A 56,891-nucleotide genomic window follows, 5' to 3' on the forward strand; every position below is an offset into this window, starting at 1 on the left:
CGACCAGGCGCACGCCGAGGCGGCGCTGAAAGTGCTGTCGACGCCGGATTCGCTGCTGTCGCTGGCTATTGGCGGCGACCACCTGCACGAAGGCTTGGCTGCGATCGATGCAGCGATTGCCAACCCGGTGCTGCGCCCGCACTTTGCCTACGTCGAAGCCAAACGCATGGCGACTCGTTTCCGTGAACGTAAAGCCGACTTTGCCGCCGCTGCCAAGCTGATCGACAGCAGCACGGTCATGAGCCCAGCGGAATTGAAGCGTGCTGCGGCTTGGGTGAAGGACGCAGGCCCAAGCACGGCGCCAGGCAAACAATTGGCCAAGGAGCTGACCAATAAGGCCAAAGGGCTGAAGATCAAGGATGGGCTGAAGGATCTTGCAGAACCGGCTTGACGCATGGGCAGGGGCTTCGGCCCCTTGCTGTTGTTAGCACCGGATGCATTTGTAATCAGAAAGGTGAGAAAGTGCGCAATTTCAGAGATTAATATCGGAATATAGTGAGCCGATGGCGGGACAGCATTAAGGGGAGAGAAATGAAATCAATGCTTATTCTTAGTTGCCTGTTGTCAGCCGTTGCTATAGCTCAGGAACAGTCGTTGCCTCGCGAGGCTGCATCAATCCCCACACTGAGAAATGCCGAGAAATTTCCGGGAAAGACGAAAAGCTATGAAACTGCTTTAGAACGAACAGAGGGTCAATCGTTGGCGGATCGCTTTCGCATGGCCGAGAGAACGAAACCGACGTTGGAGGTTCAGTTCACTAACGCTTCAGCAGCAAAGGAGCGCCTACAACTGCTGCCGAGACAAAGCTACACAAATGCTGCAACCTTGGTTAAGCACCAGCAGCTGGTAGGGCAGTTCCAAGCGAGTGCAAAATTTGTGGAAGAAAGGCAGGCCCGATACAGCCGCGTTGACCTCGCGATGACAAAGTACTTATTAGCAAATGCGAACGTCGAAGCGATGCAACTGGAATCGAAGGCGTTCACGAAGTCAGGCGGGATCAATGATGCCGACCTCGCAGCGCTACGCGACGCTACTGTACCGTTACACTCAATGCAAGCCAGGATAAGTCAAGGCCAGGAACCGCTGCAACATCGTGATATCAAAGTAATGGTTCTAGTCAGCGAAACAGATGCCAAACAGATGTCAGGGTTGCGAGTCTATGCGTTGCCAAAGGACATGTTCCATCATCCGGAGAGATTTCCCGTAGAGCTGGTTGAAGACCTGCTGGTTGAACTCTCGTTTGAAAAGCTGGCATCGCCATCTGAAGCCCACATGCCAGTCAGTGACCTGCGTGTTTGGGTTGGACCCAAAGACGCCTTCAAGGCGATGCTTCCGTTAATTCGGGGTGGAAAGATTCAGTTTGCTCCGGTACACGCGAATATGGCATCGACCGGTCCCGCTGAGCTGACTTTCTACGAAGGACAAGTTGTAAAGTTGGATCAGGTGGGGCGGTGAAGGCGGGAAGCCCGTTCGCGGGCCCAATTGCAGTCATTAGTGCTGGGGCCGCGCTGGTGTGCTCTACCTTCGCCTTATTCGGCTCAATTCTCAAAGACCTACTTCCGCAGATGAATGGCGCCGATCGGACGGTCAATTTTGTCGCGCTTGGGACTCTGGTCGTGTTTCTTTCGCTGATGCCATTTATCCGAGCGAGGAGCAGAGTTGTTACGCAACGCTTATGGGCCGCCGTCGGAATTTTATGCTGTGTAGGTGCAATATTCCTCTACTTTTCATTCGACGAAATGGCACTCAAGTATACGTTCAGGTATCCCAATGGCGTACCTGAGACTGCGCAGCGGTTGGTCATACGAGGTGAGTACCATGCAAAAGGTAAAGAACTGCTGGCAGGCCGAGATGTCGCTTCCGCAGTAGCCGCCCTTGGGGGCGTAGACACCGTTTTCGGGTTTAGTCTCCTGTGGGAGAAGGAGTCACGTGACTACATCATCAATCGCTTTGTGCGCTACTATGCCGCAATTGTATTTCTGATCACCACCGCCCTATTTACTGTTGTCATCGTTGTCTGGAGAAATCTGAAGGATAAGGAAATAAAGCACACTGATTAAGACCCACATGTTGGCTTAGACGGCAATTTCACTCATCGTCACTTATAGGTGTTTGCGGCCACCGGACCGTTTATCGGAACTCAAGCGCCCATCAGTCCTTGGCCGCAGACCCGGATGGTTTGCCCGTTGATACCGCAAGCGCCGGGGGTGCAGAGGAAAGTCACCAGTTCTGCGACGTCGCGCGGCTGGCCGCCCTGGGATAGTGAATTGAGGCGACGGCCAATCTCACGCGTCAGGAAAGGCACTTTCCGGGTCATCGGCGTCTCGATGAAGCCTGGTGCGACCGCATTGAAGGTGATCCCGCGCGCCGCATGCAAGGGCGCATGCGCTGCGACGTAGCCTATCAGGGCCGCCTTCGATGTGGCGTAGTTGGTCTGGCCAAAATTGCCCGCGATTCCGCTGATCGAAGACATGCAAACCACGCGGCCGTTCTCCCGCAGCAGTGCCTCATCCATCAGCAGCTTGTCGATTGCTGCGATGGCCGACAGGTTGATCTCCAGCACCTGATCCCACTGGCGCGCTTCCATTTTCGCCAGGGTTCGGTCGCGCGTAATGCCGGCGTTATGCACGACGATGTCGACGCCGCCAAAGTTCTCCCTGATGAATCGGGCAAGCGCTGCCGGAGTTTCAGGTGCAGCGATATCGAGCGCCAGCGGCGAAGCGCCAATCCGGCTTGCGACGACATTCAATTCGTCGGCGGAAGCAGGAATATCGAGTGCCACCACTTTGGCGCCTTCTTGCGCCAGGCGTTCAGCCGTTGCCAGGCCAATGCCGCGTGCCGCACCGGTCACCAAAGCGAGTTTGCCGGCCAGGGTTGCGGTTGAGGGCAGGGCGCCTGGCGCGGAAGTTTCGGACGAGACATGGACTGCCTGGCCGGAGACGTAGGCGCATTGAGGCCCGCAGAAGAAGCGCACCACGCCGTCGAGCCGGTCCAAAGCCTGTGGCGTCACGCTGGCCAGGTTCGCTGTCACGCCGCGCCGGCCAAGTTCCTTACCTAGCGAACGGACCAGTCCTTCCAAACCGCGCGCCACGGCTGCTGCTAGGGGATCCGATGCGGCACTGAAAGGCGGAGCAATAAGAAGGACGCGTCCATTGCGTGCGATGCAACTTATGTGTTGATTAAACGCGCAATACACCGCGCGCAAATCGCCGACAGTCCGGCAGCCCGTAGCGTCCACCACAAAGATGTCGATCAATTCCGTCGCTTCCTTTGCGCCGGCAGCTTGAAGCGCGGCGGCAAGTGCGGACGAGGCGTAAGCTCCCTCGGCCTTCGCGAGCAAATACGACTGCGAAATGAAGGGCTGCGCGACATAAGCCGCCGCAGAGCGCCGCAACTCCGTCGGATTAGGCAGGCCAATGGCGCGGACAATCGGCCCGATGACGGGCCAACGGTTAATCTTGATCAGGGTATCGGGCATGTTCGATTTCAGGGCAAATTGACGTGTTGAGGCGCGACTATACTACCGAACCGCGGAAAACCGATGGGCAACTGCCTCTAGCCCAATGACGTGTAGAGCGCACACACTATGGTTTTTGTGCCAATCAAACGCTAGATCTGCCGTGTCTAAGTGATAATGCTGGCTCAATTAATTGTGCCGCATGGCAATAAAATAAGCTAATGATGAAAATGACAACTGCGTCCCCGAGGGCGCGAATTCTGGCGGCAGCTCTGACTGTGGTGATCGCGGGTTGCGGCAGCGGTGGTTCCGAGTCATCCAAGCCGTCAGTGCAGCCGTCCACGACACCAACAACACCGACGACTCCAACAAATCCAACGACGCCGACGACGCCGACCACTCCAACCACGCCATCTACCGGCGGGACGACGGCGATTAACGTTAACAGCAGGGCGGAAGTGGCCGCTTTCTACGACGCCACCATGCTGCCCGCGTTTTCGGTTCCCATGCAGTGGACGGGTTCAACCCAGGGCTGTGTAGCCGGTACCACCTCTGCTGAATATAAGGCGGCGGTCGTTAATACGGTGAACAGCTTCCGCGTGCTGGCTGGACTGCCAGGGAACGTCTCCCTGAATCTCACGCATTCTGCGATGGCGCAGCAAGCGGCCTTGATGATGGAAGCAAATTCGCAGTTAAGCCACTCTCCGCCATCTTCGTGGAATTGCTACACGGCAGACGGTGCGACCGCAGCGGGCAGCTCCAACCTGGCACTGGGCAACGCAGGGCCAAATGCCGTGCGCGCGTATATTGTCGATAACGGCACGCCGAGCCTGGGACACCGCCGCTGGGTGCTCTATTCGCGCCTGGGCGAGGTTGGCACTGGCGACACTACGCGGGCCAACACTTTATGGGTATTCGGCGGCACCGTTGCCGCACCGGCTGGTGTGACGGAAACGGGCATCGCCTGGCCATCACGCGGCTATGTGCCTTGGACTTCCAAAGTGGCCGACCCAAGCCACCCGTGGAGCTTCTCCTTGCCCGGCGCGGATTTCAGTGGCGCGAGCGTGGCGATGAGCAACGACCAGGGCAAGGTGCTCTCCGTCGGCAGTGTCGGTCCATTGCCGGACGGTTATGGCGACAACACCATGAACTGGAAGCTGACCGCTGACGCAAGCGAGTGGTCCCGCTCGCCGTCCGACACCAAGTTCAATGTGTCGATCAGCAACGTAAAAGTCGGCGGCCAGGCCAAGTCGTTCCAGTACAGCGTTACGTTCTTCATCCCTTGAACAGTGGACTTGCTGGCACAGTACAAGATGCCTGAGGGCCAGCTACGTCCGTGATCTGATGCTGGATCGTGCCAGACCTGTAGTGCGCCACGTCCGGCGTATTTTAGGTGGAGCAGGGCGCCAAAGTTAGGTACTAGCACGGATCACCGAGGCTGACTATCTCCGTAAAGTTCAGGACATCCCACCGGGCAGTACCAGGGGGGCATCTCGAACCAACAACGGAGATACATCATGGGAATGGGCATTGAATGGGTCATGAAGTACAACGGGCGTGCCGCAGACGTCTCAAATACCAAAGCGGCAGCTGAAGGCTTCTACAATACGCTCCACGCGGTCCGCCAATTCGCCTGGGGCGACAACTCGGCGTGGGACAGGGATTTTGAACAGCAGGGCGCCGGCAGCCCGATGTCCGGCGGCGACAGTTCCTGGGCGGACAATGTCGACATCGCATTCTTCGCGGGTCACGGCAATTCGCAGGGACCGATCTTCGGCACCACGATCGACAGCGGCCAGGCCACGCCTGGTGAAGTGCGCCTGGGCGATATCGATCTAGAGTGGATCGCTTTCCATGCCTGCCAGGTCTTGCAGCGCGAAGGCGTGTTTGACCGCTGGGGACCTTCTTTCACCGGCCTGCATTACATGCTGGGCTTCGATACCGTGTGCCATGACGAGACCAACCGTGGCCGCTACTTCGCCGACCACCTCAACAACGGATGGCGCGTGCGCGACGCCTGGATCGCGGCCGCCCAGGAAACCGAAGGCTCCGACTGCCGTTGGGCCTACCTTCGGGCCGACGCCAGCGGCACCAATACTTATGAGGACCATTGGCACGGCAAGGGCTTTGTCTCGTCCGACCCCGATGTTCCGGCTATCCATTACTACCTGCGCGGCGCTTGCTAGGAGATCCTCATGAACTACGAACTGTTTACCTTCCCCAAAATGCCAGCGCAGCAATCGGTATGCCTGTTACGTCCACGCCGTATCGAAGGCGCCGCGATGGACCTTGCCAGCAAATTTGCCGAACGTTTCGGCGTGCAAGCACGGCCGCAGGATATGGGGGCGCGCATGATTGCACGCGACGAGCGGTCTTCACTGGAATATTTCGTGGCCACCGGCTCGGTGCGCTACAGCACCCGTCCAGGCCAGAAAAGTGAAGCAGAATACCAGCCACGCCTGCCCGACGAAAAGGAAGCCATCGACCTGGCCATGAAAAGACTGCGCGAGCTCGACCTGATGCACAGCTCCGCAGCCGTGCATTCAGTCACGGACTTTGAGTACAGCTTCCGCAAGGCCGGCGACAAGGAAGAAACCGTGTTTCCGATTGCGCGCCAGGTGAATATGCGCTTCAAGGAAGCCGGGCTCCCATGCTTTGGCCCGGGCGCCAAAATCCAGGTAGCGCTCGGTGAAGGCGGCAACATGGACGAGCTGCTACGGTTCTGGCGCGAAGTCGATGTGGCCGGTGAAGCGATAACGCTCTCACCAGACCACCTGACGGACATCCTGATGCGCGATGAAAGTTTTGCACAGCTGCGCGCTGGTGAGGCTTCAGTCCAGTTCCATGACTGCCAGGTTGGTTTCTTTGCGCTGCCTCCGCGCGAAGTGCAGGGCATGATCGTCCCGGTATTCGCACTTTCCGGAACCGTGTCGACCCCAGCATTGCCGCGCTACGATTTCATGCGCTATGTGCCGGCCGTATCCGTAGAGACAAAGAGCCGTGCCGGGATGACGGAGTTGCGCGCAATGGCAGCGTATTAATCGACGATGCCATCGTAAGCCCCTTCGACCTCAGGAAGGGGCGACCCGACGATCATTTGCAATCACATAAATGAGTCGACTCAATCCTTGTTACAACGGGATAGATCCCGGGAACAGACCATATTTTTGCGATTGGACATGTTCATTAAGTCAAGGCGCTGCCGTTGGGGCGTCATTGCCCGGCATAGTGCACGGCGACTATATACTGCATTTGACATAATATAGATTATGCGAAGTCTTGCAACGCCGCAGCACTGTCCTTGCTTGGTTCAAATGTCATTCCTTAGGGCCGTTCGGAGTTTCCCACACTTCCTTCAGGCCGGACACCAATGCGTCAAAAACCGTTTTGCAACGCGCACTTTGGCGTAGATCGGAATGCATGGTTACCCATGTCGTCATCGTCATGTTCATTTCTTTAGCCAGGACCCGCACCAGCTTTTTATCCCGAGCCGCCAGTCCAACCTGATACCCGCCAATGCCTGCGCCGGCACGAACCAGCGCCATTTGCGCCAGATTGCTGTCGCAGCGGTACGCGAATCCTTCGCGCTTCCATCCGCCCAATTTGGCACTGGCCGACCGCAGGAATGGCGTCTCCATATCAAATCCGATCAGGCTGTGGGCGGCCAGGTCGGCCAAGGTTTTCGGCGTGCCGCGGGCCGCCAGATAATCTTCGTGCGCATAGAATCCCAGTGCAACCTCGCCGACGCGCTGCGCCAGTAACAGATCCTGCTGCGGCTGCGTCATACGCACGGCGATGTCGACCTCCCGGCCAAGCAAATCCTGGACTGCGTCGTTGAGCACGAGTTCAATCGCCAACTCCGGATATTCAGCCCGAAGCGGCGCCAGGATCAACGGCAGGATCTCCACGCCTACAACTTCGCTTGCGGAAATGCGCACGGCGCCGCGAACGGCGTTGTGGCCTCGGGCGCTGCGTTCAATCGACGCGGCGGCGTGCTGCATTTCTTCGAGCTGATTGCGCAACTGCAATGCAGCTTCTGTCGGCTGCAGCCCCGATTGGGAGCGCGTAAACAGGGCCAGGCCGAGGCTGGATTCCAGCTCGGATATGTGGCGGCCGACAGTCGGCTGCGTCAATCCCAGGGATCGGGCGGCGCCGGATAGCGACTGGGCGTTCAAAACATGCAGGAAGCTTCGGTAAAGATCCCAGGGAATCGAGGTTGTCATGCAAATTTGTATAGCCGATGAAAAGCTTTAGGGAATTTTCGTTTAGTCTGAGTTTGGCCATAATTTGCCTCATAGTCAACTTAACGGAGCAAATCATGGAAGCTAAATCGGTATTGGTTCTCGGCCCTAGCGGTGGTATCGGCGGCGAAATGCTGCGTCAGCTCGTAGCGCAAGGCTGGCGAGTTCGGGCGCTGAAGCGCGGCCTGGGCACAGCAAGCCGGCTGGCAGATGGCGTCGAATGGGTCGAAGGCGACGCGTTGATCGCGCACGATGTACGCAGGGCGTCTGAAGGTTGCGCAGTGATCGTCCATGCGGTGAATCCGCCTGGCTATCGCGGCTGGGGCCAGCAGGTTTTGCCTATGATCGAAAACACGATCGCTGCGGCGGCTGCGCAAGGTGCGACCGTCGTCCTGCCGGGAACCGTCTATAACTACGGTCCCGACGCTTTCCCGGTCCTGCATGAGGATTCGCTGCAGCGCCCTCTTACACGTAAAGGCAAGATTCGCGTCGAAATGGAGCAGCGCCTGCGGGAGGCAAGCGAGCAAGGAATGGTGCGCGTCATCGTTGTCCGTGCGGGTGATTTCTTTGGTCCCGGTGCGCGCAATAACTGGCTTTCGCAAGGCATGATCCGTCCCGGCGAAGTGCCCGCCGAAGTAAAACTGCCCGGCGCGCCTGGTGTTGGCCATCAATATGCCTACTTGCCGGACGTGGCGGCCACCATGATTGCGCTACTGGATAAGCGCGATGAACTGCCGGTCTTTGCCAGCTATCACATGGCCGGCTATTGGGACCATGACGGCACCGGATTCGGACAGGCAATCCAGCGCGTGGTCGCCGCCCACGGTGCGAAGCTGCCGAAGCTGAAGGCCTTTCCCTGGTGGCTGATTCGTCTCGCCGCACCGTTCAACGAGACCTTGCGGGAAATGATGGAAATGCGCTACTTGTGGCTGCGTGCTGTGCGGATGGAAAACCAGAAGCTGCGGCAAGTGCTCGGCACCGAACCGCATACTCCACTGGAAACCGCCCTCACCCGCACGCTTGGCAGCCTTGGCTGCCTTCCTTCCGGCGCTTAGTTCGACTTGGCCGCTGCCTTGGCGCGCGCCGCGTGCAGTTTGCGGTAGCTGTCGATCTTACGCTGGTGCCTGTCGAGCCCTTCCAGCTTCATGCTGGTTGGGGTCAGGCCGTAGAAACGCACGCTGCCGTCGACCGAGCCGATTACCGCATCCATCTTCTCGTCGCCGAACATGCGGCGGAAATTGACGACGTAATCGTCCAGTTCCATCTCTTCGTCCAGCAGTACTTCCAGCACTGCGCTGAGAGCCTGGTAGAACAGGCCACGGTCCAGCGTGTTGTCGTTGTACTGCAGGAAGGACTCAACCAGCTCTTTTGCGGCTTCGTATTCGTTGAGGGCGAGGTTAATCAGCAGCCTCAGTTCCAGGACCGTGAGCTGGCCCCACACGGTGTTCTCATCGAACTCGATGCCGATCAGGGTGGCGATATCGCCGTACTCATCAAGCTCGCTGTTTTCCAGGCGTTCCAGCAATTCGTCCAGGCCATCGTCATCGAGGCGATGCAGGTTCAGGATATCGCTGCGGAACTGGAGCGCCTTGTTGGTGTTATCCCAGATCAGGTCTTCTACCGGGTAGATTTCCGAATAGCCGGGCACGAGGATACGGCATGCAGTCGCGCCAAGCTGGTCGTAGACCGCCATGTAGGATTCCTTGCCTAGGTCCTTCAGGATGCCGAACAGGGTTGCGGCTTCTTCTGCATTCGAGTTTTCGCCTTGGCCGGAAAAATCCCATTCAACGAATTCGAAGTCCGATTTGGCGCTGAAGAAGCGCCAGGACACGATGCCGCTGGAGTCGATGAAGTGCTCGACGAAGTTGTTTGGTTCCGTCACAGCGTTGCTGACGAAGGTCGGGCGCGGCAAATCGTTCAGGCCTTCAAAGCTGCGGCCCTGCAGCAATTCGGTAAGGCTGCGTTCCAGCGCGACTTCCAGGCTCGGGTGGGCACCGAACGAGGCGAACACGCCGCCTGTGCGGGGATTCATCAGCGTCACGCACATGACCGGGTAAGTTCCGCCGAGTGATGCATCCTTCACCAATACCGGGAAGCCTTGCTCTTCCAGGCCCTTGATGCCGGCCACGATGCCGGGATATTTCGCCAGCACTTCCTGCGGTACGTCCGGTAATGCCAGTTCGCCTTCCAGGATTTCGCGCTTGACCGCCCTTTCGAAAATCTCGGACAGGCATTGCACCTGGGCTTCCGCCAGCGTGTTACCGGCGCTCATGCCATTGCTGACAAACAGGTTCTCTACCAGGTTGGTCGGGAAGTACACCACCTCGCCGTCGGACTGGCGCACGAACGGCAACGAGCAGATACCACGTTCGACCTTGCCGGAATTGGTGTCGTACAGGTGCGAACCACGCAGTTCGCCTTCGGGGTCGTAGATCTTGCGGCTGTATTTATCCAGGATTTCGGCCGGCAGCGCATCCTTGCGGCCAGGCTTGAACCAGCGCTCGTCCGGGTAGTGTACAAAGTCGGCATTGGCAATGTCTTCGCCCCAGAATTCACCGGCGTAGAAATGGTTGTTGCTGATCCGTTCGATGTACTCGCCCAGTGCGGACGCCAGCGCGCTTTCCTTGGTCGAGCCCTTGCCGTTGGTGAAGCACATCGGCGAATGCGCGTCGCGAATGTGCAGCGACCATACGTTGGGAACGATGTTGCGCCACGAAGCGATTTCAATCTTGATGCCGAGGTTCGCCAGCAATCCGGACATATTGGCGATGGTCTGTTCCAGTGGCAGGTCCTTGCCGGGAATGTAGGTGGTTGTGCCGGATCCGGCATCAAGGGTCAGTAAAGCCTGCGCATCGGCATCCAGGTTTTCCACTTCCTCGATGATGAATTCCGGGCCGGCCTGCACCACCTTCTTGACGGTGCAGCGGTCGATCGAGCGCAAAATGCCCTCGCGGTCCTTCGCCGAAATATCCGGCGGCAGCTCGACCTGGATCTTGAAGATCTGCTGGTAGCGGTTTTCCGGATCGACGATATTGTTTTGCGACAGGCGGATGTTTTCGGTCGGAATATTGCGAGTTGAGCAATATAACTTCACGAAGTATGCCGCGCACAAGGCCGACGAAGCCAGGAAATAGTCGAACGGGCCAGGCGCCGAGCCGTCCCCTTTATAGCGGATTGGCTGGTCTGCGATGACCGTGAAATCGTCGAATTTGGCTTCCAAACGAAGCTTATCGAGAAAGTTGACCTTAATTTCCATGGGAATGTTCCAAATTTAGTGCTCAAAATAGCGTGGCCGCTATTATCGGCTCTTTTTGAGCGCGCCGCAAAGGCAGTTCGCCGGCCGCTAATAGGCCTTTTGGGCTGGAACGGTGACCGAGATCGTCGTCCCCTCGCCCGGTTTGCTGTCGATCTCGATCTCTGCGCCGATGCAGCCTGCCCGTTCACGCATGCCGACCAGGCCCCAATGCCCTGGGCGGTGGCCGGATGCGACGACGCTTGCGTCCAGTCCCCGCCCGTTATCCGCGATCCGAACATTGACCGAGTCGCTGCTGTATTCAACGGCGAGTTCGATCCGGCTGGCGCCGGCGTAGCGCGAAGCGTTAAAGAGCCCTTCGCGTGCGATGGCGTACAACTCGTCGTGCACCTGCTGGCGCAGCTGGCGCGGGCTTCCGTCGACATTGACTTCAAAGGCGTGTGCTCCGTGGGCGGCCAGGCCTTTGCCAAACTGCCCCAGTATTTGTTCAAGATGTTCCTGCGATGCCGATGCGCGCAGGTCCAGGATCTGGTCGCGCCCCTCCACCAGCAGCTTCTCTGCGAAGTCGAGCGTCTGGTTCAGGCAATCGCGCTCCGGAGAGCCTTCCTTCAGGTACCTGCTATGTGCATCGAAAGACAGCAGCAAGGACTGCACGCTTTGCAGCAGTGTGTCGTGCAGGGCGCGCGCGATGCGCGAACGTTCCGCCATGCGCTCGAGCATGCGTTCCTGCATCTGCCTGGTCAGGTAGTGCAGGCGCATTGCGTAGGCTATAAACAGGGTCATGACAATGACAAACACCATCAGCAACTTGAACCAGGTGCTCTCTATAAAGGTCGGTGGAATATCGATTTCCAGCACTGCGCCCCTGCTGTTCCACAAGCCATCTTCATTCGATCCGTTAACCTCGAATCGATATTTTCCCGGCGCCAGGTTGGTGAAGTAAGCCTGCCGGCGGCCCACTGCTTCCTGCCATTCGCGGTCCATGCCTGCCAGGCGGTAGCGCAGGCGCACACGCTCGGGAAGCGCCAGGCTCAAAGCCGTGAAATCGACCTGCAGGCTGCGGGTGCCTTCCGGCAGCCGGATCAAGTGACGTTCAGGAATCGCATATCGCTGGCCATTGGCGGTCACGCCAACCACCTCCACCGGTGGGGCAATGGGGTTGCGCAGGATATTTTGGGGATCGATTGTGCCGACAGATCCGGTGGTTGCGTACCAAAGGAAACCGTCACGAGCGAGCTTCAACGATGGCACAGGACGCAGCTGCGGCGCATGGCCTTTCATGCCGTCGTGCGCGTCGAAGCGTTCGAAGGCGACAGGCTTGCGGGCATCCTTCATCCAGGCCGCCAGGCCGGCGGCAGGAACTCGATACAATCCGTCCGCACCGTGCAGCCACAGGTCGCCGCCCGGCATCCGGACGATGCCGGATACGCCGCGAAACCCTTCGGCATGCTCTCCGAGTAGCGCGGCAAAGCGTCCGTTGCGATACAGCGCGACACCCTTCTCGCCCCCGGCCCACATATTGCCTGCGTCGGCGTACAGCGTCATTACCGTGCCGAGTTGCAGGCCCTGTTCCGCGCCGAGGGTGCGTGCCTTGCCGTTGCTGATGATGGTGGCCAGGCTGCGCAAGTGCGCCATCCACAAGTTGCCATCCTGGTCCCGCGCCATTGACGTGGTGAGCAAGTCCGGGATTCCTTGCACCCCGCCCCACTTGATCCATTTGCCATCGACGATCTTGTAGACACCTTTGCCTGAAGAAATCGCGACCCACAAGGCGCCGTCGAGATCCTGTTGCATGGCGTGGATACGCAAAGTTTTAAGCTCGTCCGGGAAGCGAATCATGCTGATCACGCCATCGGTGGCGCGGCGCACTACGCCGTCCATTCCTCCCAGCCAAAGCACGCCGTCCGGACCGGTATAGCTGGCGGTCAGCTTCCCCGCAACCTCTCGCTTGATGCGCCCTGCCCTGCTAAAACTCCACAGGTCGCCTGCATAGTCCCCCACCCACAAGTCGCCGGAAGGTCCGCTCACGAGTGCAGGAAACTCCAGCTGTTTTTCGAGGGGGACTGTGCGTAAGCGATTCGGACGCAGCCGGTCGATTCCTTGCGAGGTGGCGATCCAGAGACTGCCTTCCCGATCCTCGAGCAGCGCCCCTATCATCGGGCCGCTGATCCCGTTTTCGATTGACAGGCGCTGTGCCGGATTGCTACGCTTTGCAGGATCAAGCCTGCGCTCAAGGCCATCGGGCTGGGTGATCCACATGGCGCCGCGGCGGTCAAACCGCATCAGCGCACCTTCGACCTCGGGCAGGACTGCCTGATTCGAGGCCGGAGGAGCAGTATGAATCTTGTAGTAGCCACGCTCGAAATCATTGCCCCAGATGGTCCCATCGGGCGCTTCAGCCAGTGAAACCAGTGTCTTGCGCGGCCATGCCTGCTTGAAGCGCGCCTCGCCTTGTGGCCGGAAGAAGGCGCCCGTGTTCGTCCCGACCCAGGTCGTGCCATCGCGGGAAAACAGGATCTGGAAGACGCCCAGCGTTGGCAGGCCGGCTTCCGGACCGAGATGGTGGAAGCGCTTGCCGCCCGCAGGCAGCACCGCTACGCCGTCGCGCATCGCAACCCAGGTAGCACCATCCGGCGCCACCTCTATGTGCAAAGCCCCAACCGGCTGCAAGCCATCGTTCTCGGTATACGTGTGCGCCCCATTTTTGCGGAACACGGATACGCCGCCGGCGCGGTATCCGACCCAGAGCGCTCCATCCGGCGCGGCGGCCAGAGCCATCACATTGCTGGACTCAAGCTGGTGCCCGAAGACGCGTTCGGTGCGTTCAAAACTCACGCCATCGAAGCGATACAAGCCTGTCGGCGACGAAATCCATAGCCAGCCATCGGCGCCTTGCGCAAATTTCGTGGCACCTGCCGGCGCACCATCGAGTTCGTTCCAGGCCGTATGCGTGTAACCAACGAGCAATGGGCCCGGTGCTTCGGCCAAAGCTGGCCGCAGCACGGTCGCCAGGCAGAGGAAAAACAGGTATTGAAGTGCTCGCTGGATCATCTGCCGCGCATTCTAGCCGATCTTGCTTGGCGCGACGAACGCAAGAGCCTCTTCAAACGATTGGAGTACCAGGTCGACGTGCGAGGCAACAGTCGCGTGTTCATTCCCGACATCGTCGCGAGGGCGGATCGTGACCAGTTGAACGTCGGGCAACGCGGCGCGCAGCTCGGTGACGGCTGCAATCCAGGCCGCAGGGGCGCTTTGTATTGGATACGTGACGAATACCGTGGAAACGAGGTTGTCGGCCCCGGGATCGTCTTCAGGTCCGCCCGGATTGAGAACGAAACTGCGTGCGTCCAGTTTCGCATCGCGGAAAACCAGAACCAGCAATTCGCTCAGGAACTCCTCGCGCACGCCCGGCATGGAGGTGCAGACGATGACCGAACGTGCAGGCACGTCCAGCGAACCCTGCCAGCGACCCAGCCTTTCTTCGCGCTGGTGCCGCAGATGGGCGCCAACATTTTCAACGAGCATGGAGATGTTGCGCCGGCGCGCACGGCTCGGCGCGTGGCCGGCGTCCAGGGCATCGGCGACCATTGCCACTGTCGCCCGCAAACGGCTTTCCTGGCCGGTCTGCAGGTCCGTCCCAGCCATTGCGAGGCCAGGCAACAGCACCTTGTCGCAATAACGCGCCAAGGTCGATTTGCGCAGGAAAGCGCGCGCATCCTCGATAATCGCGTTCGCATCGCCGCTCAGCACCCGGTGGTAGAAGCGCTGCGCCTCATTGGTATTTGGCGACTCCGCGAACATGATGCTGATCGGCTCCAGGCTCTTGATATAGCGGCCGCCAACCACGATGCACAGCGTCAGCGGCGTGGAGAGAAGCAGTCCTAACGGCCCCCAGATCGCGCCCCAGAACAATGCCGAGACAATCACCGCCAGCGGCGACATGCCGACGCTGTGTCCATACACGCGCGGCTCGATGACATTCGCAACGAATACTTCGAGCACGATGAACAGCACAATGGCGTAAATGGCAAGCGACCACCCAGGTTCGACCGCAGCGGCAAAAAGTGCAATGGCAGCCCCAGCGATCAGTGCGCCAATATAGGGCACAAAACGAAGCGCGGCGCAGAGTGCGCCCCATAGCATGGCGTGCGGGATGCCGATCAGCCAAAGCGCAATCGAGATCACCACGCCAAAAGTCAGGTTCAGCAGCAATTGCGTGAAGAAGAACCTGGAAACACCCTCCGCCGCGTCTTCCAGGCCCTTGATCGTGCGGCTCACTTCGCGCTGGCCGACCAGCCGCAGTACGCGGTCCCGCAAATTTTCACGGTCCAGCAGGATGAAGATCATCAGTACCAGCACGAGGAAAGCTTCGCCCAATGGGCCTGAGACCACGCCAATCGCCTTGGCGATCGAATCGCTGGTGCTGGCGTGCTCGCGGATTTCCACCGGTACCGGCCGCGGGCCCGTTTCAAGTGCTGCCGAGGGTGATTCTTCCAGCAGTTGCGGAGTAAGGCGAGCCAGCGGATGCTGGGCCAGTTCCTCCAGCGATTTGGACTTGGAACGGATTTCGGCGGTGTATTCAGGCAGGTCGGACGTCAGCGCCATCACGTTTGCGCCCAGCATCGCGAAGGTGCCGGCAAACGTCACGATCACCAGTGCCAGTCCCGCAAAAGTGGCATTGACGCGCGACAGGCCCAGGCTGCCCATCGAACGAATCAGCGGTGCCAGCGCAAGGCTCAACACCAGCGCCGTTACGACCGGTTGCAATACCTCCCGGCCGAAGTAGAGAAGGCCAAGGACACAAGCCGCCGTGACGGCAAAATTCACTTTCATACGGTTTCCGCTACAGGCATCAGGGACAATGCAAATCTTGAAGGGGTCTGCTGGCTGGATTTGCGCCGGCAGCCATCATACTTGATCTTCTTCCTCCTTACGGTGATAAAACTGCCCTTGGCGGCGCATTTCCTGCTGCCGCCTGACACCACGCGCCGCGCGGACGCGATAGCTCTTTTCAGCGGCTTCAACAAAAGCTGACTGCGATGCCGCTTGTTTGGCAGAAGTTGCAGCGCACGCTTGACTTTGTTGTTCAGATGGACAATATTGCCTACCAGCAATTGGAAAGGATTCCACTCAAGGAGGTTTCATGTTGACCAAACACAGGATCACCCAGGGCTTGCCGTTTGCCCTCGCAGCAGTGCTGGCGGCTTGCGGCGGCGGTAATGGAAACGACAGCGGCGCGCCGGGAACAGTATTGAAGGCGCAGAGCAGCGCGCAATCGAGCGAGACCGCTTTGACGCCGGCCAGTGCGACGGCTTCGTCGATCGAGCGCGGCGACCTGTCGGCTGCGGCGGCCATCGACCACAACGACGGCACACGCTGGAGCAGCGGCTTCACCGACGACCAGTACCTGACGCTCGATTTCGGCAAACCGGTGGCGGTCAACCGGGTCACGATCGCCTGGGAAAATGCGCACGCCTCCGAATACCTGCTGCAGGTATCGGACGACAACGCAAGCTGGAGCACCATCAAATCAGTACAGGACAGCCAGGGCGGCACAGAAGACTGGTCCGGCCTTGCGGGCCAGGGCCGCTACCTGCGCATGAAAGGCATCAAACGTTCATCGCAATACGGCTATTCGATCCTCGAGATGCAGGCGTTCTCCGGCACGCCGGCCTCCCCCAACCCGACGCCGCAACCGGAGCCGCAGCCTGGCGATCCCTCCGCGCCGGGCCTGGTGGTGAAGCCGGTTGCCGCAACTTCGTCTGCGGTGGAGAATGCCGGCCTTGCAGCTGCCGCCGCCATCGATGGCCAGGCCAACACCCGCTGGGCAAGCGCGAAAGAGGACGGCGCATGGATCCAGTTCGATTTCGGTGCCCGCACTGCCGTCGGCTATATGAAGCTGGCCTGGGAAAACGCCTATGCCAAACAGTATTCCCTGCTGGTTTCGGATGACGGCAACAACTGGTCGCAACTGCGGCTGGTTTCAAACGGCCGGGGCGGCACGGAAGAATTCTTCAACCTCGGCGCCAATGCCCGCTATATCCGCATGCAGGGCATTGCCCGCGCCACCCAGTATGGCTATTCCCTGTTCGAAGTCGAGTTCAAGTCGCCAGGCAGCGATAACACGTTGCAGCCTGGCGCGACCTCGGCGCTGCGCTTCCCCGCCGACGGCGACGGATTCGCACCTTTGCCGGCCGCCGCATCGCCGCTGGAGACGCTGCAGTTCACGCTGGCCGACGGCACCCTCGTTACGCGCTTTGGTGCCCGCGGTTTCGCGCGCCACGGCCGCGAGCGTGGCGAAGACTGGAATGAAATCGGCTACGGCCCGAATGAAACGGTGGATCCCGCCAGCGGGCTGCCGCTCGACAAGGGGCCCGGCAATTACCTGACCTTCGTGCCGCAATACTTCAAGAACCGCACCTGGGGCGTGGAGATCGTCGATAATAGCCGGGTTCCCGGCGTGAGCAAGCCCACGCTGGTGGTGAACCAGTACACGACGGTCGATTTCCTCTCCGGCGGCATCGCCTTCTTCCGCGCGATCGACCGGCCGGGCGTCACCGGCTACGGCTGGATGGCGCCCGGCGAACTGGTCGATAACAATGTCAAGGTCTGCACGCCTTCGCCCTATCCTGCCGCCGGCCGGCTCGCCGCACCGGGCGGCATCAATGGCGCCTGCACCCTGCTCATCAAACAATATCCCGGCATGAATGCGCTGGATGCGAACGGCTTCCCGAACGGCGGCAACATCCCGGCGCGGCCGCTGGTGGCGGGGGATGTGATCGAAGTCTCGCCTTCCATGTTCTCTACCACCGAGTCCATGCTTGGCAAAGGCGATAGCGGCGGCATCCGCTACTACTCGGCCGAATGGACCTACGTGGTCGGCGCTGGGCTGCGGCCCTGGTACGGTGTGCAGCCGCGCCTGAACTCCGTGCCGCTACCGGCGGACACGTTGTCAGGCGGCCTTGGCTCGGTGTCCTACAACTATTCGGACAATGGCTTGTTCATGTTCCAGCAGCCGCAGAATAATGTGGGCATGCAGAATATGCAGCGCTTCGTCGAAGGCCGCCGCCTGATCCACACCAGCTTCACCAGCGGCGAGCATAATGAGGCCGGCAACGACCGCTACACGCCGGCCGTCGGCCTGCAGGGCCCGCGCTTCAACCAGTCCGCCTGCATCGGCTGCCACGTGAACAATGGCCGCAGCCCAGCGCCGCTGGCAGTCAACCAGAAGCTCGATAGCATGTCGGTGCGGGTCGCTGTGACTGGCGCGGACGGACAGCAAATGCCGCATCCGCTGTATGGAGCTGCGGTGCAGATGAATGCGGTCTCTGCCAGCGGTGCCCCGCAGAACTGGGGCACCGGGGTGCGCGTAGCCGGTTTCGAGACCCGTTCGGCCAAACTGGCCGATGGCACGACGATTGAACTGCGCAAGCCGGCCATCGCTTACGAAGGACCTGCACCGGAGATTGCATCGCTGCGTGCCGCGCAGCCGATGATCGGTACCGGCCTGCTCGAAGCAATTCCCGAGGCCGATATCCTGGCCCGTGTGCGCAGCGCGCCGGATGCCGACGGCGTCAAGGGCGTCGCCAACTTCGTCTACGATCCGGAAACGGGCGCCGTCCGCCTCGGCCGCTTTGGCTGGAAGGCCTCCAAAGCCACCCTGCGCCACCAGGCCGCGGCTGCCCTGCTGCAGGACATGGCAGTCACGTCGCCGGTCTACCCGAACCGCAGTTGCAGCAGCGATCCTGCCGGCTGCAAGGCGGCCGCAGCCCAGCGCGGCGTCAGCGAACCCGAGCTGCAACTGATCTCGCAGTACCTTGCCCTGGTCGCCGTTCCCGCCCAGCGCAGCCTGCCAAGCGGCTTCCCGAAAGGCGTCGCCCCGCTGGAGGAACACCGCGTCGATGCGCAGCAAGTGGGCGCCGGTTCGCGCCTGTTCCAGGCCATGCGCTGTTCCGCGTGCCACGCCGTCGAAATGCGTACCGGCCCGGGACACCTGCTGGCGGAGCTGCGCAACCAGGCGATCCATCCGTACACGGACCTGCTGCTGCACGATATGGGCCCCGGCCTTGCCGACAATTTCGTCGAAGGCCAGGCCAAGGGCGCCATGTGGCGCACCGCGCCGTTATGGGGGATCGGCTACAGCGACAAGGTCATGGGGAACAGCGGCAAGGCCGGGTACCTGCACGACGGCCGCGCGCGCAACCTGACCGAGGCAATCATGTGGCATGGCGGCGAGGCAGAAGCATCTCGCCAACGCTTCGCCGCATTGCCGCAGGGTGACCGCGAAGCGCTGCTGGCCTTCCTGAAGTCGCTTTGATCAGGCCCGTACCGTGTAGTGGTCGTTGAGGGAGGTGTCCGGCGCCATGTTGTTTCGGATCGAAGTATTGACGTCGATGTGCCCTATCCATCCGCCACGGATGTTCATTGCGTCCGCATACATCCGCTTGGCATGGTTCTGGATCGCCAGCGACATGTCATCGTTTGGAAACCTGTAGCGGAAGGACATGGCCGCATAGACCCGGTTCAGTGCCTGCGCGGAAGGATGGGTAAAGTTGCATGTCACCTGAAGGCAGCGGTTAGCGTGATTGGCCATGGTTTGCTCCTGAGGGATGCCGGTTCTCCCGACCATACGTCTGCGCTGCCACGTAACACAAGTATCAGGCCGGGTAACAGTATCAGCGCTACAGGTCCCAGTCCGGGGCCAGGCCTTCGGGGTTGACCATGCGGCCGTTGCGCTCGAGCGCCGCGATTTTCGCCGTATCCTGCGCGTTCAGTTGGCTTGGTGGAGGACGGGATCACCGAGTAGCCGAGCTGCATTGCCCAGGCCAGGGTGACCTGGGCAGCAGTGGCCTGATGGCGCGCAGCGATGGCCGCAATTACAGGATCGCCCAGCACCTTGCCGTATTTGTTCCAGGCTGGCGACCAGGCGGCCGGCGGCAAAGTTGTCGTTCCAGACCTTGGGGGTCAGGAACAGCTCCTTGCGCGCCACGCCGGATTCGGCAACGGCCTGCCCTGGCGAAAAGTACCCGGACTCTTGCGGAAAAAGCCTGTTTTCCGCGAAAGATATTTGAGCAATAATCAAATATATGAAGACCACCCTTGACGAAATGCAGGCATTTATTGCCATTGTTGCCACGGGATCGATCAGCGCGGCCGCAGAGCGCCTGGGCTTGACCGTGTCCGCCGCCAGCCGCACCTTGACCCGCCTTGAGGAAAAGCTGGAAACCACGCTGGTGCGGCGTACCACCCGCCGGCTCGAATTGACTGAGGAAGGACAAGCCTTCCTCGACTGCGCCCGAAGCATCGTTGCCAAGGTCGAGGAGACGGAGGAAAAGATGTCCCTGCGCCGCCAGGGACCTGCGGGGCGCCTGCGCATCGACGCTTCCACCCCATTCATGCTGCACGTGATCGTGCCGCTGGTAAATGGCTACCGTGAGCGCTATCCGCGCGTGGAACTGGAGCTGAACAGCAATGAGGGAATCACCGACCTGATGGAGAAGCGTACCGACGTCGCATTCCGCATCGGCCGCCTGCGCGACTCGACCTTGCACGCCACGCCCATCGGCACCGGCAAGCTGCGTATCCTGGCCAGCCCGGCATACCTGGAACAGCACGGCGCACCCGCTACCGTGGCAGACCTGGCAAACCACACCATCCTTGGCTTCAACCAGCCCGAGACCTTGAACGACTGGCCATTGGAGGATGCGGATAGCCAGCCGGTCCACGTCACGCCGGATATTTACACCTCAAGCGGCGAGACCCTGCTGCACCTGGCGCTGCACGGCGCGGGCATCGTATGCCTGTCGGATTTCCTGAGTAACGCCGACCGCAAAGCGGGCCGCCTGCAGCAGGTCCTGGTAGCGGAAACATTGGAGGTTCGGCAACCGATCAATGCCGTCTACTACCGCAATACAGCGCTTTCGGCGCGGATTGCGTCGTTCGTGGACTACATGAAGGAAAAACTGGGCGATCGCGGCTTCGACGAGCCGGTATAATATCCACCCTTGCAACTGTAGGGTTATCTCAGAATGTCTCTGCTTGACCACGAGCTCGAACTGCTGGCGCCAGCCAAAACCGCGGACATTGGCCGCGAAGCCATCCTGCACGGCGCGGATGCGGTGTATATCGGCGGCCCCGCCTTTGGCGCGCGCCACAACGCCAGCAATCCGATCGAGGATATTTCCGCGCTGGTGGAATATGCCCACCGCTACCGCTCACGCATCTTCGTGACCATGAACACCATCATGCACGATTCCGAGCTCGACCTGGCCCGCAAGCAGATCTGGCAACTGTACGAAGCCGGCGTCGATGCCCTGATCATCCAGGACATGGGCCTGCTCGAACTGGACCTGCCGCCGATCCAGCTGCACGCCTCGACCCAATGCGATATCCGAACGGTTGAAAAAGCCAAGTTCCTGGGCGACGTCGGTTTCTCCCAGCTGGTGCTGGCGCGTGAGCTGACCCTCGACAAGATCAAGCAGATCCGCGCGGAAGTCGATACTCCGCTCGAGTACTTCGTGCATGGCGCGCTGTGCGTGGCCTTCTCCGGCCAGTGCTATATCTCGCACGCCGACACTGGGCGCAGCGCCAACCGCGGCGACTGCTCGCAGGCCTGCCGCCTGCCGTACACCCTGTCCGACAACCAGGGCCGCGTGGTTGCCTTCGAAAAGCACTTGTTGTCGATGAAGGACAACGACCAGAGCGCCAACCTGGAAGCACTGGTCGACGCCGGCATCCGCTCCTTCAAGATCGAAGGCCGCTACAAGGACATGGGCTATGTGAAGAACATCACCGCCCACTACCGCCTGCTGCTGGACGAGCTGCTCGAGCGCCGTCCGGAGTTTGCGCGGGCCGCCAGCGGCCGCACCCGTGTACTGTTCACGCCCGACGTGGACAAGACGTTCCACCGCGGCCATACCGACTACTTCGCCAACGGCCGCCAGGAAGATATCGGCGCTTTCGATTCGCCCAAATACGTCGGCGTCGAACTGGGCACCGTAGTGCGCTTGGGCGGCGACCATATCGACGTCATCACGAATGCGCCGATGGCCAACGGCGACGGCCTGAATTACATGAACAAGCGCACCACGGTCGGCATCCAGGCCAACAAGGCCGAAAAAATGGGCGACACCGAAGACGGCCAGCGCTGGCGCGTGTTCCCCAACGAGCAGATGGCTACCCTGCCCGGCCTGAAAGTGGGCACAGTGATCCACCGCAACCGCGACCACCAGTGGGAAGCGGCGCTGCACAAAAAGTCCGCCGATCGCCACGTCGGGCTGCAGCTGGCGCTTGCCGAAACCGAAGGCGGCTTGCGCCTGTCGATCATCGATGAGGACGGAATCGTCAGCAGCACCGACGCAGTGCTTGCGCTGCAGCCGGCGCAGAATGCCGAACAAGCCGAGAGCGGCTTGCGCGCCAGCCTGGCAAAACTGGGCAACACCATGTTTGTCGCCGACCATGTGGAATTGAAGTTGTCGCAGCCCTGGTTCGTGCCTTCATCTGCGATCAACGCCCTGCGCCGCGATGCGGTGGCGGCGCACGAAGCGGCGCGCCTGGCAGCCTGGCAGCGGCCGCAGCGCAAAGCGCCGGCCGAGCCGCGCGCCATTTATCCGGACACGCAACTGAGCTTCCTGGCCAACGTCTACAACGAAAAAGCGCGCGAGTTTTATCACAAGCACGGCGTGCAGCTGATTGCCGCGGCTTACGAATCGCATGAGGAAGCGGGCGAAGTGCCGCTGATGATTACCAAGCATTGCCTGCGCTTCTCGTTCAACCTGTGCCCGAAGCAGGCGAAAGGCGTGCAGGGTGTGCAGGGCCAGGTGAAGGCTGAACCGATGACCCTGGTCAGCGGCGACCATACCTACACGCTGCGCTTCGATTGCAAGCCGTGCGAGATGCACGTGGTTGGCGCGATGAAACCAGGCATCCTGAACTCCCCTCCTCCATCGGCGGTACCGTACAGTCCGCTGATATTCCACCGCAAGCGGCCGAACTAAGCCAGCAAGGCGCGCGCTTCCGCCAGCAAGCCCTCGGCGCAGGGCTTGCCGGTCTTGGATTCGCGTAAAGACACATGCCACAGGCCGATGACACCGGCCAGCTGGCTTTCGTCCTTCGCATGTTCGATACGGCGCACCAGGTCTGCCGCCATCAGGCCCAGATGCTTGCGCGCCGCCGCCACCATGAAATCGCGCGCGGCTGCCAGCGCTGCGGTCCCGGCGGCTGGACGGGCCGGCAGCGGGGCCGGGGCGGATGCAATGCCCACCAGGCCTTTGCGCAACAAGGCTTCGACCGCCTCCAGCATTTCCTCTTCGCCCAGCCAGGTCTCGATCTCGCCCAAGGCCTTCTGGCCGTCGATCAGGATCAGCACCGAACGCTGGCGTGCGCTCAGTCCGGCGCTGCGCTGGACAAATTCGACCCGGCCGGCATCGGTCTTGCTGAAGACCGTGGCACGCACGCGCATTCGATTTTCTGGAGTCAATTGCATATTGACATGCTAAGGGGTAATTGTGACAACATCATTTCAGCCTTATACATCTTCCGTGATATAAAGACATCACCGCCGACCTCCCCACGAAGCCATGCCATATCGCCTGCGTACGCTGACAGTCCTGCTGCTCGCTGCTGGAGCGTACTACCTGCTGGCGCGCCTCGGCTTGATGCTCGCACTGGCGCAAAGCAATGCCAGCCCGATCTGGCCCCCTTCCGGTTTTGCGCTGGTATTGCTGTTGCGCTTTGGGCGCCAGCTCTGGCCCGCCATCATTGCTGGTGCCTTCCTGGCCAACCTGGCGGTCTTCCATAACAACAACGTGGCCTCGCTGCCGGTGCTGCTGACGGTCTCGCTGACGATTGCGCTTGGAAATACGGCAGAAGCGCTGCTGGCGCACGGGCTGCTGCGGCACCTTGGCATTGCCGGCATCGCGCTGCAGCGCCAGCGCGAAGTGTATAAATTTGGCGGCGTGGCCGCCGCTGCCGCCCTCGCATCGGCCGTGGTTGGCGTGCTCTCGCTCGTACTGTCCGGCATCATTCCCCCCGCGCTGACCTGGCAGGTCGCCGCCACCTGGTGGACCGGCGACTTCCTTGGCCTGCTGCTGCTCGCCCCGCTGGCTATGGCAATTCCCGCACGCCCGGCCTGGCCGCAATGGTTGCCGGGGCAACTGGTGTTCCTGGCCACCCTGCTGCTTGCCACGCTGGCTGTTTTCCTGAGCGATTCACATCTCGCCGCGGCCCAGTTCCTGCCGTATTGCCTGCTTTTCTTCCTGGGCCTGGCCGCGGTCAACCGCTGGCGCGACATGGTGCGCATCGCGCTGGCTGTCATTTCCGGCATCGCCATTCCGGCCACGGTGATGGACCACGGCCCCTTTGTTTCCGGCGTGCTGCACCATTCGCTGCTGTCGCTCTCGACCTACCTGGCCATCAGCAGCATCCTGGCCTGGGTCCTCGCCACGGAAGAAGACCCGGGCCTGGCGGAGAGCTATGTCTGGACGCCAATCCTGATCCTGTTGGCCTGCATGAGCCTGACTGTCGGCGCCTGGGGCTGGATCACCTATGACACCGAAGCGCGTACCAGTGAACGCTTCCAGCGCGCTGCCGACAATGTGCGCGAGACCGTCCGCCTGCGCATGGAGGGATATGAATCGCTGCTGCGTGCCGGCACGGCACTGTTCGACGCCTCCAGAAGCGTCGAGCGCGACGAATGGACACAGTTCATTGCGGGACTGGATGTGACCACCCAGTATCCCGGCGTGCTCGGCGTCGGTTTCGCGCGCTTTGCTCCCGCCGGCGCGGTAGCTGCACTCAACAAGGAATTGCGGGTCTGGCCGGAAGGCGATCGCGACCTGCATGCGGCCGTCGTCTACCTGGAGCCTCGGTCGCACCGCAACGAGGCTGCCCTTGGTTACGACATGATGTCCGAGCCGACGCGGCGCGATGCCATGGTGGCCGCCATGCAAAGCGGGAAACTGACCGCCAGCGGCCCGATAACCCTGGTCCAGGAAATCGCCGGGCCCAAGCAGGCAGGTTTCCTCATGTTCAATCCCGTGTATCACAACAATGCGGCCGGGCACCGTGAGCTGCACGGCTTTGTCTATATTCCCTTCCGCATGGGCGACCTGATGGAGGGCATCTTCGGCAATGGCTTGCGCGAAGTCCGGCTCGACGTCTACTTCCAGGACACCAAGGGCCAGCTCATGTACACCAGCGCCCGCAGCGGCACCGGGCAGAGTTTTACCCGCCTGTCCAGCCTGCAATATGTACCGGTGGGCGACAACGGCCAATCTTGGGCCCTGAACGTGCACCCGACCGCCCTGTTCGATGCCTCGGTCGACCAGGGCAAATCCTTCCTGGTGCTGGTAATGGGTACCCTGATCAGCCTGCTGTTTTTCGGCGCCAGCCGCAACCTGGTGCACGAACGCATTGCAGCGCTGCGCGCCAAGGATCAGTCGGCCAGGCAGCTCGAACAGCAGACCGCCAGCCTGGAAGAATCCGAAGCACGCTTCAAGCTGCTCACTTCGCATATCCGCAACCACGCCATCGTGCTGCTCGATCCGGCGGGCACCATCACCACCTGGAACGATGGCGCCGAAAAGCTGTTTGGCTACCAGGCTGCGGAAATTGTCGGCCAGCCGCTGCGGGTCCTGTCGACCGAGAGCCATGCCACGCGCAGCATGGCGCTGGCGCTGGAGCATGGCCAGTACGAGTCGACCTCCCTGCGCCGCCGCCGCGACGGCAGCACCTTCCTCGGCCTGAAGCAGCTGTTCCCGGTGCACGACGAGCCGGGCAACTGCATCGGCTTCGCCATGATCATGCGCGACGTCACGGCCGAAAAGGCTGCCGAAAAGGAATTGAACGACGCCAAGACGCAGGCTGAATCGGCCAGCGCAGCCAAGAGCGCCTTCGTCGCAAATATCAGCCATGAGCTGCGCACGCCGTTGAACGCGGTTCTTGGCGTGAGCCAGATCCTGGCGCGCACGCCACTCAATGCGGAGCAGCGCCAGTACCTGGGCATGGTGTCCGGCGCCGGACGCTCCCTGCTTGCGCTGCTCAACGATGTACTGGACTTTTCCAAGATCGAGGCCAACAAGCTGGAGCTGGCCGACGATGATTTCCTGGTCGAAGACGTGCTGTGCGCGCTGGGCGCGGTCATGGCCATGACCAGTGCCGACAAAGGACTGGCCCTGTCGCTGTGCGTGGAAGCGGAAGTGCCGGTCTCGCTGCACGGCGATGTTCAGCGGGTCCAGCAAGTGCTGCTCAACCTGGTCAGCAATGCCCTCAAGTTTACCGACAGCGGCACGGTGAGCGTGCACGCCAGCCGCGACCCGTCCGAGCCCGGCATGCTGCGCTGGGACGTGAGTGATACCGGGATCGGCATCAGCCCGGACCAGATACAACGCCTGTTCACGCCCTTCAGCCAAGCCGACGCTTCGATGGCGCGCCGCTACGGCGGCACCGGGCTTGGGCTGGCGATTTCGCAGCGGCTGGCGCAAATGATGGGTGGCACGATCGAGGTCAGCAGCACAGCGGGCCGCGGCACCACCTTCACCTTCCTGATGCCGCTGCGCGAAGGCGATTTGCCCGACCCGTATGCGCTGACGGGGGCACGCCGCCACTGGCGCGTGCTGTACGCCGATCCCAAGCCGCACCTGCATGACGACGTGGTGCAGCTGGCGGCGCGCTGGGGCTGGCGTTGCGACACGGTCGACTCGGCGGCCGGCATCGTGGCCGCACTGGCGCGCGCCAACTACGACCTGCTGGTCTATGACAGCAGCCTGGCCGGCACCGCCCGCAGCGCCAATGTGCCGCAGCGGATCTGCCTGCGCGGCGGAGCGCAGGCCGCTGCCGGCGGCACGGGGCGGGACCCCGAACTATTGCGGCCGCTGACCCGTTCGGCCCTGTTCCACGCCTTGCACGCCGCGCCAGATAAAGCGGGTTCCCAGCCCAGCCCGGCGCCCGCGGGGCACGGCGCCTTCAGCAACGGCAGCAAGGCACTGGAGGGGCTATCGATCCTGCTGGCCGAGGACAATGCGCTCAACCAGCTGGTCGCACGCAGCATGCTTGAGGCGGTCGGCGCCAGCGTCCATATCGCTGAAAACGGTGCCCAGGCGCTCGATTTCCTGCGCAGCGGCCAGCAGCCGGTCGACCTGGTCTTGATGGATGTGCAAATGCCGGTGATGGACGGCTTCAGTGCAACCCAGGCCATTCGCAAGGAGTTGGGACTGGACCTGCCGGTACTTGCCATGAGCGCCGGCGTCACCCTTGGCGAGCGTGCCGAATGCGATGCCGTCGGCATGAATGGTTTCGTCGCCAAACCGGTCGATGGAGATGACTTAATTGCAACAATTTTACAATTTGTTCACGGCAAGGTACGCAATTGAAATCTCACGAATTGCCACAAACGCTATAATTCACCCGCAGTCATTAAATTTTTGGAAATAAATGAAAAAGCTTTTGATCGGGGCTACTTTTGCTGCCCTGTCGCTGCCGGCGTTTGCCGACACCTTTTCCGCGATTGAAAACCAGCCCTTATCCGAACTTTGGGTAAATCCGGGTTTCTACTCCTATCACTTCCAGCGCGACAAAGGTTTCGACGACACCAATCCCGGATTCGGCGCCGAATACCGCTTTTCCACCGTTGCTTCCCTCACTGCCGGCCGCTTCCACAACAGCGACCGCCAGATGTCGAATTACGCCGGCGTCTACTACCAGCCCTGGGCCATCGGCCCGGTGCGCCTGGGCGCGGTGGTCGGCGGCTTTAATGGCTACCCGAAAATGCGCGATGGCGGATGGTTCCTCGCGGCGATTCCAGTTGTCAGCGTGGAATACCAACGCGTCGGCGTTAACTTTGCTATCGTACCTACATACAAGGAACGTCTGCATGGTGCCTTATCCGTGCAGCTCAAGTTCAAACTGCTGTGATTGACATGAACAAGCGCGCATCCATTGAACACTTGCAATCCAGCCCGCTCGAGGAATTGCAGCGACTGGCTGGTTTTGTGTGCGGAAAGCCGGTGCCGGCCGAGGCACTGGCGGATGAAGCGCTCTTGTTCTCCTATTTGCCGGAAAATTATTCGGACGAGCAGCACAGCGCGCTGGCCGACCTGGCCGCCTGCGTGCGTACCCAGCAAAGCCTGCGCCAGGGCCTGGACCGCGCCCGGGGTTTCCTGGCCGGTTTTGCAGAGCATGCTCCGGCGCCGCTGTGGATCAAGGACGCCGCCGGCGATTACGTCATGGGCAGCGGCTTCGAGTACCAGGACGGTACTGCCCTGGAAAACCCGGACGTCACCAAGACCATGGAGACCACGGACGAAGGCAAGCGCCACTGGCTGGTGCACAAGTTCCCGATCAATGTGAATGGCGAGTCCTTCACCGGCGGTTCCGCGATCGACGTCACCACTGAGGTGGAAAAAGAACGGGCCCTGATCCGCCATGACAATTTCTATGTGCTGCTGTCGCGCCTGAGCGCCCTGATTCCCCGCTCGCGCACGCTGGAACAGCTCTGCCTCGACGCCTGCCGCCTCGCAGCGCACCAGCCCAGCCTGGACTGCGCCGCCATCAGCCGCAGCGCCGAAGACGGCACGCTGTACCTGTTCGCTTCGGCCAGCCGTGAAGGCCAGGAGCGCCACTGGAGCGTGGGCGAAGCCCCGCCGGACTGGCTGGCAGCCGAACTGGCGGCCCATGTGCTGTCCACCGGCCGGGTGCAATCGGGTTCGCGCAAGGGCCACGAAATCGCTTCCTGCATGGCGGTGCCGCTGTTCGTCAATAACCAGCCCTGGGGTGTGGCGACCTTCTATTCGCGCCGCGAACAGCATTTCGACGCCTTCTACCGCGAGCGCGCCGGCGAGCTGAGCAACGAGCTGAGCTACGGCATCGAGCGCCTGGTCAATGCCCAGGAGATGCATCGGCTGGCGCGCACCAATGTGTTGTCCGGCCTGCCAAGCCGCCTGCAGTTTGAGGAAGAAATTGCCGCCCTGGCCGCTTCCGACGCGCGCGGCACGGTCCTGCAGATCAACATCAACCGCTTCGACGAAATCAGCTCCGCCTACGGCAATGCCGCCGCCGTCGGCCTGATGCGCCATATTGCCCAGCGCCTGCGCTCGGTGGTGGCGGAAAGCATGCTGTTGGCCCACGTCGGTGTCGGCCGCTTTGCGGTGTTCCTGCCGGCACACGGCACCCAGACAGCGGCCGAGTTCATACAGGAAACGGCGGTGCCGATGCTGCAAGGGGCGTACCAGGTCAAGGAGCACAAGATCTGGTGCGCCATCAACGCCGGCGCCGCGGCACTGCCGGACGATGGCACCACCGCCGATGAACTGCTGGTGAAATCCTGGGATGCGCTGTCGGCAGCGCGCGACCTTGACCTGCGCTTCGGCCAGTACGACCGCGCCGCCGACCGCGTCGTGGCACGCCAGATCAGCCTTGAGGTGGAGTTGCGCGAAGCATTGGAGCGCCAGGAGTTCGTCAACTTCTACCAGCCGAAGATCGACCTGCGCACCGGCAAGCTGACCGGCGCCGAAGCGCTGGTACGCTGGCGCCATCCAGTGCGCGGTCTGGTGCCGCCGTCTGAATTCGTGCCGGAACTGGAGCGCAGCGGCCTGGTGATCGCTGTCGGGCGCCAGGTGATGCAGCGCGCCATGCAGGATTGGCGCGCCTGGTACGATGCGGGCCTGCAGCCGCCGCAGATTGCCGTCAACGTCGCGCCGGCCCAGTTCCGCTGCGATTCCCTGGTCAACGATATCGAGCACGCCCTGCACACGGCCGGCGCCGACAACAAGCCGCTGTCGATTGAAATCACGGAAAGCTCGCTGGTGTCCGACCATGACCGCGTGGTTGAAATCCTGAGCAAGGTGCGGGCGCTGGACGTGCCGGTGGCGATCGACGATTTCGGCACCGGCTATTCCTCGCTGTCCTACCTGGTCAGCCTGCCGGTGGACGTGATGAAGATCGACCGTTCCTTTGTCACCCGCATGTCGCAGGATGCCGGCTATATGGGCCTGGTCAGCACGGTGGTGTCCCTGGCGCACAACCTTGACCTCAAGGTTGTAGCCGAAGGGATCGAGACAGAAGAAGAAGCCAAGCTGCTCAAGCTGCTGCGCTGCGAACAGGGACAGGGCTACCTGTATGGCCACCCTGTCCCGGCCGATGAATTCGCGGCCTTGCTCGAACCGGCTTAGTACCCGGTTTAGTACCCGGCTCAGTGCCGCGCTGATGCGCGCGCCGTCGCCACCTGGTCGAGGATATGCTTCGGCACCGCCGCGTAGTGCTGGAACTCCATGGTGTAGGTAGCCCGTCCTTGCGTCAGCGAACGCAGGGACGTGGAGTAGCCGAACATCTCCGCCAGCGGCACCAGCGCGCGGACCTGCTTGCCGCCGCCACCGGGGATTTCGTCCATGCCCTGCACCATGCCGCGCCGCGTGGTCAGGTCGCCCATCACATTGCCCATGAATTCCTCGGGCGTTTCCACCTCGACGTGCATCATCGGCTCCAGCAATTGCGCATCGGCCTTGCGCATGCCTTCCTTGAAGGCCATCGAACCGGCCATGCGGAACGCATTCTCGTTCGAGTCCACGTCGTGGTAGGAGCCGAAGGTCAGCGTGGCGCGCACGTCGACCACCGGGTAGCCCGCCAGTACGCCGCTGTTCAGCGTCTCGCGGATGCCCTTCTCCACCGCCGGAATGAACTCGCGCGGCACCACGCCGCCCTTGATGGCGTCGACGAATTCAAAGCCCTTGCCTGCTTCCATCGGTTCCACCTTCAGCACGACATGTCCATACTGGCCCTTGCCGCCTGACTGCTTGATGAACTTGCCCTCGATATCGCTGACCGCCTTGGTGACGGTTTCGCGATAGGCCACCTGCGGCTTGCCCACTGTGGTTTCGACGCTGAACTCGCGGCGCATGCGGTCCACCAGGATTTCCAGGTGCAGCTCGCCCATGCCGGACATGATGGTCTGGCCCGATTCCTCGTCCGTATGGACGCGGAACGACGGGTCCTCCTGCGCCAGGCGGTTCAGGGCAATCGCCATCTTTTCCTGGTCAGCCTTGGTCTTCGGCTCCACCGCCTGCGAAATCACAGGCTCGGGGAAGACCATCTTTTCCAGGATGATCACCTTGTCCGGATTGCTCAGCGTGTCGCCGGTGGTCACGTTCTTCAATCCCACCGCGGCCGCGATGTCGCCAGCGAACACTTCCTTGATCTCCTTGCGCTCGTTGGCGTGCATCTGCAGGATCCGGCCCAGGCGCTCCTTCTGGCCCTTGGTCGGGTTGTAGACCGTGTCGCCCGAATTCACAATGCCCGAATACACGCGGAAGAAGGTCAGCTGGCCTACAAACGGGTCGGTCATGATCTTGAAGGCAAGCGCAGAGAAAGGCTCGTCATCCGCCGGATGGCGTTCGATCTCGTTGTCGTCCTCATCGTGGCCGGCAATCGCCGGCACGTCGACCGGCGACGGCAAGTACTCGATCACCGCGTCCAGCATGGCCTGCACGCCGCGGTTCTTGAAGGCGCTGCCCGCCAGCATCGGCACGATCTCGTTACGGATCGTGCGCTCGCGCAGCGCGCCCTTGATCTCGTCTTCCGTCAGCGTTTCGCCGTTCAGGTATTTCTCCGTCAGCTCCGGCGTCGCTTCGGCGGCAGCTTCGATCATATGCTCGTGCCACTGCTGCGCCAGCTCTTGCAGGTTGGCGGGAATGTCCTCGTAGCTGAACTTGACGCCCAGCGTTTCGTCGTCCCACATGATGGCGCGCATCTTGACCAGGTCGACCACGCCGTGGAAGTTTTCCTCGGCGCCGATCGGAATCTGGATAGGCACGGCGGTACCTTTCAGGCGATCCTTGATCTGCTGCTGCACGCGGAAGAAATCCGCCCCGACACGGTCCATCTTGTTGACGAAGGCAAGGCGCGGCACCTTGTACTTGTTGGCCTGGCGCCAGACGGTTTCCGATTGCGGCTGTACGCCGCCAACCGAGTCATACACCATGACGGCGCCATCGAGTACGCGCATCGAGCGCTCGACCTCAATCGTGAAGTCGACGTGGCCCGGCGTGTCGATGATATTGATGCGGTGCTCGGGGAAATTGCCGCCCATGCCTTTCCAAAAGGCGGTGGTCGCTGCCGAGGTGATGGTGATGCCGCGTTCCTGCTCCTGTTCCATCCAGTCCATGGTCGCGGCGCCATTGTGCACCTCACCCAGCTTATGGTTGACCCCGGTGTAAAACAGGATGCGCTCCGTCGTCGTGGTCTTGCCAGCGTCGATGTGGGCGCTAATGCCGATGTTGCGGTAACGCTCGATAGGTGTCTTGCGGCTCATCACAATCTCCTTGAACGATGCCTTGTGGGCATCTTCGATTCTATCAGTAACAGGAGAGCGAAGATTGGGCGGCTCAGCAATAAATCAAGGGAATGCTTTCGCCTTTATCATCGCACTCGCGCGCGCGAAATTTCCGGCACCAAGATGATGCAGGGTATGCAGGTCGGCATTGTCCTCGCGGAACGACCAATGCCCGTTAGAAAAAACACGTTCGTCGGCTGCGGCTGCCACCACTTCAGCGAAGCAGGTATCGTAAGCATTTTCGGTATGGTGCTCGGGGATCAGGCGGCATTCGAGCCACGCCACGCAGCCTGAGGCAAGCAGCGGCACACCAGTCGCCGCTCCGGCCCGAAACACGATGCCGAAACGGTCGAACTTGTCGCCTTCACGGCCGCTCGCGGTGCCGACGGCATAGGTCAGGTCGGCTGCTGCCGCACCGGGAATGCAGACTGCGAACACGCCGCTGGCCGCGATCAGCTCGCGGCTGAAGGTGTTTTTGTCGATCACGATGGCGATGCGCGGCGGCGTGAATTCTACCGGCATCGACCAGGCGGCTGCCATGATATTGCGGCGTCCTGCATGGGCGCTGGTGACAAGGACGGTCGGGCCGTGGTTGAGCAGGCGGCTGGCGTGCTCCAGGGCGACCGGCTTGAAGTATTCAAATTGCTGGGTCATCGCCCATTCTAGCGCCGCAGCGGATTCCCTGCAGGCCACTCAGCGCCAGCGGTCCATCACATAGCGGGTGCCGGCACTGTAGGGCGCGCCGGGGTGGCAGATTGTATCCGTGAAATGCAGCGGCATCAGGCACAAGCCGGCGTGGCTGATGAAGTCGCGTCCTTTGCCCGCGAGCGTACCGTCAAGCCGGTTGCCGCTATACAGGTGCAAGCCTGGGCAATCGGTATATATGTCCATCTGGCGGCCGGACCCCGGGTCGGCCAGGCAAACTTTCGGGCCGGCGCCGCCCGCCAGCACGAAATCATGGTCGTAGCCGCCGGCCAGGTCGAGTTGCGGGTCGGGCTGCGCCAAACCTTCGCCGACACTGCGCTTGAGACGGAAGTCGAAAGGCCCACCAGCAACGTCCCGCAATTCTCCAGCCAGCGACGGGTCCGGCCGGAGCCGCAGGTAGTGGGCGGCATCGATGCACAGTTCATGCCCGAGGGTCGTGCCCTCGCCGGCCAGGTTGAAATAGTTATGCTGGCTGATGGCCACCGGCGTGGGCTGGTCGCATAGCGCCTGGTAGCAGCAGCGCATCTCACCGGCCACACTCAGCTCATAGGCCACCATCAGCAGCAGGTTGCCGGGATAGCCCTCATCGCCATCGCGGCTGAGGCGCCACAGGGTCAGGCGCGCCACCTCATTATCGCTGCTGGCACGCCCCTGCCAGCAGCGCTTGTGCAAGCCACGCCGTCCGACCAGCGCGCCGAAGCGGGCCGTGTCGCGCTCGTAGTCGAGCAAGGTGTCGAAGCCCAGCACGAAATCCACCGGTGCGCCGTGACGGCCAAGCGCCCGCCAGCTGCGGATAATGCAGCCATAGTCGAGGACCGACAGCAGCATCCCCTGCCCGTTATCGAGCGTAAATTCCATGACCGGTTCGCCATTGGCCAGTTCTCCGAACAGGCGGCTGTCGACCTGCGGTTTCATCGGGCGCGCCAGGCGGCGACCAGTTCGCTTGCCCTGGACTCCAGTTCGGGTAAGGTGATGCCAGGCTCATACAGGCGCCCGCCAATGCCGAAGCCATCGGCGCCTGCACGCAACCATTCATGCAAGTTGCCCGCACTCACGCCACCGACCGGCCATACCCTTGCCGAGGGCGGCAACACCGTCTTCACGGTACGCAGGCCGATCGGCCCCAGCGTCTCAGCCGGAAACCATTTGATCGCGTCAGCACCGGCTGCCAGTGCCGCCAGCGCTTCGGTCGGGGTGGCTACGCCTGGCATGGTCAGCATTCCCAGCTCGCGTGCGCGTGCCACGACCGCCGGGTCAAAATTGGGCGCGACCATGATGCGGCCGCCGGCAGCGTGCACCGCGTCTACCTGGGCAACGGACGTCATGGTGCCGCCGCCGACCAGGGCATCACTTGGTTTGATGCTATCCAGCAGCCGGATGCACTCCAGCGCACCCGGACGGTTCAGCGGCACCTCCAGCAGCCGGAATCCGCTGTAGAACAGGGCTGCCGCAACAGCGGGGGCCTCCGCTTCCGTTAACCCGCGCAGGATCGCCATCAGCGGTGGCTGGAATTGGTCGATTGGGCTCATCAGATCGCCTCCATGAAGCGCGCCAGCGCCGCGTAATATACTTGGTCGGATCGATCAACCCGGTCCCATAGCCGAGCATTTACGCAACTTCGCGGTATGGCGCGCCCGGCTCCTGCGACGCGATCAGGTGCAGCACCGGTAGAGAAATGGCGGCTGGCGCCGCCAGTGCCGGGCCCGTTGTTGTTCGATGGGCCATCGTAGCAGCGCGGCTGGCGCGGCGTGCTTACGATACGCGCTGGAAAAACTATCGCGGTGCACCGCCCAGCACCCGGGCCGGCAGCATCACGATGGCGCGCAGCAGTCCGAACACCGCATCAACGCCAATGCCGAGCAGGCGGAATGGCAGCAGCAGGAGCCAGACGATGGGATACAGGACCAGGGCGAGCAAGGCCAATGGCCAGCACAGGAACAACAACAACAGCCATAAGATGAAGCCGAACATCCCAGTACCTCCGATTGAAGTTGAGGCAACTGTATAGCGGACGTCCGGCCCGGACAACGGTCATGCGACCAGTTGCAGTTTAGGCCGACAGATCGCGAAAAACCGGGATCAAGCTGCAAAGGCCGGCAAAGCTGCCGTGTCCCGCAGCAGCACGGCGCGCATATTGGCTTGCAGGGACTGGATCTGGCCGCCGGCGCGATACGCAAAGCTTACCTGCAGCGTTTCCCCGGCGCGCAACTGGACTGGCTCCGCAAGCGGCAAGGTCATGTAGTGGTTCAGCCAGTCGATGGTGCTGTTACGCTCCGGCACCACGGCCAGGATGTTCTTGGTGATGAAGCGCAGTGCGTTGAGCTGGCCGTCGCGCTCGGCGGTAAACTGGCCTTCCCAGCGATACAGCATGTCGTTGGGCTGGGTGAAGTCGATCAGGGAATAGACCTGGGGCTGCGACAGCTCTACCGTCCCATTCTGGATCTGGCCCGGCTGCTGGAATTGCACGATCGGGGCAATGAAGCCATCGAAATCGTATTCCTGCTGTACCGGCTGCACCGCCATCAGGACCGCTTCCGGCATGAAAATGGGCAGCGGGCCGCCAAAACGCTCCAGGTAACGCTGCTTGAAGTGTTCGATGACTTCCACCTGCTTCTCGCGCAGCATGGCGACGTGGATCATTTCGCAGATCACGAGGTCGACCGGTTCCGGCGGCAGGTACTCGAAGGCGTCGGCATGCACTACTTCGACCCGCTCGCCGTTCTTGTTGATGGCCAGGAATTTGCGCGCTTCCTGCACCATATCCGGGTTGAACTCCACGCAATACACCTTGCCTGCCTTCTGCGCGGCGAAGAAGGACAGCACGCCAGTGCCGCCGCCGAGTTCCAATACCTTCATGCCAGGCTTGACCACGAAATCGATGGCCGCCTTGAAGTTGTGCATGCGGTTGGCATCCATCAGCATATTGTGATGGTAATGCACAGGGATGAACTGGCCCAGGTAGCAGCTTTCGATTTCGCGTTCGTTCAGCATGGCAGTGGCGCGGGTGCGCGGTGGGTTTTCGACAATAGGATTGTCGCCCCAAGCACGCTTGGCCATTTGCACGATATGAAAGGGAAATACCGCCTTATTTGCGGCTGAGGTGCTTGCGGATCTGTTCCGCTATCCACGGTTTTTGGGCGCGAACAGCAAATTCGGCGGCATTCTCGCCCCAGGCACGGTCTTTCAGGGTGGCGTTGGCGCCCTCTTCCAGCAGCAACTGGACAGCGTCTTCCTGCCCTTCGCGGGCGGCCAGCATCAGGGGCGTGGTGCCGGTCGGCGACGTGGCGTCGATGGCGGCGTGGCGCTCGAGCAGCAGCTTCATGATGTCCAGGTCGCCGGCGGCGGCGGCGTAATGCAGGGCGGTCCAGCCGGGACGGTTGATTTGTGCGCCTTTTTCCAGCAATGCCAGCACGGCAGGCTTGTTCTTTTGGAAAGCCGCCATTAACAGAGCGGTATTGCCATTGGAGGCTTGCTCGTCGACATTCAGCTTCGGATGGCTGAGCAGCACCTTGACGACCCGCATCGCGTCGTAGCGCAGGGCGAGTATCAGGCCGGTTTCAGCGCGCTCCGGGTCATGCAGGTTCGGGTCCAGGCCACGCGCGAGCACCGCTTTGACGGTGCGGTCATCGTTGATCTGGACGGCGCGGAAGAACGAGACTTTGTCGGCTTCAGCCTCGGTTTCGCCGGCTGCCGGGCTGGCGCCGGCCGGCCCGGTGAGCATCGCCAGCGCGGCCCCGGCCAGGAGGACCAATACCGAGCGGCGGCCGCCCATCAGGCGGCTGCCTTGAAGAGTTCGAAGAAGTTGGCCGAGGTCTGTTCGGCCACCTTTTCCAGCGGCACGCCCTTCAGCCTGGCGATGAATTCCGCCACGTGGGCCACATAGCCCGGCTCGTTCATCCTGCCACGGTACGGTACCGGCGCCAGGTAGGGCGAATCGGTCTCGATCAGCATGCGTTCCAGCGGCACTTCCAGCGCCACGGCCTGCAGCTCCTTTGCGCTCTTGAAGGTGACGATGCCGGAGAAGGAAATATAGAAGCCCTGCTCCATCGAGGCGCGCGCAACGTCGAGCGACTCGGTAAAGCAGTGCATGACGCCGGCCACGCCACCATTGCCGGTGCCGGCGCCTTCCTCGCGCATGATGCGGATCGTGTCTTCCGAGGCGGAACGGGTGTGGATGATCAGGGGCTTGCGCGACTCGCGCGAGGCACGGATATGGGTGCGGAATCGTTCGCGCTGCCATTCCAGGTCGCCTTGCAAGCGGTAGTAGTCAAGGCCGGTTTCGCCGATAGCGACGATTTTCGGGTGCCTGGCCAGCTCCACGAGCTGTTCAACGCTGGGCTCAGGTGTGTCCTCGTAGTCAGGGTGGACGCCGACGGAAGCGTAAATGTGCGGATACTGCTCCGCCAGCGCCAGCACGCGCGGAAAATCGGGCAAGTCGACCGAAACGCATAGTGCGTGGCTGACCTTGTTTTCCGCCATCTTGGCGAGGATTTCTGGCATCCGGGCAGACAGTTCCGGGAAGTCAATATGGCAATGGGAATCGATAAACATTCCGGCATTCTATCGAAAACTGCGGAACTTTTCCTGATCCCGGCAGTCCAATGCCAACACCAAACCAACTTGGCCGCGCCACAGAAGCCCAAACAGCTCAATGGAGGCACCATGGACATCGAGGAACGCATGTCAAAAGCGGAATCCGAAATTGCAGCATTGAAAGAAGGGCAAAGATCACTACTTCAGGGACAGGCCGAGCTGCGGGCGACCATGGAACGCGGCTTCATTGAACAGCGAACTGCTATGGCCGAGTTGCGTGGCCACATGGACGCAGGCTTCGTCGAGCATCGAAAGGCCATGGAGGCAGGCTTCACCGAGCATCGAAAAGCGATGGAAGCAGGCTTCGCGGCAGAGCGTACTGCGCGCGCTGAGCAGCGCTCCGCAATCGAGGCAGGCTTCGCGGAGGAGCGAGCCGCTCGCGCCGAGCTGCGGACCGCCATGGAAGCAGGCTTCGCGGAGGAACGTGCCGCTCGCGCTGAGCTGCGGACCGCCATGGAAACAGGCTTCGCGGAAGAGCGAGCCGCTCGCGCAGAGAGCCGGTCCGCCATGGAAGCAGGTTTCATTGAGCATCGAAAGGCGATGGAAGCGGGCTTCGCGGCAGAGCGAGCTGCACGCGCTGAGGAGCGCGCCACTTATGCAGAGCACCGGTCCGGCATGGAACGCGGTTCGAGCGAGGAACGCGCTGCACGGGCGGAATCAATCAAGGAACTACGCCAGGAGATGCAGCGCGGATTCCGGTGGACGTTCAGCGCCTTGCTCTCAATCCTGGCACTGGTGCTGGGCATCATTGCCCGACTGACGGGGACCTTTTAATGGGCCCGAGCCTTGCCGCACTCTAAGTCACGCAACACGCTTGCCGAGGATGACCAGGTCGCGCTCAATGCCGTCGAGATTGGCGACGCGCGGCAATTTGGCCCAGGTCTCGAAACCGAATTTTTCAAACAGCGCCAACGAAGCTTTGTTGTGCCCGAAGATGAAGCCGAGCACGGTGTGCACGTTCACCTGCGGCGCAAAATCAATCGCCTCCTGCAGCGCGTAGCGGCCAACACCCTTTCCGCGCCAGGTTTCATCGATGTAGATCGAGACTTCCGCGGTGCCCGAATAGGCCGGGCGGCCGTAGAAGTTCGAGTACGAAATCCAGCCGATAATGCCATCCCTGCCGCCCTCTTCGATCACCCACAAAGGCCGCCGTTCCGGCTGGTGCTCGTTGAACCACGCCAGGCGCGATGCGACCGACACCGGCTCGGTATCGGCAGTCACCTCACGGGAGGCAATGGTGCTGTTGTAGATCGCGACAATGGCGGGCAGGTCGCCGAGCGTGGCAAGACGGTGGCGAAAATTCGAGTGGCGCAACTTCGTCATTCGTTAAAGCGTGTGGGTGGCCCGGGACGAGCGCAGCGCAGCGCCCAGGATTTCTTCGATACGCAGGCGGGTACGGGTACCTGTCTCGTCGTCTGGGAAATGCACGCCGATACCTTGCGTCTTGTTGTTGGCCGCACCGGGCGGCGTGATCCAGACCACCTTGCCGGCAATCGCGTATTTGGCCGGGTCGTCCATCAGCGTCAGCAGCAGATAAATTTCATCGCCAATCTTGTACGGCTTCTGGGTCGGCACGAACATGCCGCCATGCTTCAGGAAAGGCATATAGGCCGCATACAGGGCCGCCTTTTCCTTGATTGCGAGGGACAACACCGTCGGCCGGTTGACAGCCGCGGTGCCTGGATCGTTAGGGCTTGCGCTCATTTTTTCCTTTCTTCAGCTACAGCAAGCAGTGTAGTCAAGAAGCATATCTTCAATAAACAGTTTCGGCGACAGCGGATGGTCGGACGTCGCGCGCCGTTCGTTGGCGCCCTTGAGCGCTCCCATCAGGCGGCTGATGTTCACCTTGTCCGCCAGTCCGGCCAGCTCACGCTGGTACCGGGGATAATAACGGATGTTACCTGCAAGTTTGTACGAAAACAGGTCGTAAAGCCAGCGTTGTTGCCACGAAACCAAGGAAGTAAGTGGCACTTTCTGCAATTTGTCGGCAGTTTTCAAGGCGCCTTCCACGCTGGGATGGGCCAGGTACTGCAGGAATGCGTCCAATTCTTCGCGATTGCCGGTTTCTGAGGCAGCCACGGCGGCCAGCGGCGAACCGCCCTGCTCGCGCAGCCAGCTGTCGGCGTCCGGCACGCCCTGCTCCCTGAGCCAGGCCAGCGCTTCAGCGTAGGACGGCATCGGCATGGCAAACTTGCGGCAGCGCGACAGGATGGTCGGCAGCACGCGGTCCAGCCCGTTGGAGGAGAGCAGGAACACGGTGCCAGGCGGCGGTTCTTCCAGCGTTTTCAGCAAGGCGTTCGAGGCCGGCATGTTCAGCGCTTCAGCCGGATACAGCACCACCACGCGCAAGCCCTGGCGGTGGGTGGAAATATTCATGAAATCGGCCAGGGCGCGGATCTGCTCGATCTTGATTTCCTTGGAGGGCGCTTTCTTGGCCGCCTTCTTGTCCTCGCCTTCCTCGCCCTCGCCTGCCTCATCTTCAAAAATCTCCGGCCGCACGCGGCGGTAGTCCGGGTGGCTGTGCTGCTGGAACCAGCCGCAGCTCGGGCATTCGCCGCAGGCATGGCCGTCCGGACGGGCGTTTTCACACAGCAGCGACTGGGCGAACTGCTCGATGAAGGCCGCCTTGCCGATGCCGTTGGCGCCGTGGAACAGGATGGCGTGCGGCATCCTCTGGCGCAGCTGCTGCAGCTGCTGCCAGGCGCCTTGCTGCCACGGATAGACGTTGCCGCTCAAGCAAGCGCTCCAATAATCTTGGCCAGCTCGTCCTGGATGTCGGCAATGCTGCGGGTGGAATCGATGACGCGGAAGCGATGCGGCGCTTCAGCGGCGCGGCGCAGGTATTCGGCGCGGGTAGCCATGAAGAAATCAGCCTTCTCACGTTCAAAGCGGTCGAGGTCGCGCGTTGCATCCAGGCGCGCGCGCGCCACTTCCAGCGGCACGTCGAACAGGATAGTCAGGTCCGGTTCCAGGTTCGGGTGCACCCAGTGCGCCAGGATTTCCAGTTTTTCGCGCTCCAGGCCGCGGCCGCCGCCCTGGTAGGCGAAACTGGCATCGGTAAACCGGTCGGAAATAACCCAGGCGCCGCGTGCCAGGCCGGGCTCGATGACTTGCGCCACATGTTCGCGGCGGCTGGCAAATACCAGCAAGGTCTCGGTTTCGACGTGCATGGCTTCGTGCAGCCACAGTTCGCGCAGCTTTTCCCCGAGCGGGGTGCCGCCCGGTTCGCGCGAACTGACCAGTTCCAGGCCGCGTGCCTTGACCAGCTCGCCGACGAACTGGATATGGGTCGACTTGCCGGCACCGTCGATGCCTTCGAAAGTAATGAATTTACCGCGTTGTGTCATTTATTGTTTTTGGTACTGGTTGACCGCCCGGTTGTGGTCGGTCAGGTTATCGGAGAACTGGCTGGTGCCATTGCCGCGCGCCACAAAATACAGCGCGCCGGACTTGGCCGGGGCCAGCGCCGCCGTCAGCGAGCCCACGCCCGGCAGCGAAATCGGGGTCGGTGGCAGGCCGACCCGCATATACGTATTGTAGGGGGTGTCGGTCTCCAGGTCCTTCTTGCGGATATTGCCGTCGAACTTGGGCCCGATGCCGTAAATTACGGTCGGGTCGGTCTGCAGCAGCATGCCCAGCTTGAGGCGATTGACGAATACAGCCGCAATCATATTGCGTTCGGACTTCTGGCCGGTTTCCTTTTCCACGATGGAAGCCATGGTCAGCGCCTCGTACGGGGTCTTGTAGGGCAAGCCGGAATCGCGCTTTTCCCAGGCCTCGTCCAAGCGCTTCATCAGCATGCTGTGCGATTGGCGGAAAATGGCCAGCTCGCTTGAATTTTTGGCAAACAGATAAGTATCGGGGAAGAACAGGCCTTCCGGATCCTTGAAATCAGGATTGATGCGCGCCATCAGTTCGCGGTCGCTCAACTCGGCGGTATCGTGCTTCAGGCCGGTATGCGCGGCGATCGCCTGGCGCATCTGGCGGAAGGTCCAGCCTTCGATGATTGTCAGCGATTCCTGGGCGAATTCACCGCGCACCAGCTGGTCGATCAGGCGCATTGGGGTCGTGCCAGGCTTCAGCTCGTACGTGCCAGCTTTTAGCTGTCCGCTCTTGCCGGTCACGCGTGCCAGCAGGTTGAACATCAGGGGCTGGATCGGCACCCCGGCGGCGGCCATCTGCTGGCCGGCCGCACTGGCGCCGCTGCCTTTGCTGATGGTGAATTCAATGGCAGGTTCCTGGCCAATGACAGGTTGGCCCGCCCACCAGGCGAATCCGCCCACGGCCCCGGCCGCGGCCAATATTACCAGTGTGATCGACTTCTTAATAAACGCCATTTCCAAATGCCCGTTCGATAATCCAATCTTGAACCAGTTCCAGCCTGGACGACAGCGTTTTCCAAGCCCCGGCGCAATTTGCGCAGGATCACTATAATGAAGGCCGTAATAATAATGCTTTCATCGCCAGAATACGGAACTTTATGAATAACTGGAATCAACTTTTGACACAGGAACAAGAATCCCTGACCACCAGCCAGCTCGCGACCGGTTTTGTCGCCGCGCTGACTGACCAGGGCCTGATCGCCTTCAGCGGCGAAGAATCGGCCAGTTTCCTGCATAACCAGTTGACCAATGACGTCGAACACCTGGGCCTGGACGACGTCCGCCTGGCCGGCTATTGCTCGCCCAAGGGGCGCATGCTGGCGTCCTTCCTGATGTGGAAGAGCGATGATTCGGTCTTCCTGCAGTTGCCGCGCGCCATCCAGCCGGCAGTGCAGAAACGTTTGCAGATGTTCATCCTGCGCAGCAAGACCAAGCCAGCCGACGTGACCGAGCAGTACGTGACGCTGGCCATTGGCGGCGGCGATGCCGAGGCGGTGCTGCAGACCTGGTTCGACGTACTGCCGGCCAAACCGTTCAGCAAGATCGATCATCCGCTGGGTACCGTACTGCGCGTGGCCGACGCTTTCGGCGCGCCGCGCTACCTGTGGCTGGCATCGGCTGAAACCGCATCGATGGCGGCATCGATGCTGAAGGACCGCCTGCTGGTTGGCGGCAACGAGGCCTGGCGCCTGTCCGAGATCCATGCCGGCATACCGCAGGTGGGCCCGGGCACGCAGGAGCAGTTCGTGCCGCAGATGGTCAATTTCGAACTGCTGGGCGGGGTGAATTTCAAAAAAGGCTGCTATCCAGGCCAGGAAATCGTGGCGCGCAGCCAATACCTGGGCAAACTGAAGCGCCGTACCGCTTTGGCTACGATTGCCGACGCCGCGGCAGCGCCAGGCTCTGAAGTCTTTTCGCCGGCCGATCCGGAGCAACCGTGCGGCATGGTGGTCAACGCCGCGCGCAATGGCGCGGGCGGGGTCGATGCCCTGGTGGAAATGAAGCTGGAAGCGCTGGAAACTGGCGACGTGCGCTTTGGCTCTGCCAGCGGACCGGCCTTGCAGTTCAAGCCCCTGCCCTACGCGCTGGATAAGCTCGACGTCTGAACATGGACATCTACGTGTATTACAAGGTGCAGGCCGCCCAGGCGGCTGGCCTGCAGGGGGCAGTTTTCGCCATGCAGGCGGCGTTGTCGGCGGCGCATGGCGTGGTGGCGCAGCTCAAGCGGCGCCCTGAGGCGCCGGAAGGCGTGCAGACCTGGATGGAGGTTTATCCTGCGGTGGCCGGCCTTCCGTTCCTGGCTGCCCTCAATGCGGCCGTGGCTGAAGCGGGGCTGGCGCGCTGGATCTCCGGGCCGCGCCACGTTGAAATCTTTGAGGATTTGCCGCCATGTGCCTGATAGTTTTCGCCTGGCAGGTGGTGCCTGGCGTACCGCTGATAGCGGCCGCCAACCGTGATGAATTCTATGACCGTGATACCACGCCGGCTGCGCCATGGCCGGACGCGCCGCATATCTACGCTGGACGCGACCTCAAGGCCGGCGGGAGCTGGATGGGCATCACGCGGCACGGGGCGGCAAGCGCGCCGCAATCAATGCCGCGGGCAGACTGCGGCGGCGGCGACACCCCGGCGGCCGGCGCCGGCACAATTGCGGGCGGGCCCTCGCGCTTTGCTGCGATCACCAATGTGCGCAATCCGCAGGAGCACAACCCGCTGGCGCCATCGCGCGGGCAGCTGGTGGCCGGCTTCCTGGCCGGCGCCATGACGGCGCGGGAGTATGTAGCGCAGATCGCAGCGGGCGCCGGGGAATATAACGGCTTCAACCTGGTCCTGTGCGACGGCAAGGAACTGGTCTGGTATTCGAACAAGGGAGCGCACGACCCGCGCAACGGCAGGCCGCTGGAGCCGGGGATTTATGGCCTGTCGAACGCCCTGCTCGACTCGGCCTGGCCGAAAGTGCTGAAGACCAAGGCGCAATTTGCCAGCCTGCTTTGCCTCGGCGCGCCCGAAGACGCCTACTTCGAGATGCTGTCCGACACCACCCGTGCGCCGGACATGCGCCTGCCGGAAACCGGCGTCCCGCTGGAACTGGAACGGCTGCTGTCAGCCGTGAAGATCGAATCGCCGAATTACGGCACACGCAGCTCCACCGTCGTCAAGCTGTACGCGGACGCCCCGGCGGAACTGCACGAACTCCAGATCCGTTAAGGGAGCTGCTCGCGCACGCAGGAAGGCTTTTCCTTGCCCTGGCGGGAGCAGGAAATCAGGGTGCGGGTGCCGGTGTCGATGGCGTAGAAATGGGTCGGGCCGTTGGCCGTGGCCGGCGCCGCGGCGGCGGCCGGCCATTGCATGCCCACGCTGCCCACCTGGGCCTGCGCGACCTGGATCGGGCTGATGGAACCGGCGAGGAAGCCCGCGCCAAACACTGCGCAAACTCCAAGCGCGATGATCGAACGTTTCATTTTCAACTCCTAGAATTCGTAGTGCATTTCGATGTGGGGAATGCCCGCTTCGTGGAAGACATCACCCGCCATGGCGAAGCCGTGGGCCAGGTAGAACTCCGCCGCATGGGTCTGGGCGCTGAGGACAACCTTCTGGTCGCCGCGCTCGCGGGCCCTTTGCATCAGGCCTTTGAGGATGGCGCCGCCGACGCCTGCGCCGCGCGCGCTACTCAGCACCGCCATGCGGCCAATGTGGCCGTCAGGCAGCAGGCGGCCGGTGCCGAGCGGCTTGCCGTCAGCATCGTAAGCCACCGCATGCAGGCAGGCGACATCCCTGTCGTCCATTTCGAGGTCGGCAGGAACGTTCTGTTCCTGCACGAAGACTTCCATGCGGATCGGTTTTGCATCGGCCTGCATGGCAGCCCAATCGCCAAAGCGGAGTGTTGTCGTCATGCCGCGCATTCTCTCACAACATCGCGCGCAGGGCGTCGCGAACCTGCGGCGTCGCCTGGTAAGGATCGGCCGGGTTGTTCTGCGCCACCATGTCGCGCGCCCGCTGCGCTACGCCGTCCAGCGCTTGCGGATGGGTGAAGATGTAGAACTTGTCGCCGGCAATGGCCGCGAAAGTCAGTTCCGCCACATCGTGCGCCGATACTTTGCCCGAGGTCACAGCCTTGCTCACCATGGACTGCGCCGCCAGCTGGCTGGCAGTTGGCTTGCCTTCCATGGGTGTATCGCCGGGACGGTTACGGTGCGACTGGTGGATCCCGGTCGGGACGAAAAACGGGCACAGGACGGAGGCGCCAATCGGCGCATCGACCAGCGACAAGTCGTGGTACAGGGTCTCGGTGAGCGCCACCACCGCATGCTTGGATACGTTATAGACTCCCATCACCGGCGGGCAAAGTACGCCGGCCATGGAGGACGTGTTGACGATGTGGCCTTCATAATCCGGGTCGCGCCTGGCGCATTCCAGCATCAGCGGCGTGAAAATGCGCACGCCGTGGATCACGCCGGAAACATTCACCCCCATCACCCAGTCCCAATCCGCTTCGCTTGCTTCCCACAACAGGCCGCCGAAGCCGACGCCTGCGTTGTTGAAGACAAGATGCACCGCGCCGAATTCACGCATCGCCGCATCGGCCAAGGCCTGCACTTCGTCCGATTTGCGCACGTCGCAGCGCACAGCCGCAAGCTGCGCGCCCTGCCCGCGCAATTGCGCTGCGGTGGTGTCGAGCGCGTCCTGCTGCACATCGGCCAGCACCAGCTTCATGCCGAGCGAATGGGCTTTGAGCGCAAATTCGCGGCCAAAGCCACTCGCGCCCCCGGTGATTACTGCGACCTTGCCTTGGAAGTTTTTCATGGAGTGAGTTTCACAAGTTGTTTGCCGAAGTTGTGGCCCTGCAGCAGGCCGATAAGGGCTTCCGGCGCCGAAGCCAGGCCCTGGGAAACAGTTTCACGGTATCTGAGCTTGCCGGCTGCGACCAGCCTGCCCATTTCGGACAGGCCCTGGGGCCACATATCCATATGCTCGGTGACGATAAAGCCGCGCAGCGTGATGCGGCTCAATAGCAGCTTCTTGGCGTTGCGGATCGGGATTTCAGCGCCGGTATAGCCGGCCAGCAGGCCGCACAGTGCGACGCGGGCAAAGGCATTGGTGCGGCCCAGCGCGGTGTCGAACACTTCGCCGCCGACATTTTCGAAGATGGCGTCAATGCCGCCCGGCGTGGCGGCGGCCAGGTCGGCCTTCAGGTTGCCGGCCTTGTAGTCGACGCAGGCGTCGAAACCAAGTTCGTTGACCACGTAGTCGCACTTGGCCTTGCCGCCGGCAATGCCGACCGCGCGGCAGCCCGCCAGTTTGGCGAGCTGCCCGACGGCGCTGCCGACCGCGCCGCTGGCGGCGGAAACCACCACCGTTTCCCCCAGCTTTGGACGCAGGATTTCATGCATGCCATACCAGGCGGTCATGCCCGGCATGCCGACCACGCCCAGGTGGGCCGAAGCGGGGATCACGCTGGTGTCGACCTTGCGCAGCTCGCTGCCGTCGGACACTCCCATCTCGGCCCAACCGAACATGCCGGCCACGAAATCGCCGGCCGCGAAATGGGCGTTGCGCGATTCGACCACTTCGCCGACGGTGCCGCCGATCATGGTCTGCTCCAGCGCCTGCGGCGCGGCGTAGCTTTTCGCTTCGCTCATGCGGCCGCGCATGTACGGGTCCAGCGACAGGTAATGGTTGCGCACCAGGAGCTGGCCCTCGGCCAGCGCCGGTACTGCCACTTCTTCAAGCCGGAAGTTCTCCGGCACGACGGCGCCGCGCGGGCGCGAGGCCAGCACGATACGATGATACTTAGTCATTCAAACTCCTTAGACTGCCGAGACCCCGCCATCCACTGCCAGGACCTGGCCGGTAATGTGCCGGCCGGCGTCGGAGGCGAACAGCGCCACCGCGCCTTTCAGGTCCTCGTCGCCGCCCAGGCGCTGCAGCGGTGCTGCCGCTGCCAGCTTGTCTTCACCCATGGCCTTGATGACGCCTGCGCTGAGCTTGGACGGGAAGAAGCCCGGCGCCAGCGCATTGACGTTGATGCCGAACTCGCCCCATTCGCCTGCCAGGGTGCGGGTGAAGTTGATCAAAGCCGCCTTGGACGTATTGTAAGCGACGGTCTTCATGGTGCCGGGGCCATTGCCGGCCAGCCCGGCGATCGATGCGATATTGATAATCCTGCCCGAGCGGCGCGGAATCATGGAGCGCTTGCCGACTGCCTGCGAAAGCAGGAAGATGCTGCGCACGTTCAGGTTCATCACCTTGTCCCAGGCTTCCAGCGGATAATCTTCAGCCGGTGCGCCCCAGGTGGCGCCTGCGTTGTTGACCAGGATGTCGATATGGCCGCCCAGCGCGTCCAGTGCCGCATCCACCAGCGGGTCGATCGATGCTTCCTTACCCAGGTCGGCGGCGATAGCGAAGGCTTCGACCCCGTGCTCCGTCAATACGGCAACGGCATCGTCCAGCTCGGCCTGCTTGCGCGAGGTGAGCACCACCCGGGCGCCCAGCTCACCGAGCGCCAGCGCCATTTGCAGGCCCAGGCCGCGCGAGCCGCCGGTCACCAAAGCGGTTTTGCCTTTGAGGTCGAAGAGTTGCTGGGTAGTTCGCATGTTCGAGTCCTTATATTGAATAATCCATGCACTGGCGCGCGTCGCGCACAGCACTGAAGAATGGTTTAAGTGCCTGGTGTTGCGGGTGCGACTGGTAAGCGTCGAGCGCTTCTTTGCTTTCGAATTCGGAGTACAGCACCACGTCGTAGCTTGCTTCCAGGCCTGGCTCAGCGATGCCCACTTCCAGTTTCACGATGCCGGGGACGATGCCGGCGCAGGCTAGCAACTGCTCCTTCATTTTCGCCGCATTGGCGGCGCGGTCGGCGCCTTCTGCGTGCTCTTTCAGTTTCCACATGACGATGTGCTTGATCATTCGTTCATCCTCAGAACCACGCGTCCTGCATGTCGAGCGTGGTGGTGTCGAGTGCGGCCAGCAAATCCAGTTGCGGCTGGACCTTGGGCAGCTCCCATTGGTAAAAATAGCGGCAGGCCTGCAGTTTGCCGCAGCGGAAGCTGTCGTCTTCCGGCAGAGTGGCGACGGCCGCCATGGCTTGCTGCAGCCAGATCCAGGCCACCACCACATGCCCGACCGCCTCCAGGTAGACCGTGGCGTTGGCCAGGGTCTGGTTAAGGTCGGGGGCAGCATACAGGGCCTGCGTGACTTGTTCAACCCGGCGCCAGGCGGCGTCCAACGCGCCGGCGTAGGCGGCCAGCTGCCCGGCATCGGCGCCGCGGCCTTGGCTGCGGGCGCTGTGCACAGTGGCGCGGATTTCCCCGGACATGGTCTTGAGCAAGGCGCCGTCATGGATGCTGGCTTTGCGGCCCAGCAGGTCCAGGCCGTGGATGCCATGCGTGCCTTCGTGGATCTGGTTCAGGCGATTGTCGCGGTAGAACTGTTCGACGTTGTACTCGCGCGTATAGCCGTAGCCGCCATGAACCTGGATTGCCAGGTTGTTCGCTTCCAGCCCCCATTGCGAAGGCCAGGACTTGGTGATCGGCGTCAGGAATTCCAGCAGGCGCCCGCCGCGCTGGCGGACCTCCGGCGTTTCCCCGGTGTGCTCGTCGTCGACCAGCCGGGCGCTGTACAGGCACAGGCCCAGCGCACCCTCCACGTAGGCCTTTTGCGCCAGCAGCATGCGCCGCACATCGGTGTGGGCGATGATCGGGAGCTGCGGCGAGGAGGGGTCCTTGGCGGCAGGATGGCGTCCTTGCGGGCGCTCGCGGGCATAATCCAGCGCGTGCAGGTAGCCCGTGTAGCCCAGTACTGCCGCGGCCAGGCCGACGCCGATACGGGCTTCGTTCATCATATGGAACATATTGAACAGGCCCTGGCCCTCGCGGCCGACCAGATAGCCGATGGCGCCGCTGCGCCCGCCCGGCTGCTGGCGCCCTTCGCCAAAATTCAGCAGGCAGTTGGTGGTTCCGCGGTTGCCCATCTTATGGTTCAAGCCCGCCAGTGCGATGTCGTTGCGCTCGCCATTGTCGAGGATCTTGGGCACGATGAACAGCGAGATGCCTTTCACACCCGGCGGCAGCTTGCCGTCCGGGCCCGGGATCTTGGCCAGCACCAGGTGGATGATGTTCTCCGCCAGCTCGTGTTCGCCGCCCGAAATCCACATCTTGTTGCCGGCCAGCCGATACTGGCCGGCGGCGCCGGGATCGGGCTCGGCGCGCGTCGTGATGTCGGAAAGGCTGGAGCCGGCCTGCGGCTCGCTCAGGCACATGGTGCCGAACCAGCGTCCCTCCAGCATGGGCCGCACGAAGTGTTCGACCTGCGCGCTGGAGGCGCATTTGAGCAGCGTGTTGGCATTGCCGATGGTCAGGAAGGCATAGCTGGACGTGGCCATATTGGCCGCCGTGAAGTATGCCGTAATCGCCTTCTCCACCGTCAGCGGCAATTGCATGCCGCCCAGCGCGTAATCCTGGCCGGCAGCCATCAGGCCGGCTGCGGAAAAGGCATCCAGCGCCCGTTTCACTTCCGGAATCACCCTGACGCGCTCGCCGTCGAACTGCGGTTCCTGCTGGTCGCTCAGCTTGTTGTGCGGCGCGAACAGCTCGCCTGCAATCTGTTCGGCGGTGTCGAGTGCAGCGGTAAAGGTCTCGCGGCTATGGTCGGCAAAGCGCGGACGCTTGGCCAGTGCTTCTGCGTCGAGCCAGTCATACAGCATGAATTCAACATCGCGGCGATTCAGCAGCCGGGACGTCATCACACCACCTCGAACAGGCCTGCCGCACCCTGGCCGCCACCGATGCACATGGTGACCACCACGTACTTCACGCCGCGGCGTTTGCCTTCGCTCAGCGCATGGCCGACCATACGCGCACCGGACACGCCGTAAGGATGGCCGACGGCGATGGCGCCGCCGTCCACGTTCAGACGGTCCAGCGGGATCCCCAGCTTTTCGGCACAGTACAGCACCTGCACGGCAAAGGCTTCATTCAATTCCCATAGGCCGATATCGTCGACCTTGAGGCCGGCGCGCTTGAGCAGCTTCGGCACGGCGAACACGGGGCCGATGCCCATTTCGTCCGGTTCACAGCCCGCCACCGCAAAGCCGCGGAAGATGCCAAGCGGCTGCAGGCCTTTGGCGGCGGCGCTGCGGTCGCTCATGACGATGGCGCAAGAGGCACCATCGGAGAACTGGCTCGCGTTACCGGCCGTGATCACGCCGCCCGGCACGGCGGTACGGATGCCGCGCACCGCTTCGATGGTCGTGTCGGCGCGAATCCCTTCATCGGCCGCGATGGTGACTTCGCGCGTGCCGAGCATGCCGCTCGACTTGTCGGCCACTCCCATGGTCACGGTCATCGGCACGATCTCGGCGTCAAAACGCCCTGCCGCCTGCGCCGCTGCGGCACGCTGCTGGCTCTGCACGCCATATTCGTCCTGGCGTTCCTTCGTAATGCCGTAGCGCGCTGCCACGATTTCAGCGGTCTGCAGCATCGGCAGGTAGATCGCGGGCTTGTGCTCGTTCAGCCACACGTCCTTGTACATGTGCATGTTCATCTCCTGCTGTACGCAGGAGATCGACTCGACGCCGCCGGCGGCGAAGATATCGCCCTCGCCGGCCAGCACGCGCTGGGCGGCGGTGGCGATGGTCTGCAAGCCGGACGAACAGAAACGGTTGATGGTCATGCCGGGCACCGTGACCGGAGCGCCGCCGCGCAGCGCGATCTGGCGCGCGATGTTGCCGCCGGTGGCGCCTTCAGGGTTGGCGCAGCCCATGATCACGTCTTCCAGTTCGCCCGCCTCGATGCCGGCGCGGGCAATCGCAGCTTGCAGCACGTGGCCGCCAAGCGCGGCGCCATGGGTCATGTTGAAGGCCCCTTTCCACGATTTGGCGAGGCCGGTGCGGGCGGTTGAAACGATGACGGCGTCGGTCATGAAGGTCTCCTGGGTGAATTGTTTCGAACCAGCATAGCATAGCTTTAGCACGGTCGTTCGCTAAATTGTTTGCCTTGTAAGTTTTGTGTAAGTTTCAAGCAAGCATGACGTAAGGAACCAGGTCCAGACTCCATCCTGCCGTTGAAGCATTTGAAATACACACAACACAACTGGAGACAAGCAAAATGGCAATTAGTTCTGGCACCGCCGACGGGCGGAGCGTCGGCAGCGGCAAAGCCGCACCGATGACCAAGGAAGAGAAGAAGGTCATCTTCGCCTCTTCGCTCGGTACCGTGTTTGAATGGTACGACTTTTATCTTTACGGTTCGCTGGCATCGATCATCGCCAAGCAGTTCTTCGTCGGCGACCCGACCACCTCCTTCATTTTCGCGCTGCTGGCCTTTGCCGCCGGCTTCATTGTGCGCCCGTTCGGCGCCATCGTGTTCGGCCGCCTGGGCGATATGATCGGCCGCAAGTACACCTTCCTGGTCACCATCCTGATCATGGGCTTGTCCACCTTCATCGTGGGTTTGCTGCCCGGCTATGCCACGATCGGCATTGCAGCGCCGATTATCCTGGTGGCACTGCGCCTGCTGCAAGGCCTGGCGCTGGGCGGCGAGTACGGCGGCGCAGCAACCTATGTGGCTGAACACGCGCCGCATGGCAAGCGCGGCCTGTTCACGGCCTGGATCCAGACCACCGCCACGCTCGGCTTCTTCCTGTCGCTGCTGGTGATCCTGGGCGTGCGCCAGTCGATGCCGCTGGAAGAGTTTGAATCCTGGGGCTGGCGCATTCCATTCCTGGTGTCTGTAGCACTGCTGGGCATCTCGGTATGGATCCGCCTGTCGATGAACGAGTCGCCTGCCTTCGCCAAGATGAAGGCTGAAGGCAAGACCTCGAAAGCGCCCCTGAGCGAAGCATTCGGCCAATGGAAGAACCTGAAGATCGTGATCTTCGCGCTGATCGGCCTGACCATGGGCCAGGCAGTGGTGTGGTACACCGGCCAGTTCTACGCACTGTTCTTCATGATCCAGACGCTGAAGATGGACATCGCCACTGCGAACATCCTGATCGCGATTGCACTGGTCCTGGCAACGCCGTTCTTCATCTTCTTCGGCAGCCTGTCCGACAAGATCGGCCGCAAGTGGATCATCCTGGGCGGCTGCCTGATTGCGGCGGCCACCTACTTCCCGCTGTTCGGCGCCCTGACCCACTACGGCAACCCGCAACTGGAAGCTGCGATCAAGAATTCGCCGGTGGTGGTCGTGGCTGATCCTGCTTCGTGCCATTTCCAGTTCAATGCGACCGGCGAAAAGAAATTCCCTTCGTCCTGCGATATCGCGACGTCGATGCTGTCCAAGGCGTCGGTGGCTTACACCCGCCAGGACGCGCCTGCCGGCAGTGTGGCCACGATCAAGGTGGGCGACAAGGAAGTGCAATCGTTCAACGCGAGCATGACGGCCGATGGCCTGAACTTCGACGCCGCGTCGAAAGACAAGGAAAAGGCCCTGAAGAAGGAAGTTGGCGATACCGTGAAAGCAGCCGGCTATCCAGCCAAGGCCGACCCGGCGCAGATCAACAAGCCGATGATGGTGCTGATCCTGTGGGTGCTGGTGATTTACGTGACCATGGTCTACGGTCCGATTGCAGCGATGCTGGTGGAAATGTTCCCGACCCGTATCCGCTACACCTCGATGTCGCTGCCCTACCATATCGGTAACGGCTGGTTCGGCGGCCTGCTGCCAACCACCGCCTTCGCGCTGGTGGCGTTCAAGGGCGACATTTACTACGGCCTGTGGTATCCGATCGTGATTGCGCTGGCGACCCTGGTGATCGGCGCGGTATGCATCCGTGAGACCAAGGACAACAACATCTACGCGCAAGACTGAACGGCCCTGCCTGTGCCAGAAGCCGCCCTGCCCGGGCGGCTTTTTTCTTTCAACGCCGCTTTTCGGCATGCTCCAGTGCATAGGTGGCGGTGCGGTCAATGATGTTGCCGCCCAGTTCAGCGATCTGCTTGGCAAATCCTTCATTGCCGATCGTTTCGCTCAGTGCGACAAATGCCAGGCCACCCGCCATGGGCAGCGTGTAGTCTTCCAGTTCATCCTGGCGTGGTGGACGTGGTGGGCGTGGGCCGTGGCCGGGCCAGTTCAGCGGCGGACGTGGCACGGTGCCGCACCAGTCATCCAGCGTGGCTTTCAGGAAGCCTTTGGTGTCGCCGCCCTGGGTCAATAGTGCGGCTGCCGCATCGACCTGCCGCTGGGCCAGGCTGACAGCGGCAAGCTGCGAAGCTTCCAGCCACGGCACCGGGTCCGGCTCGGCATACTGGGAAGCATAGTGATACTTCTTGCCGAGCGGCCCGCCGCCGATCACTTCCCACACTTTGGGATTGATGCGGGCGATGATCTTGGCCAGCGTGGTACTGATGTGCAATAGTTCTGACATGGCGTCTCCTCCAGAACAGTTGGGGGTATTGGAGACGCCGGAGCGGCGGCTCCAGCGAAAACTTTACGCCACAAACCGCCGCAGAAACTCACTCTTTGTCACTTTGACCCGCGCGCAACAGCCGCGCATCGTGGCTTAGCCGATGATACGCAGGGAGAAGTCGGTGGCCTTGATGTCTTTGGTCAGGGCGCCGATGGAGATGCGGTGCACGCCGGTTTCGGCAATGGCGCGCACGGTGTCGAAGTTGACGCCGCCGGAGGCTTCCAGCAGCGCGCGGCCGCCGTTCAGCTGCACGGCGGCCCGCATCATGTCGAGGTCGAAGTTGTCGAGCAGGATGGAGACTGCGCCGGCGCTCAAGGCTTCTTCCAGCTGCTCCAGGGTTTCCACTTCGACCTGGATGCTGACTTTCGCGTCGAGGCGCTTGGCCGCTGCCAGGGCGGCGGTAATGCCGCCTGCGGCCGCGATATGGTTTTCCTTGATCAGGATACCGTCATACAGCGCCAGGCGCTGGTTCTGGCCGCCGCCCACGCGTACCGCATACTTCTGTGCCAGGCGCATGCCTGGAACCGTCTTGCGCGTGTCGAGGATGGCTGCCGTGGTGCCGGCGATCACGTCGACATAGCGACGGGTCGCGGTGGCCACGCCCGACATCAGCTGCATGAAGTTCAGCGCCGAGCGTTCGGCCGTCAGGATTGCGCGCGCCGGGCCGACAATGGTGCAGACCGGGGAATCAGCGGCCATCAGGTCGCCTTCCGCATAATGCCATTCGATCCCGATTGCGGGATCCAGCGCTTCCATCACGCCCTCAAACCATGGCGCGCCGCACAGCACGGCCTCTTCGCGCACGATTACGCGCGCGGTGGCACGGCCCTCTTCCGGCACCAGCTTGCCGGTCAGGTCGCCGGTGCCGATATCTTCCATCAGGGCTGCCAGCAGGTTGCGTTCATACGCGCCCGCCAATGCATCGTCGAACGGTGCGAATTTATTTTTCAGAGTGCTCATGCAGGACCGATACCTTGGAACAGTTGCGCTTCTTTCGCCAGGTCTGCGCCTGGGGCGATTTTGGCTTTCTTGGCAGCCGCGAAATCGAGCATGCGGTTGATCGAGCGCTGCGCCAGCCTGCCGATTTCAGGGTCAACGTGGATTTCGTTGTCCATGTTTTCCAGCACGTCTGCCAGGTTGCGCAGGCCGTTCATCGCCATCCACGGGCAGTGCGCGCAGCTCTTGCAGGTGGCGCTATTGCCGGCAGTTGGCGCTTCGATGAAGCTCTTGCCCGGTGCGGCCATGCGCATTTTGTGCAGGATGCCGTTGTCGGTGGCGACGATAAATTCGGTAGCTGGCAGGCTGACTGCGGCAGCGATCAGCTGCGAAGTGGAGCCCACCACGTCGGCCTGCTCGACCACGCCGGCCGGCGACTCAGGGTGCACCAGCACTTTGGCGTTCGGGTGCTCGGCCTTCAGGAGGTCCAGCTCGACGCCCTTGAATTCGTCGTGCACCAGGCAGGAACCCTGCCACAGCAGCATGTCGGCGCCGGTCTGTTTCTGGATGTAGCCGCCCAGGTGCTTGTCCGGTGCCCACAGGATTTTCTTGCCCTGCTCGTGCAGGTGCTTGACGATATCCAGGCCGATCGACGAGGTGACCATCCAGTCGGCGCGCGCTTTCACGGCGGCGCTGGTGTTGGCATACACCACCACGGTGCGGTCCGGGTGCTGGTCGCAGAAAGCGATGAAGTCTTCCGGCGGGCAGCCCAGGTCCAGCGAGCAGGTGGCGTCCAGGTCCGGCATCAGCACGGTCTTTTCCGGGCTCAGTATCTTGGACGTCTCGCCCATGAACTTGACGCCGGCCACCACCAGGGTCTTGGCCGGATGGTCGCGCCCGAAGCGCGCCATTTCCAGCGAATCGGAGACGCAGCCGCCGGTTTCCTCGGCCAGGTCCTGCAGGTCGGCGTCCACGTAGTAATGGGCCACCAGCACGGCGTTACGCTCGCGCAGCAGGGTCTTGATGCGTTCCTTCAGCAGGATTTTCTCGTTGGCCGGCACAGGTGCCGGGGTGCGGGCCCACGCATGGGCCACGCAGCTGCCGCCTTCGACTGGCTTCTCGAATTCGACAGTCTTGATCGGTACAACGGTTGCGTTCATTTACTCGATGCCTTGGCTCTTCAGGTAGTCTTCATAGCCGCCGCGGAAGTCCACGACTTCTTTTTCCTTGATCTCGATGATGCGGGTGGCCAGCGAGGAAACGAACTCGCGGTCGTGCGACACGAAGATCAGGGTGCCGGCGTACTTTTCCAGGGCGATGTTGAGCGACTCGATCGATTCCATGTCCATGTGGTTGGTCGGCTCGTCCAGGAGCAGGACATTGTGGCGGCCCAGCATCAGCTTGCCATACATCATACGGCCTTTTTCACCACCCGACAGGACCTTGACCGATTTCTTGACTTCGTCGCCGCCGAACAGCAGGCGGCCCAGCGATGAGCGCACAGCCTGGTCGTCGTCGCCTTCCTTGGTCCACTGACCCATCCAGTCGGTCAGGTTGATGTCGCTGGCGAATTCCTCGGTCGGATCCTGCGGCATGTAGCCGACGTTGGCGTTTTCCGCCCATTTCACCAGGCCGGTATCAGCATTCAGGCCGGTGATCTCTGCGCCGCCGATGCAGCGCAGCATGGTGGTCTTGCCGGCGCCGTTGGCGCCGATGATGGCAATGCGCTCGCCCGCTTCCACTGCCAGGTCGACGTTCTTGAACAGGGTGCGGTCATAGGTTTTCGAGATGCCCTGGGTCTCCACCGCCAGGCGGTGCAGCTTTTTCTCGCCGTCGAAGCGCACGAAGGGATAGGCGCGCGAGGATGGCTTGATGTCCTCGATCTTGATCTTGTCGATCATCTTGGCGCGCGAGGTGGCCTGGCGCGCCTTGGATTTGTTGGCCGAGAAGCGGCGCACGAAGTCCTGCAGTTCGGCGACCTTGTCCTTGGCCTTGGCATTGTTGGCCAATTGCTGGTTGCGGGCCTGGGTCGAGGCCAGCATGTATTCGTCGTAATTGCCCGGATAGATCTTCAGCGTGCCGTAGTCCATGTCGGCCACGTGGGTGCATACCTGGTTCAGGAAGTGGCGATCGTGGGAGATGATGATCATCGTCGAATCGCGCTGGTTCAGCGTGTCTTCCAGCCAGCGGATGGTATCGATGTCCAGGTTATTGGTCGGTTCGTCCAGCAGCAGGATGTGCGGGTTGGAGAACAGGGCCTGCGCCAGCAGCACGCGCAGCTTCCAGCCCGGCGCCACGGCGCTCATCGGGCCCTGGTGCAGGCTGATGTCGATACCGGCGCCCATCAGCAGTTCGCCGGCGCGCGCTTCGGCGGTGTAGCCGTCGTATTCGGCGACCTTGCCTTCCAGTTCGGCCGCTTCCATGTAGTCGTCGTCGGTCGCTTCCGGGTTGGCGTAGATGGCGTCGCGCTTGGACATCGCTTCCCACATCTCGGTGTGGCCCATCATGACCACGTCCAGCACGCGCTTTTCTTCGTACGCGAACTGGTCCTGGCGCAGCTTGCCGAGGCGCTCGTTGGCGTCCAGGCTCACATTGC

At 62.0% G+C, this 56,891-nt stretch carries 51 protein-coding genes and 1 pseudogene (2 of these 52 cut by a window edge); 18 read left to right on the top strand and 34 right to left on the bottom strand.

The features are described from left to right. From ASD07_RS00205 to ASD07_RS00215, 3 genes are all read left to right on the top strand, one after another. Positions 1 to 391, top strand: partial view of a hypothetical protein gene (locus ASD07_RS00205; protein WP_055923438.1) — the final stretch only. 1,754 nt of this gene lie to the left of the window's left edge; only the last 391 of its 2,145 coding nucleotides appear in the window; the start codon falls outside the window, past its left edge; the stop codon is at positions 389 to 391. Between the two features lie 140 nt (positions 392 to 531). Continuing rightward, positions 532 to 1,455 (top strand): hypothetical protein, encoded by a 924-nt coding sequence (locus tag ASD07_RS00210; RefSeq protein WP_156397791.1) that lies wholly within the window; start codon positions 532 to 534, stop codon positions 1,453 to 1,455. Further along, positions 1,452 to 2,060, top strand: a complete 609-nt coding sequence (locus ASD07_RS00215) for a hypothetical protein (RefSeq protein ID WP_055923442.1) — start codon at positions 1,452 to 1,454, stop codon at positions 2,058 to 2,060. The genes ASD07_RS00210 and ASD07_RS00215 overlap by 4 nt, the downstream gene beginning before the upstream one ends. Before the next feature lie 80 nt (positions 2,061 to 2,140). Here ASD07_RS00215 and ASD07_RS00220 read toward each other — a convergent pair whose 3' ends face one another. Further along, complete coding sequence (locus ASD07_RS00220) at positions 2,141 to 3,478, bottom strand: 3-oxoacyl-ACP reductase (RefSeq protein WP_055923444.1); 1,338 nt, start codon at positions 3,476 to 3,478, stop codon at positions 2,141 to 2,143. A gap of 437 nt (positions 3,479 to 3,915) precedes the next feature. Here ASD07_RS00220 and ASD07_RS00225 point away from each other — a divergent pair, with 437 nt between their 5' ends. The 3 genes from ASD07_RS00225 to ASD07_RS00235 all read left to right on the top strand — a co-directional run bounded on the left by ASD07_RS00225 (position 3,916) and on the right by ASD07_RS00235 (position 6,498). Beyond that, positions 3,916 to 4,743, top strand: a complete 828-nt coding sequence (locus ASD07_RS00225) for a CAP domain-containing protein (protein WP_055923446.1) — start codon at positions 3,916 to 3,918, stop codon at positions 4,741 to 4,743. 231 nt (positions 4,744 to 4,974) lie between these two features. Further along, positions 4,975 to 5,643 (top strand): DUF6345 domain-containing protein, encoded by a 669-nt coding sequence (locus tag ASD07_RS00230; RefSeq protein WP_156397792.1) that lies wholly within the window; start codon positions 4,975 to 4,977, stop codon positions 5,641 to 5,643. A 9-nt stretch (positions 5,644 to 5,652) separates the two neighbouring features. After that, positions 5,653 to 6,498 (top strand): hypothetical protein, encoded by an 846-nt coding sequence (locus tag ASD07_RS00235; protein WP_055923451.1) that lies wholly within the window; start codon positions 5,653 to 5,655, stop codon positions 6,496 to 6,498. 276 nt (positions 6,499 to 6,774) lie between these two features. On the opposite strand, the gene ASD07_RS00240 is transcribed toward ASD07_RS00235, so the two are convergent. Beyond that, the gene (locus ASD07_RS00240; RefSeq protein ID WP_055923454.1) at positions 6,775 to 7,680 is read right to left on the bottom strand and encodes a LysR family transcriptional regulator; all 906 of its coding nucleotides are present in this window, start codon (positions 7,678 to 7,680) and stop codon (positions 6,775 to 6,777) included. Between the two features lie 95 nt (positions 7,681 to 7,775). Here ASD07_RS00240 and ASD07_RS00245 point away from each other — a divergent pair, with 95 nt between their 5' ends. Continuing rightward, positions 7,776 to 8,753 carry an NAD-dependent epimerase/dehydratase family protein gene (locus tag ASD07_RS00245; RefSeq protein WP_055923457.1) on the top strand — a complete coding sequence of 326 codons (978 nt, stop codon included), beginning with the start codon at positions 7,776 to 7,778 and terminating at the stop codon, positions 8,751 to 8,753. Here ASD07_RS00245 and ASD07_RS00250 read toward each other — a convergent pair. From ASD07_RS00250 to ASD07_RS30575, 4 genes are all read right to left on the bottom strand, one after another. After that, a complete protein-coding gene (locus ASD07_RS00250) occupies positions 8,750 to 10,954 on the bottom strand; it encodes an OsmC domain/YcaO domain-containing protein (protein WP_055923460.1) in 2,205 nt (734 codons plus the stop codon). The two genes, ASD07_RS00245 and ASD07_RS00250, sit on opposite strands and share 4 nt — an antisense overlap. 87 nt (positions 10,955 to 11,041) lie before the next feature. Then, on the bottom strand, positions 11,042 to 14,002 hold the full coding sequence (locus ASD07_RS00255) for a sensor histidine kinase (RefSeq protein ID WP_082507026.1): 2,961 nt from the start codon (positions 14,000 to 14,002) through the stop codon (positions 11,042 to 11,044). Positions 14,003 to 14,014: 12 nt separating this feature from the next. Beyond that, on the bottom strand, positions 14,015 to 15,784 hold the full coding sequence (locus ASD07_RS00260; protein WP_055923463.1) for an AI-2E family transporter: 1,770 nt from the start codon (positions 15,782 to 15,784) through the stop codon (positions 14,015 to 14,017). Further along, positions 15,781 to 16,065 (bottom strand): hypothetical protein, encoded by a 285-nt coding sequence (locus ASD07_RS30575; RefSeq protein ID WP_156397793.1) that lies wholly within the window; start codon positions 16,063 to 16,065, stop codon positions 15,781 to 15,783. Before ASD07_RS30575 ends, ASD07_RS00260 begins: the two co-directional genes overlap by 4 nt. A 29-nt stretch (positions 16,066 to 16,094) precedes the next feature. Between ASD07_RS30575 and ASD07_RS00265 the strand changes: the two genes are divergently transcribed. Then, on the top strand, positions 16,095 to 19,268 hold the full coding sequence (locus tag ASD07_RS00265) for a di-heme oxidoredictase family protein (RefSeq protein ID WP_055923466.1): 3,174 nt from the start codon (positions 16,095 to 16,097) through the stop codon (positions 19,266 to 19,268). Here the strand turns inward: ASD07_RS00265 and ASD07_RS00270 are convergent, their stop codons facing one another. Continuing rightward, on the bottom strand, positions 19,269 to 19,544 hold the full coding sequence (locus tag ASD07_RS00270) for a hypothetical protein (RefSeq protein ID WP_156397794.1): 276 nt from the start codon (positions 19,542 to 19,544) through the stop codon (positions 19,269 to 19,271). Positions 19,545 to 19,632: 88 nt separating this feature from the next. Next, positions 19,633 to 19,855, bottom strand: a pseudogene (dkgB, locus tag ASD07_RS31530) (2,5-didehydrogluconate reductase DkgB); the annotation flags it as partial. A 182-nt stretch (positions 19,856 to 20,037) separates the two neighbouring features. Here dkgB and ASD07_RS00275 point away from each other — a divergent pair. Next, positions 20,038 to 20,946: a LysR family transcriptional regulator gene (locus ASD07_RS00275; RefSeq protein ID WP_055923472.1), complete on the top strand. Its 909-nt coding sequence runs from the start codon at positions 20,038 to 20,040 to the stop codon at positions 20,944 to 20,946. Positions 20,947 to 20,979: 33 nt separating this feature from the next. After that, a complete protein-coding gene (locus ASD07_RS00280) occupies positions 20,980 to 22,947 on the top strand; it encodes a U32 family peptidase (protein WP_055923475.1) in 1,968 nt (655 codons plus the stop codon). On the opposite strand, the gene ASD07_RS00285 is transcribed toward ASD07_RS00280, so the two are convergent. Then, positions 22,944 to 23,411, bottom strand: a complete 468-nt coding sequence (locus ASD07_RS00285) for a hypothetical protein (RefSeq protein WP_055923478.1) — start codon at positions 23,409 to 23,411, stop codon at positions 22,944 to 22,946. The genes ASD07_RS00280 and ASD07_RS00285 overlap by 4 nt on opposite strands. A 118-nt stretch (positions 23,412 to 23,529) precedes the next feature. Here ASD07_RS00285 and ASD07_RS00290 point away from each other — a divergent pair, with 118 nt between their 5' ends. From ASD07_RS00290 to ASD07_RS00300, 3 genes are all read left to right on the top strand, one after another. Continuing rightward, positions 23,530 to 27,321: a CHASE domain-containing protein gene (locus ASD07_RS00290; protein WP_055923481.1), complete on the top strand. Its 3,792-nt coding sequence runs from the start codon at positions 23,530 to 23,532 to the stop codon at positions 27,319 to 27,321. Positions 27,322 to 27,382: 61 nt separating this feature from the next. Beyond that, on the top strand, positions 27,383 to 27,862 hold the full coding sequence (locus tag ASD07_RS00295; protein WP_055923484.1) for a hypothetical protein: 480 nt from the start codon (positions 27,383 to 27,385) through the stop codon (positions 27,860 to 27,862). Between the two features lie 5 nt (positions 27,863 to 27,867). Beyond that, positions 27,868 to 30,117, top strand: a complete 2,250-nt coding sequence (locus ASD07_RS00300; RefSeq protein ID WP_156397795.1) for a bifunctional diguanylate cyclase/phosphodiesterase — start codon at positions 27,868 to 27,870, stop codon at positions 30,115 to 30,117. A gap of 20 nt (positions 30,118 to 30,137) precedes the next feature. Here the strand turns inward: ASD07_RS00300 and fusA are convergent, their stop codons facing one another. From fusA to ASD07_RS00340, 8 genes are all read right to left on the bottom strand, one after another. Then, entirely contained in the window at positions 30,138 to 32,252 is a 2,115-nt protein-coding gene (fusA, locus tag ASD07_RS00305) for an elongation factor G (RefSeq protein WP_055923490.1), read from the bottom strand. Between the two features lie 84 nt (positions 32,253 to 32,336). Continuing rightward, on the bottom strand, positions 32,337 to 32,927 hold the full coding sequence (locus tag ASD07_RS00310) for a flavin reductase family protein (RefSeq protein WP_055923493.1): 591 nt from the start codon (positions 32,925 to 32,927) through the stop codon (positions 32,337 to 32,339). A 39-nt stretch (positions 32,928 to 32,966) separates the two neighbouring features. Next, positions 32,967 to 33,893 carry an aldose epimerase family protein gene (locus ASD07_RS00315; RefSeq protein WP_055923496.1) on the bottom strand — a complete coding sequence of 309 codons (927 nt, stop codon included), beginning with the start codon at positions 33,891 to 33,893 and terminating at the stop codon, positions 32,967 to 32,969. Then, on the bottom strand, positions 33,890 to 34,507 hold the full coding sequence (locus ASD07_RS00320; RefSeq protein ID WP_055923499.1) for a 2-dehydro-3-deoxy-6-phosphogalactonate aldolase: 618 nt from the start codon (positions 34,505 to 34,507) through the stop codon (positions 33,890 to 33,892). The genes ASD07_RS00315 and ASD07_RS00320 overlap by 4 nt, the downstream gene beginning before the upstream one ends. A gap of 244 nt (positions 34,508 to 34,751) precedes the next feature. Then, entirely contained in the window at positions 34,752 to 34,949 is a 198-nt protein-coding gene (locus tag ASD07_RS00325) for a hypothetical protein (RefSeq protein WP_055923502.1), read from the bottom strand. A 108-nt stretch (positions 34,950 to 35,057) separates the two neighbouring features. Next, on the bottom strand, positions 35,058 to 35,969 hold the full coding sequence (locus ASD07_RS00330; RefSeq protein WP_055925138.1) for a methyltransferase domain-containing protein: 912 nt from the start codon (positions 35,967 to 35,969) through the stop codon (positions 35,058 to 35,060). Between the two features lie 94 nt (positions 35,970 to 36,063). Beyond that, complete coding sequence (locus ASD07_RS00335) at positions 36,064 to 36,750, bottom strand: ankyrin repeat domain-containing protein (RefSeq protein ID WP_055923505.1); 687 nt, start codon at positions 36,748 to 36,750, stop codon at positions 36,064 to 36,066. Next, the gene (locus ASD07_RS00340) at positions 36,750 to 37,529 is read right to left on the bottom strand and encodes a TatD family hydrolase (RefSeq protein WP_055923508.1); all 780 of its coding nucleotides are present in this window, start codon (positions 37,527 to 37,529) and stop codon (positions 36,750 to 36,752) included. Before ASD07_RS00340 ends, ASD07_RS00335 begins: the two co-directional genes overlap by 1 nt. A 111-nt stretch (positions 37,530 to 37,640) precedes the next feature. On the opposite strand from ASD07_RS00340, the gene ASD07_RS00345 reads away from it, so the two are divergent. Next, a complete protein-coding gene (locus tag ASD07_RS00345) occupies positions 37,641 to 38,345 on the top strand; it encodes a hypothetical protein (protein WP_055923510.1) in 705 nt (234 codons plus the stop codon). Positions 38,346 to 38,372: 27 nt separating this feature from the next. On the opposite strand, the gene ASD07_RS00350 is transcribed toward ASD07_RS00345, so the two are convergent. The 5 genes from ASD07_RS00350 to mltG are packed head-to-tail and all read right to left on the bottom strand — an operon-like array spanning position 38,373 to position 41,908. Further along, positions 38,373 to 38,894: a GNAT family N-acetyltransferase gene (locus tag ASD07_RS00350; protein ID WP_055923513.1), complete on the bottom strand. Its 522-nt coding sequence runs from the start codon at positions 38,892 to 38,894 to the stop codon at positions 38,373 to 38,375. Positions 38,895 to 38,897: 3 nt separating this feature from the next. Continuing rightward, a complete protein-coding gene (locus ASD07_RS00355) occupies positions 38,898 to 39,275 on the bottom strand; it encodes a PilZ domain-containing protein (RefSeq protein WP_055923515.1) in 378 nt (125 codons plus the stop codon). A gap of 12 nt (positions 39,276 to 39,287) precedes the next feature. Beyond that, positions 39,288 to 40,307, bottom strand: coding sequence for a DNA polymerase III subunit delta' (locus ASD07_RS00360; RefSeq protein WP_055923518.1), 1,020 nt, complete (start codon positions 40,305 to 40,307; stop codon positions 39,288 to 39,290). Then, positions 40,304 to 40,918, bottom strand: a complete 615-nt coding sequence (tmk, locus tag ASD07_RS00365; RefSeq protein WP_055923521.1) for a dTMP kinase — start codon at positions 40,916 to 40,918, stop codon at positions 40,304 to 40,306. Before tmk ends, ASD07_RS00360 begins: the two co-directional genes overlap by 4 nt. Further along, positions 40,919 to 41,908 carry an endolytic transglycosylase MltG gene (gene mltG, locus ASD07_RS00370; RefSeq protein ID WP_055925141.1) on the bottom strand — a complete coding sequence of 330 codons (990 nt, stop codon included), beginning with the start codon at positions 41,906 to 41,908 and terminating at the stop codon, positions 40,919 to 40,921. A gap of 143 nt (positions 41,909 to 42,051) precedes the next feature. On the opposite strand from mltG, the gene ASD07_RS00375 reads away from it, so the two are divergent. Genes ASD07_RS00375 through ASD07_RS00385 form a run of 3 tightly spaced genes read left to right on the top strand, consistent with a single transcriptional unit; the run spans position 42,052 to position 44,161 of the window. After that, positions 42,052 to 43,059 carry a folate-binding protein YgfZ gene (locus ASD07_RS00375; protein ID WP_055923525.1) on the top strand — a complete coding sequence of 336 codons (1,008 nt, stop codon included), beginning with the start codon at positions 42,052 to 42,054 and terminating at the stop codon, positions 43,057 to 43,059. A 2-nt stretch (positions 43,060 to 43,061) separates the two neighbouring features. Next, positions 43,062 to 43,352, top strand: coding sequence for a DUF4936 family protein (locus ASD07_RS00380; protein ID WP_055923529.1), 291 nt, complete (start codon positions 43,062 to 43,064; stop codon positions 43,350 to 43,352). Next, the gene (locus tag ASD07_RS00385) at positions 43,343 to 44,161 is read left to right on the top strand and encodes an NRDE family protein (RefSeq protein ID WP_055923531.1); all 819 of its coding nucleotides are present in this window, start codon (positions 43,343 to 43,345) and stop codon (positions 44,159 to 44,161) included. Before ASD07_RS00380 ends, ASD07_RS00385 begins: the two co-directional genes overlap by 10 nt. Here ASD07_RS00385 and ASD07_RS00390 read toward each other — a convergent pair. From ASD07_RS00390 to ASD07_RS00425, 8 genes are read right to left on the bottom strand one after another with little or no spacing between them, the layout of a single operon-like run. Further along, positions 44,158 to 44,415, bottom strand: coding sequence for a hypothetical protein (locus ASD07_RS00390; RefSeq protein ID WP_055923533.1), 258 nt, complete (start codon positions 44,413 to 44,415; stop codon positions 44,158 to 44,160). The two genes, ASD07_RS00385 and ASD07_RS00390, sit on opposite strands and share 4 nt — an antisense overlap. Before the next feature lie 9 nt (positions 44,416 to 44,424). After that, positions 44,425 to 44,847 (bottom strand): GNAT family N-acetyltransferase, encoded by a 423-nt coding sequence (locus ASD07_RS00395; protein ID WP_055925144.1) that lies wholly within the window; start codon positions 44,845 to 44,847, stop codon positions 44,425 to 44,427. Between the two features lie 13 nt (positions 44,848 to 44,860). Further along, the gene (locus ASD07_RS00400; protein ID WP_055923536.1) at positions 44,861 to 45,757 is read right to left on the bottom strand and encodes an SDR family oxidoreductase; all 897 of its coding nucleotides are present in this window, start codon (positions 45,755 to 45,757) and stop codon (positions 44,861 to 44,863) included. Continuing rightward, positions 45,754 to 46,752: an NADP-dependent oxidoreductase gene (locus ASD07_RS00405; protein WP_055923539.1), complete on the bottom strand. Its 999-nt coding sequence runs from the start codon at positions 46,750 to 46,752 to the stop codon at positions 45,754 to 45,756. Before ASD07_RS00405 ends, ASD07_RS00400 begins: the two co-directional genes overlap by 4 nt. A 9-nt stretch (positions 46,753 to 46,761) precedes the next feature. After that, complete coding sequence (locus tag ASD07_RS00410) at positions 46,762 to 47,547, bottom strand: SDR family oxidoreductase (protein WP_055923543.1); 786 nt, start codon at positions 47,545 to 47,547, stop codon at positions 46,762 to 46,764. A gap of 10 nt (positions 47,548 to 47,557) precedes the next feature. Then, a complete protein-coding gene (locus tag ASD07_RS00415; RefSeq protein WP_055923546.1) occupies positions 47,558 to 47,860 on the bottom strand; it encodes a Dabb family protein in 303 nt (100 codons plus the stop codon). A gap of 10 nt (positions 47,861 to 47,870) precedes the next feature. Beyond that, positions 47,871 to 49,694: an acyl-CoA dehydrogenase gene (locus tag ASD07_RS00420; protein WP_055923550.1), complete on the bottom strand. Its 1,824-nt coding sequence runs from the start codon at positions 49,692 to 49,694 to the stop codon at positions 47,871 to 47,873. After that, positions 49,694 to 50,872: an acetyl-CoA C-acyltransferase gene (locus tag ASD07_RS00425; protein WP_055923553.1), complete on the bottom strand. Its 1,179-nt coding sequence runs from the start codon at positions 50,870 to 50,872 to the stop codon at positions 49,694 to 49,696. The genes ASD07_RS00420 and ASD07_RS00425 overlap by 1 nt, the downstream gene beginning before the upstream one ends. A 185-nt stretch (positions 50,873 to 51,057) precedes the next feature. Between ASD07_RS00425 and ASD07_RS00430 the strand changes: the two genes are divergently transcribed. After that, the gene (locus ASD07_RS00430; RefSeq protein ID WP_055923556.1) at positions 51,058 to 52,761 is read left to right on the top strand and encodes an MFS transporter; all 1,704 of its coding nucleotides are present in this window, start codon (positions 51,058 to 51,060) and stop codon (positions 52,759 to 52,761) included. Positions 52,762 to 52,810: 49 nt separating this feature from the next. Here ASD07_RS00430 and ASD07_RS00435 read toward each other — a convergent pair whose 3' ends face one another. From ASD07_RS00435 to ASD07_RS00450, 4 genes are all read right to left on the bottom strand, one after another. Further along, positions 52,811 to 53,317 carry a hypothetical protein gene (locus ASD07_RS00435; RefSeq protein ID WP_055923559.1) on the bottom strand — a complete coding sequence of 169 codons (507 nt, stop codon included), beginning with the start codon at positions 53,315 to 53,317 and terminating at the stop codon, positions 52,811 to 52,813. 135 nt (positions 53,318 to 53,452) lie between these two features. Beyond that, the gene (nadC, locus tag ASD07_RS00440) at positions 53,453 to 54,319 is read right to left on the bottom strand and encodes a carboxylating nicotinate-nucleotide diphosphorylase (protein WP_055923562.1); all 867 of its coding nucleotides are present in this window, start codon (positions 54,317 to 54,319) and stop codon (positions 53,453 to 53,455) included. Further along, a complete protein-coding gene (nadA, locus tag ASD07_RS00445) occupies positions 54,316 to 55,455 on the bottom strand; it encodes a quinolinate synthase NadA (protein WP_055923565.1) in 1,140 nt (379 codons plus the stop codon). Before nadA ends, nadC begins: the two co-directional genes overlap by 4 nt. Continuing rightward, positions 55,456 to 56,891, bottom strand: partial view of an ABC-F family ATPase gene (locus ASD07_RS00450; protein ID WP_055923569.1) — the 3' portion only. 166 nt of this gene lie beyond the right edge of the window; only the last 1,436 of its 1,602 coding nucleotides appear in the window; its start codon lies off the right edge, out of view — the gene reads right to left on this strand; it ends in the stop codon at positions 55,456 to 55,458.

The organism is Duganella sp. Root336D2, from assembly GCF_001425005.1.
Lineage (GTDB): Bacteria > Pseudomonadota > Gammaproteobacteria > Burkholderiales > Burkholderiaceae_D > Rugamonas.

Bases quoted from the DNA above. Each gene is read 5' to 3' on its own strand.
- ASD07_RS00380 (WP_055923529.1), top strand. From the start codon at position 43,062: ATGGACATCTACGTGTATTACAAGGTGCAGGCCGCCCAGGCGGCTGGC.
- mltG (WP_055925141.1), bottom strand. From the start codon at position 41,908: ATGGCGTTTATTAAGAAGTCGATCACACTGGTAATATTGGCCGCGGCC.
- ASD07_RS00335 (WP_055923505.1), bottom strand. From the start codon at position 36,750: ATGGGCGGCCGCCGCTCGGTATTGGTCCTCCTGGCCGGGGCCGCGCTG.
- ASD07_RS00265 (WP_055923466.1), top strand. From the start codon at position 16,095: ATGTTGACCAAACACAGGATCACCCAGGGCTTGCCGTTTGCCCTCGCA.
- ASD07_RS00280 (WP_055923475.1), top strand. From the start codon at position 20,980: ATGTCTCTGCTTGACCACGAGCTCGAACTGCTGGCGCCAGCCAAAACC.
- ASD07_RS00210 (WP_156397791.1), top strand. From the start codon at position 532: ATGAAATCAATGCTTATTCTTAGTTGCCTGTTGTCAGCCGTTGCTATA.
- ASD07_RS00270 (WP_156397794.1), bottom strand. From the start codon at position 19,544: ATGGCCAATCACGCTAACCGCTGCCTTCAGGTGACATGCAACTTTACC.
- ASD07_RS00290 (WP_055923481.1), top strand. From the start codon at position 23,530: ATGCCATATCGCCTGCGTACGCTGACAGTCCTGCTGCTCGCTGCTGGA.
- ASD07_RS00415 (WP_055923546.1), bottom strand. From the start codon at position 47,860: ATGATCAAGCACATCGTCATGTGGAAACTGAAAGAGCACGCAGAAGGC.
- ASD07_RS00345 (WP_055923510.1), top strand. From the start codon at position 37,641: ATGGACATCGAGGAACGCATGTCAAAAGCGGAATCCGAAATTGCAGCA.
- ASD07_RS00220 (WP_055923444.1), bottom strand. From the start codon at position 3,478: ATGCCCGATACCCTGATCAAGATTAACCGTTGGCCCGTCATCGGGCCG.
- ASD07_RS00385 (WP_055923531.1), top strand. From the start codon at position 43,343: ATGTGCCTGATAGTTTTCGCCTGGCAGGTGGTGCCTGGCGTACCGCTG.
- ASD07_RS00350 (WP_055923513.1), bottom strand. From the start codon at position 38,894: ATGACGAAGTTGCGCCACTCGAATTTTCGCCACCGTCTTGCCACGCTC.
- fusA (WP_055923490.1), bottom strand. From the start codon at position 32,252: ATGAGCCGCAAGACACCTATCGAGCGTTACCGCAACATCGGCATTAGC.
- ASD07_RS00315 (WP_055923496.1), bottom strand. From the start codon at position 33,893: ATGAAACCGCAGGTCGACAGCCGCCTGTTCGGAGAACTGGCCAATGGC.
- ASD07_RS00425 (WP_055923553.1), bottom strand. From the start codon at position 50,872: ATGACCGACGCCGTCATCGTTTCAACCGCCCGCACCGGCCTCGCCAAA.
- nadA (WP_055923565.1), bottom strand. From the start codon at position 55,455: ATGAACGCAACCGTTGTACCGATCAAGACTGTCGAATTCGAGAAGCCA.
- ASD07_RS00410 (WP_055923543.1), bottom strand. From the start codon at position 47,547: ATGCGAACTACCCAGCAACTCTTCGACCTCAAAGGCAAAACCGCTTTG.
- ASD07_RS00295 (WP_055923484.1), top strand. From the start codon at position 27,383: ATGAAAAAGCTTTTGATCGGGGCTACTTTTGCTGCCCTGTCGCTGCCG.
- nadC (WP_055923562.1), bottom strand. From the start codon at position 54,319: ATGAGCACTCTGAAAAATAAATTCGCACCGTTCGACGATGCATTGGCG.
- ASD07_RS00300 (WP_156397795.1), top strand. From the start codon at position 27,868: ATGAACAAGCGCGCATCCATTGAACACTTGCAATCCAGCCCGCTCGAG.
- ASD07_RS00275 (WP_055923472.1), top strand. From the start codon at position 20,038: ATGAAGACCACCCTTGACGAAATGCAGGCATTTATTGCCATTGTTGCC.
- ASD07_RS00245 (WP_055923457.1), top strand. From the start codon at position 7,776: ATGGAAGCTAAATCGGTATTGGTTCTCGGCCCTAGCGGTGGTATCGGC.
- ASD07_RS00230 (WP_156397792.1), top strand. From the start codon at position 4,975: ATGGGAATGGGCATTGAATGGGTCATGAAGTACAACGGGCGTGCCGCA.
- ASD07_RS00430 (WP_055923556.1), top strand. From the start codon at position 51,058: ATGGCAATTAGTTCTGGCACCGCCGACGGGCGGAGCGTCGGCAGCGGC.
- ASD07_RS00320 (WP_055923499.1), bottom strand. From the start codon at position 34,507: ATGAGCCCAATCGACCAATTCCAGCCACCGCTGATGGCGATCCTGCGC.
- ASD07_RS00395 (WP_055925144.1), bottom strand. From the start codon at position 44,847: ATGACGACAACACTCCGCTTTGGCGATTGGGCTGCCATGCAGGCCGAT.
- ASD07_RS00405 (WP_055923539.1), bottom strand. From the start codon at position 46,752: ATGACTAAGTATCATCGTATCGTGCTGGCCTCGCGCCCGCGCGGCGCC.
- ASD07_RS00375 (WP_055923525.1), top strand. From the start codon at position 42,052: ATGAATAACTGGAATCAACTTTTGACACAGGAACAAGAATCCCTGACC.
- ASD07_RS00235 (WP_055923451.1), top strand. From the start codon at position 5,653: ATGAACTACGAACTGTTTACCTTCCCCAAAATGCCAGCGCAGCAATCG.
- ASD07_RS00255 (WP_082507026.1), bottom strand. From the start codon at position 14,002: ATGATCCAGCGAGCACTTCAATACCTGTTTTTCCTCTGCCTGGCGACC.
- ASD07_RS00400 (WP_055923536.1), bottom strand. From the start codon at position 45,757: ATGAAAAACTTCCAAGGCAAGGTCGCAGTAATCACCGGGGGCGCGAGT.
- tmk (WP_055923521.1), bottom strand. From the start codon at position 40,918: ATGACACAACGCGGTAAATTCATTACTTTCGAAGGCATCGACGGTGCC.
- ASD07_RS00355 (WP_055923515.1), bottom strand. From the start codon at position 39,275: ATGAGCGCAAGCCCTAACGATCCAGGCACCGCGGCTGTCAACCGGCCG.
- ASD07_RS00250 (WP_055923460.1), bottom strand. From the start codon at position 10,954: ATGGAAATTAAGGTCAACTTTCTCGATAAGCTTCGTTTGGAAGCCAAA.
- ASD07_RS00420 (WP_055923550.1), bottom strand. From the start codon at position 49,694: ATGACGTCCCGGCTGCTGAATCGCCGCGATGTTGAATTCATGCTGTAT.
- ASD07_RS00325 (WP_055923502.1), bottom strand. From the start codon at position 34,949: ATGTTCGGCTTCATCTTATGGCTGTTGTTGTTGTTCCTGTGCTGGCCA.
- ASD07_RS00240 (WP_055923454.1), bottom strand. From the start codon at position 7,680: ATGACAACCTCGATTCCCTGGGATCTTTACCGAAGCTTCCTGCATGTT.
- ASD07_RS00260 (WP_055923463.1), bottom strand. From the start codon at position 15,784: ATGAAAGTGAATTTTGCCGTCACGGCGGCTTGTGTCCTTGGCCTTCTC.
- ASD07_RS00340 (WP_055923508.1), bottom strand. From the start codon at position 37,529: ATGTTTATCGATTCCCATTGCCATATTGACTTCCCGGAACTGTCTGCC.
- ASD07_RS00330 (WP_055925138.1), bottom strand. From the start codon at position 35,969: ATGCTGAACGAACGCGAAATCGAAAGCTGCTACCTGGGCCAGTTCATC.
- ASD07_RS00435 (WP_055923559.1), bottom strand. From the start codon at position 53,317: ATGTCAGAACTATTGCACATCAGTACCACGCTGGCCAAGATCATCGCC.
- ASD07_RS00285 (WP_055923478.1), bottom strand. From the start codon at position 23,411: ATGCGCGTGCGTGCCACGGTCTTCAGCAAGACCGATGCCGGCCGGGTC.
- ASD07_RS00310 (WP_055923493.1), bottom strand. From the start codon at position 32,927: ATGACCCAGCAATTTGAATACTTCAAGCCGGTCGCCCTGGAGCACGCC.
- ASD07_RS00390 (WP_055923533.1), bottom strand. From the start codon at position 44,415: ATGAAACGTTCGATCATCGCGCTTGGAGTTTGCGCAGTGTTTGGCGCG.